Genomic DNA, 56,610 nt, shown 5'->3' with positions numbered 1-56,610 from the left:
CCTCTGGCAGGCCGGCTTCGACGCTTCGTGGGAGCTCGACCTGTTCGGCCGCGTGCGCCGCTCGGTCGAGGCCGCGAACGCCCAGACCCAGGCTGCCGTGGAATCGCAGCGCGACGCGCAGGTGTCGCTCGAGGCCGAAGTCGCCGAAACCTATTTGCAGTTGCGCGGCGCGCAGGTCTTGCGCGCCATCGCCGTTTCGCTCGTCGAGCAGCAGCAACAAACCGTCGAGCTGGCCCGCAACAGCGCGCAGCACGGACTCGAAAGCGAGCTGGACGTCGAGCGCGCGCAGGCGCAGCGCACCGGGACCGAGGCGCTCGTGCCGCAATACGACCAGCAGATCGCCGAGAGCCTGAACGGTCTCGCGGTGCTCACGGGCGAGGCGCCGGGCGCGCTCGACGCCTGGCTCGCCGCGCCCGGCGCCTTGCCGGCCACGCCGCCCGTGGTTCCCGTCGGACTGCCCGCCACGCTGGCCCGTCGCCGGCCCGACATCCGTCGCGCCGAGGCCTCGCTGCATGCCGCGACGGCGGACGTGGGCGTCGCCGTCGCGCAGTTCTACCCCGACATTTCGCTTTCCGCCCAGGTGGGCACGCGCGCGACGACGCCGCATGATCTTGCCCGCTGGTCGAGTCTCTTCTGGTCGTGGGGGCCGAGCGTTTCGCTGCCCGTGTTCCAGGGCGGCGCGCTCGTCGCGAACCTGAGGCTCTCGAAGCTGGAGCAGGCCCAGGCCGCGCTCGATTACCGCAGCACGGTGCTCGCCGCGCTGGGCGACGTGAACAACGCGCTTGCCGTCTACCGCACGGACCAGATGCGTTCCGCGTCGCTCGACGAAAGTGTCGTCGCCCAGCAGCGCGCGCTCGATCTCGCGCGCGACAGCTACCGCAAGGGCATCGTCTCGTTCATCGACGTGCTCGATGCGGCGCGCCAGGTCAGCGACGCGCAGCGCGATGCCGGGCAGGCGCGGCTGCAGGTCTGCACGGACCTCGTCTCGCTGTACAAATCCCTGGGGGGCGGCTGGGAGCCGGGCACCGACGAAATCGCCCCGCCATCCCGTTCCGTCGCCGCGCCGGGCGGAGTGAATAGCGGTTTGGCGGATCACCCGCCGGGACAATGAAACCGTTGCGCGCCGCGCTCATGGCCGGCATGCCCCGCACGACCGCGGGGGCGGCCGTGTGCCCTCATCCCCCATGCCGGCACTTGCGCACGCCCGTCATGGCCTCGAGCCGCGCGCAGATCGTCGTGAACTCGTTGCTCGTCGCGCGCGACAGCGCGATCTGCACGTCGTCGAGGTCGGGGTCGTCTTCCGACTGCTGGACCACGAACTGCTTGATGCGCACGCTGCCCGAGCCCAGCGCGTCGTGCACGCTGGCGAGCGAGACGCTGCCGCGTTCGGTGAGCAGTTGTATGCTGCGCTGCTGCTTGACGGAGATGAAGCGTCGCTCGATCGGTTTGATTCCGGCGAGGATGATGAGGATGATGACCGTCGCGCCGATGGCCGCGGTGTACATGCCCCCGCCGACGGCGAGTCCGATGCCGGCGACCGACCACAGGCTCGCGGCCGTCGTCAGGCCGCGCACGATCTCGCCCCGGAGCAGGATCGAGCCGGCGCCGAGGAAGCCGATGCCCGACACCACCTGGGCGGCGACCCGGGAGGGATCGAGCACGACGTTCTTCTGGTTCAGCACGTCGAAGAACCCGAAGGCCGAGACGAGCATGATCAGCGCCGAGCCGACGCACACCAACATGTGCGTGCGCAGGCCGGCCGCCCAGTTCAGCCGCTCGCGCTCGAAACCGATGACGCTGCCGAGCAGCGCGGCCAGCAGGAGGCGGGACAAGAGTTCGAAGTTACTGATCACGGGCTATCCTTCCTGACGTCGGGGGTTCGTCATCGGCCCATGCCGGGAGCATGGGCATTCGTCCAGTCTATGACTGCGCGCTCCGGAATTGTGACATTTATGTGTCATCGCGTGGAGCCGGCGATTTCCCCGATCGACCGGCCTGGGCGAAACCCTGGTCTCCAACCCTGGACCGGACGATTATCATCAGGGCTCTTTTTTAATAGAACAGAATTCTGTCTGACAGAATGATTGCGGAATTCCATCCGCTGGAGGAGCCCGAATGTCCAGTTTGCCGATTGGCGCCACCCCGGCCGCGCCCGGTACCCCGGCCGCCGCGGCCAGTACGCCCCAGGGCATCAACGCCCGCATCGACCGTCTGCCGGCGACGCGCGCGATCTGGGTGCTGGTGCTGCTGATCGGCGTCGGCGGCTGGTTCGAGTTCTACGACCTGTTCTTCACCGCCTACGTCGGGCCGGGTCTCGTCAAGAGCGGGCTGTATTCGACGACGACGGCCTCGTTCTTCGGCTTCTCGGGGCTCGGCGCGTTCGTCGCCGCGTCGTTCGCCGGGCTCTTCATCGGCACGTTCCTGCTGACCGGGCTGGCGGACCGCTACGGACGCCGCACGATGTTTACGGTCTCGCTGCTCTGGTACTCGGTCGCCACGCTCGTCATGGCGCTGCAGACGAGTTCGTCGGGCATCAATCTCTGGCGTTTCGTCGCCGGCATCGGCGTGGGCATCGAGCTCGTCAACATCGACACCTATGTGAGCGAGCTCGTGCCGAAGCATCTGCGCGGCCGCGCGTTCGCTTTCGTGCACCTCGTCCAGTACAGCGCGGTGCCGGCCGTCGCGCTGCTCGCCTGGTGGCTCGTGCCGCGCGCGCCCTGGGGCGTCGACGGCTGGCGCTGGGTCGTGATCGCGGGCGCGCTCGGCGCGCTCGTGGTGTGGGTCATCCGCCTGTGCGTGCCGGAGAGCCCGCGCTGGCTCGCGCAACGGGGCCGCACCGAGCAGGCCGAGGCCGTGTTGAGCGCGCTCGAGGCGAAGATCGAGGCGCAGTACGGCCGTCCCCTGCCCGCCGCGCAAGCCGGCGCGGAGCCCGTGATCGCGAAGGCGCGCTTCGCCGAGATCTGGCAGCCGCCGTATCGCAGCCGCGCCATCACGCTGCTGGTCTTCAACTTCTTCCAGTCGATCGGCTTCTACGGCTTCGCCTCGTGGGTGCCGACGCTGCTGCTGTCCAAGGGCGTGACGATCACGCACAGCCTGCTGTACTCGTTCGTGATCGCGATCTCGAATCCGTTCGGGCCGCTCCTCGGCATGGCGATCGCGGACCGCATCGAGCGCAAGACGCTGATCGTGCTTTCCGCGCTCGGCATCGCCGTTTTCGGCGGGCTGTTCGCCACGCAGACCTCGCCCGTCATGCTGATGATTCTCGGCGTGCTCATCACGCTGGGCGGCACGCTGCTCTCGGTCGGCTATCACGCCTACCAGACCGAGCTTTTCCCGACGCGCATCCGCGCGACGGCGGTCGGTTTCGTCTACTCAATCTCGCGCCTGTCCGCGATGTTTTCCGGGTTCATGATCGCGTTTTCGCTGCGCCATTTCGGCGTGGGTGGCGTGTTCGCGCTCATCAGCGGCGCGATGGTGGTGGTGATGGGCGCCATCGGCCTGTTCGGCCCGCGTACCAACAACCTCACGCTCGAGGAAATTTCGCGTTGATCCGGGTTGGCCCGGAAAGCGGCAACGGAAACGATGCCGCCGTCTTTCGTCCGTCGCACATGCGTTAGCGCGGCACGACGACGGGCCGGTCGCGGTCCCGGGCCGCCCGACTCTGCCGGCCGGCGCGCCGGGAGCCTGCCCGTGCCCGGAGCCGGCTTGTCCCCCGGCCTTACCTGTTTCCGCCGTCGGCGTCCTTCCCGGCCCGTTCTCCGGCGGCCGCCCGGCGGGCGGCGCGCAGCGGCCGGGAATCGCCGCCGAGCGCATCGGTGGCGCGCGCGGCGCAGTCGAACAGCACGTCGAGATTGCGCACGACGAATGCCCGATCGACGCGCGAGCTCGGGCCCGCCAGCGTGATGACGCCGCGCAGCGTGTCGCGTACGCCGAACACGGGCATCGAGAGTCCCGACGTTTCGCGTTCGCGCTCGCCCATCGACACGCAATAGCCATCCGTCCTGATCCGCTCGAACGCCGGGCCGGGTTCGCCGTCGAACGCGAGCAGCGCGAGCCCGCCGGAGCCGCTTTCGAGCGGCAGGACGTCGCCTTCGCGCACGTGATAGCGCACGGCATGTTTCGAATCGACGCGATGCAGGCAGACGCGCACCGCGTTGTCGCGCACGTAGAACGACACGCTTTCGCCGCTCGCGTCGGCGAGCTCGCGCATCAGCGGCAGCAGCACGTCGCCGAGATTCAGGCTGCGCTGGTACAGCGCGCCGAGCATGAACGTGGCCGGCCCTAACTGGTAGCGGCCGTCGTCGAGCCGCGCGAGCAGCCGGTGCTGGATCAGCGCGCCGGCGAGGCGCAGCAGCGTGCTCTTGTAGAGCCCCGTGCGCGCGGCCAGTTCGGCGAGCGTGAGCGCCGTGTCCTCGGGCTTGAAGGCGAACAGGATCGCGCATGCGCGGTCGATGACGGCCACGCCTTCTTCCTTCCGGATGGTTTTCTCCACGGGCATTTTCGATGAACCGGCGGTGCGTGTCGCGACAGGGAAAGCCCGGATTTTACGCGATGCCCGAGGACTGGCAACCCGCGCGAAATGCGCCGCTTCTCAGGCCTCGTAGGCCGCCATCACGAGCCACATGTCGCGCTCTCCGGTATGGACTTCGATCGCGAGGGCGTAGGGCGCGTTCGGATCGCACATCTCGCGCAGCATCGCCTGCGCGCGCTCGCTGTTGTCCGCCGGGTCCGCCGGCACGCGCCGCACTTCCTCCTTGTCCTCGAACATCCGGTGGCCCGCGCGAGAGACGAGCGGCTCGTGCTTCCAGCGCCTGAAGCACTGCTTCACGTGTTCGAAGTCGCCGCCGCAGATGTTGGCCTGGTAATGCGTTCGCGGCGTCGCGCCGCCTCTTGGCAGCGGCCCGGACGTGGTGTGCTCGATCATCTTCTCCTCTCCATGGCGCGGGGGCGGTGCGCCTCCCCTACGCGGTAAATCGTGCAACGGACCCGCGGCGCTTACCCGCCGGCCCGTCTTTACTGGTTCGCGTCCGTGCCGGGACGCGGCGCGGGCGCGGGGTTGATCGCGGGTCCGTTCAGCCCGCTTGCCGTGAGACCGCTGCCCGTGGCATCGGCCGCACTCGACGCGCCGCTCTCCCCGACGCCGTTGTCCGCACGCTTGCAGCCTCCGCACGCAGCCGCCGTGCCGAGCGCGACGGCGACGAGAACCGGCATCAGGACCGTTTTCATGGCGAAACCCCGGGGGTGGATAGTCGTGACTCTGCCCTCGCAACGCCTGTGCCCGTCGGCAATGCGCGGCAGCAGGCGACGCGCGGCGCGGGGGTGGGTATGGGCCTTGCTCGCTTTCCGCACGGGCCAGTACGTCCTTGCCGACGGGGATGAACGGCGGACAGTGTACGAACCCGGGCTTTCTTCGGGGAGACAGGCGTTTCGTTGACGACGCCGTCCCCGGTCCGCCGCCGGGCGGCGGCCTCGATGGCGCCAGGCGACGAGGCGATTCGAGGCTGGCACGGCCTTTAGGGAAAAACGGATGGCAACGGTACTGCTGGTCGACGACGATACGAATGCGTTGCGCGCCCTCGAGGCGCTGGTCGGGCTCGAGGGCTATCGCGTGAGGACGGCCGCCAACGGCAGGCTGGCGCTGCGGGCGGCGCTGGCGGAGCGGCCCGACGTCGTCGTGTCCGACTGCATGATGCCGGAGCTGGACGGCATGGGCCTGTCGCGCGCGATGCACGACGACGCGCGGCTGGCCGGCGTGCCGCTCGTGCTCGTGTCGGCCATGGTCACGCCGCCCGACGACATCCACGCGGCCGGCTTCCTGCGCAAGCCGTTCGCCGTGTCGCAACTGCTCGACCTGATCGACCGGCTCGTGGGCCCGTGATTCCCGGCTCGCCGTCGCGGGCGCGCCCGTCGCCTCAGGCTTCCGCGCCCACGCCGATGTCCGGATGCACGACCGCGAGCGCCTCGTGCAACGTCTCGAACACGTGTTCCGGGCCGATGGCGAGCGTGATGCCGTGCCGGTCCATGTCCGAGCGCAGGTAGCGGCTCACGCGCGCGAACACGATGCCGATGTCCTGCCGCGCCAGATCGCTGCAGAGCGCGCAGACCGAGCGGCCCGCCGAGTAGTCGATGTCGGTGATCGCGCCCGCGTCGACGACGAACCAGCGCACCGGCGCCGGCGCATGCTCGATCAGCAGCCGCACCTCGTCGTTGAAGCGATGCTCGTTCGCATAGAAGAGGTCCGCGCCGAAGCGGTAGACGATCAGCCCCGGCGCCGTTTCGAGGCCCGCCTGGGCCGGCACCGGCAGCCAGCGGCCCGAGGTGTTGGGCACGAGCATCATCGTGTGCGGCAGGTAGCTGTGGCGCACGTGGCGCAACAGCGAGAGCGCGATGGCGAGCAGGATGCCGTTCTCGACGCCGATGACGACGACCGCCGCGGCCGTCACGAGCGCGAGCGAGAATTCGCCGGGGCTTTCGGCGCGGATGTCGCGCAGGGCCGGCACGTGAATGAGCCCGAACGCGATCGTGAACACGATGGCGGCGAGAATGCAGCGCGGCAGATACTGGAGCCAGTGGCTCAGGAACAGCAGCACGACGAGCACGACGAGCGCGAACACCAGTTGCGCGAACTGGCTGCGGGCGCCGGCCTGGTCGGCCATCGCGGTCTGCGTGAGACTGCCGTTGACGACGAACGCCCCGCTCATGGCTGCCGCCGCGTTCGCGGCCGCGAGGCCGAGCAGGTTGGCGTCGTCGTCCACGCTTTCGCCGTAGCGGCCCGCGAACGCGCGGCTCGTCGCGGCGCTTTGCGCGACGATGATGGCGAAGCACGACGCCGCGACCTGCAGCATGTCGAGCATTTGCGGCCAGCTCACCCGGGGCAGGTGCAGCCGGGGCAGGCCGCCCTGTACCGGCCCGATGACGGCGATGCCGTGACCGGCGAAGTTCGCCGCCGCGCTCGCGACGATGCCCGCGACCACGGCCACGAGCGGCACCGGCACGCGCGGCGCGTAGCGGCGGAAAATCAGGATCGCGGCCACCACGAGCGCCGAGAGGCCGGGCGTCGGCCAATGCACGTCGTGCCATTGGCGCACCAGTTGCAGGATCTGTTCGGTCGTGCGCGACGAGTCATACGTGAGGCCGAGCATGTCGCCCATCATCGCGACGCCCACTTGCACGCCGACGCCGGCGAGAAAGCCCGTGAGGACGGTACGCGAGAGGAAGTCGGCGAGAAAGCCCAGCCGGAAGACGCGCGCGATCAGCAGCAGCAACGCCGTGAGCAGCGCGACGATGCCGGCCAGCGCCACGTACTCGGGGCTGGACGGCGCGGCGAGCGAAGCCACGCGGCTCGAAAAGATGGTGGCCGTCGCCGAGTCCGCCGCCACGACGAGGTGGCGCGACGCGCCGAAGATCGCGAATGCGATCATCGGCAGAAAGCCCGTGTAGAGCCCGGTGACGGCCGGCATGCCGGCGATGCGCGCATAGCCGAGCAGTTGCGGAATGTTCATCGACGCGAGCGTCACGCCGGCCAGCGCGTCGCGCAGCGCCGATGCCCGGGTGAGCGGCCGGATGCCCTTGAACAGTTCAATCGCCATTGGCGGGTCCTTGCGGTTTTCGCATGCGCTGAGTCTTCCGTGGGTAGGGGTGAACAGGCCGGTATGGTAGCGCGGGCGCCCATGGCGTGGACGCGTGGGGCATAGACGCCGGTTTGCCGGCCGCCAGCGTCTTGCGCGTGCCATGCGTTCCGGGGATGTCCGCAGGTTCCAGCGAAAAGGCCAGCCCGGAGGCTGGCCGCTGGCCGTCGAATGCCGCCTGTCCGCGAAGCCCGCGAGGGATGACGGTGCCGTCGTCGCGTGAGCGGCGCGGGTTGCCTCGCTATCCTGCGGGGCGACCGGAGCGCGCGCTCAGAGCTTTAGCGGAGGCGGCACGTAATGGCATTCGTAGCGTTTGCGGACCGTGCCGTTCTCGTCGACGCTTTCGAGGGAGACGTCGAACTGCCAGAGTCGCGCCATGTGGCGCAGCACCTCGTCGCTGTCGCCCGACAGATGCCGGTTGTCGCTCATGAAGTGCCGCAGCGTCAGGCTGCGGTCGCCGCGCGTGTTGACTGACCACACCTGGATGTTCGGCTCGCGGTGGTGCATGTCGTACTGGCGCGAGAGCGCCTGGCGCACGTACTGGTAGCCGCTGTCGTCGTGGATGGCCGAGACTTCGAGCGCGTCGCGCATGTCGTCGTCGAGCACGGAGAAGAGCCGCATCTCGCGGATCAGATGCGGCGAGAGATATTGCGCGATGAAGCTCTCGTCCTTGAAGTTGCGCATCGCGTAGTGCAGCGCCTTCAGCCACGGGCTGCCGGCCAGCTCCGGGAACCAGCGCCGGTCCTCGTCGGTCGGGGCCTCGCAGATGCGGCGGATGTCGCTCATCATCGAGAAGCCGAGCGCATAGGGGTTGATCCCGCTGTAATACGGCTTCGTCACGGGCGGCTGGTAGACGACGTTGCTGTGCGAGTGGAGGAACTCCATCATGAAGCCGTCTTCGAGCTTGCCGTCGTTGTAGAGCGTGTTGAGCAGCGTGTAATGCCAGAAGGTCGCCCAGCCCTCGTTCATCACCTGGGTCTGGCGCTGCGGGTAGTAGTACTGGCCGATCTTGCGCACGATGCGGATGACCTCGCGCTCCCACGGCTCGAGCAGCGGCGCGTTCTTTTCGGCGAAATAGAGCAGGTTTTCCTGCGGCTCGGGCGGAAAGCGCTCCTCGATTTCCTCGGCGAGCGGCAGGCTGCGCGCGGGCAGCGTGCGCCAGAGTTCGTTGACCTGGGACTGCAGGTACGTCTCGCGTTCGCGGCGGCGCGCGGCCTCGCGTTCGAGCGAAGGCTTCTGCGGGCGCTTGTAGCGGTCCACGCCGTAGTTCATCAGCGCGTGGCACGAGTCGAGCAGTTCCTCGACGCGGTCGAGCCCGTAGCGCTCCTCGCATTCCGCGATGTAGTTCTTCGCGTAGACGAGGTAGTCGATGATCGCGTGCGCGTCGGTCCAGAGCCGGAACAGGTAGTTGCCCTTGAAGAACGAGTTGTGCCCGTAGGCCGCGTGCGCGATGACGAGCGCCTGCATCGTCATCGTGTTCTCTTCCATCAGGTACGCGATGCACGGGTTCGAGTTGATGACGATCTCGTAGGCAAGGCCCATCTGCCCGCGCCGGTAGCTCTTCTCCGTCGAGAGAAAGTGCTTGCCGAACGACCAGTGACGATAGTTGACCGGCATCCCGACGGACGCGTAGGCGTCCATCATTTGCTCGGCGCTGATGAGTTCGAGCTGGATCGGGTAGACGTCGAGCTCGTACTGCTCGGCGACCTGCGCGATGTGCGTGTCGTATTCTTCGATGAGCTCGAAGGTCCAGTCGGACGGACACGGTAACGGCCGTCGGTCGGCTGCGTTCATACGGACTTCCCTTTGCGCCGCGTGAGGGGCGGGTTCTGCGTCGTGTCCCCGTCGAGCGGCGGCGGGTTCGCGGGGCTCGCCGTGCTCCCCGTCCTGCCCGTCGCCCCGTTTGCGCTCCGGCTCGTAGCCGCGCGCTTCGTTATGCAGATGGCGTGTCGTCATGAAGTGGCCACCTGCTTTTCGAATAACTCGCGGAACACCGGGTAGATGTCGGCCGCGGTATCGACCTTCTTCATCGCCAGTTGCGGCTGCGTGAGCGCGAGCTGCGCATATTCGAGCCAGAGGTTCTGCTCCTCGGGCGTCACCTGGATGTACGCGAAATAGCGCACCTGCGGCAGGATATCGTCCGCGAGGATCTTGCGGCACTTCGGCGAGTCGTCGGTCCAGTTGTCGCCGTCCGAGGCCTGGGCGCCGTAGATGTTCCAGTCGCTCGGCGAGTAGCGCTCCTCGATGACCTTCTTCATCAGTTCGAGCGCGCTCGACACCACCGTGCCGCCGCTCTCGGTCGAATGGAAGAACGTGTCCTCGTCCACCTCCTCGGCGCGCGTGTGGTGCCGGATGAACACGACCTCGATGCGTTCGTAGTTGCGCTTCAGGAACAGGTACAGCAGGATGAAGAAGCGCTTGGAGAGATCCTTGCGCTGCTCGTCCATCGAGCCGGACACGTCCATCACGCAGAACATCACGGCCTGGCTCGACGGCTGCGGCTGCTTCACGCGGTTCACGTAGCGCAGGTCGAACGGGTCGATGAACGGAATGCGCCAGATGCGCCCGCGCAGGTGATGAATGTCGTCTTCGAGCAGGCGGATCTCGTCGCGGCGATCGGCCGGATCGGACTTCATCTCCTCGAGCTGCCGTTCCAGTTCGCGCAGCTCGTTGACGAGCGGCGCGCCGAGCGCGATGCGCCGGCCGAGCGCGCTGCGCAGCGAGCGCACCACGTCGATGTTGTTCGGCGTGCCCTCCGCGGCCCAGCCGGCCCGAATGCTTTTCCAGGTCGGCACCGCGAGCAGATGGGTCTTGACGAGGCGCGGCAGTTCGAGATCGTCGAAGAAGTACTGCATGAACTCTTCGCGGGAGAGCTCGAACACGAAGTCGTCCTGGCCTTCGCCCTCGTTGCTCGCCTGGCTGCCTCCGCCGCCGGCGCCGCCCTGCGGCCGCGGAATGCGGTCGCCGCGCACGTAGTCCTCGTTGCCGGGGTGGACCATCTCGCGGCGCCCGCCCGGACCGTGGCGGAACGATGGTTCGGCGATGTCCTTGCGCGGAATCGTGATGCTCTGGTTGCTCTGTATGTCCTTGATGCTGCGGTCACGCACGGCTTCCGACACCGCGTGACGAATGTAGTTCTTCACGCGGCGCAGAAAACGCTCGCGATTGGCGATGCTCTTGTTCTTTCCAGCCAGCCTGCGGTCGATGATTTGATGAAGCACACCCAGTCTCCCGCTTCAGTTTCGAGTGGGCGGAACGCTGCGCGCGCGGGCCACCCGGTCCATGCGGCCCACGTTCCGCCGGATGCCCGCGCGGCGAACCGGTCCGGGTATCCCGGGACGGCCGGCCGCACGGGCGATAACGCTGCTGCGTCGTTCATGATGACTTGCGCACGCGCAGATACCAGTCGCAGAGCAGCCTGACCTGTTTCGGCGTGTATCCCTTCGCGACCATCCGGTTGACGAAGTCCTCATGCTTGCGCTGTTCTTCCGCCGATCCCTTGGCATTGAACGAAATGACCGGCAACAGTTCCTCCGTGTTCGAGAACATTTTCTTTTCGATCACGACGCGCAACTTCTCGTAGCTGATCCACGCCGGGTTCTTGCCGGCGTTCGAGGCGCGCGCGCGCAGCACGAAATTGACGATCTCGTTGCGGAAGTCCTTCGGGTTGCTGATGCCGGCCGGCTTCTCGATCTTTTCGAGTTCCGCGTTGAGCGCGGCGCGGTCGAAGCTCTCGCCCGTGTCGTGGTCGCGGAACTCCTGGTCCTGAATCCAGAAGTCGGCATACGTGACATACCGGTCGAAAATGTTCTGCCCGTACTCCGAATACGACTCGAGGTACGCCGTCTGGATTTCCTTGCCGATGAATTCCGCGTAGCGCGACGCGAGCACGTCCTTGATGAACGACAGGTACTTCTGCTCGGTTTCCGGCGGGAACTGCTCGCGTTCGATCTGCTGTTCGAGCACGTACATGAGGTGCACGGGGTTCGCGGCGACCTCGCTCGTGTCGAAGTTGAACACGCGCGAAAGAATCTTGAACGCGAAGCGCGTCGACACGCCCGTCATTCCCTCGTCGACGCCGGCGAAGTCGCGATACTCCTGGTAGGACTTCGCCTTTGGATCGGTATCCTTGAGATTCTCGCCGTCGTAGACCTGCATCTTCGAGAAGAGGCTCGAATTCTCGGGCTCCTGCAGACGCGTCAACACGGAGAACTGCGACATCATCTTGAGCGTGCCCGGCGCGCAGACGGCGTCCGAGAGCGACGAGTTGCGCAGCAGCTTCTCGTAGATCTTCGTCTCCTCCGAGTAGCGCAGGCAGTACGGCACCTTGACCACGAAGATCCGGTCGAGCAGCGCCTCGTTGTTGCGGTTGTTGCGGAACGCCTTCCACTCCGACTCGTTCGAGTGCGCGAGGATGATGCCCGAGAACGGAATCGCGCCGAATCCTTCGGTTCCCTTGAAATTGCCTTCCTGGGTCGCGGTGAGGAGCGGGTGCAGCACCTTGATCGGCGCCTTGAACATTTCGACGAATTCGAGCAGCCCCTGGTTGGCGAGGCACAGGCCGCCGGAGTAGCTGTACGCGTCGGCGTCGTCCTGGGCGTACTGCTCGAGCTTGCGGATGTCGACCTTGCCGACGAGTGAAGAGATGTCCTGATTGTTTTCGTCGCCGGGCTCGGTCTTGGCGATGGCGATCTGGCGCAGCACCGACGGATAGCGGCGCACCACGCGGAACTTGCGGATGTCGCCGTTGTATTCGTGCAGGCGCTTGACGGCCCACGGGCTCAGGATGCTCTTCAGGTAGCGGCGGGGGATGCCGTACTGCTCTTCGAGAATCGGGCCGTCCTCGTCGTAGTCGAACAGGCCGAGCGGCGACTCGTTCACGGGCGAGCCCTTGATGGAGTAGAACGGCACGCGCTCCATCAACTGCTTGAGACGCTCGGCGATCGACGACTTGCCGCCGCCCACGGGACCGAGCAGATAGAGAATCTGTTTCTTTTCTTCGAGGCCTTGCGCCGCATGCCGGAAGTACGAGACCACCTGCTCGATCACGTCTTCCATGCCGTAGAACTCGCGGAACGCGGGGTACACCTTGATCACCTTGTTCGCAAAGATGCGCGAGAGGCGCGGGTCGTTGCGGGTGTCGATCTGTTCCGGTTCTCCGATTGCCGCCAACATGCGTTCGCCAGCCGTGGCGTACGCGGAGGGATCTTCCTTGCAGAGCGCGAGATACTCCTCGAGCGAGAACTCCTCTTCTCGCGTCTTCTCGAAGCGCGTCGCGAAACTGCTGTAGATATCCATGCTACCTCCTCGCCGAAGTCTTCGAGCGACGCCGTGCGCGGCGCGCTAATCGGAAACGACATCGCTCGAATTCATCCTAAACCCTTTTAAATTTTTTTTCACGGCAAAAATCGGGCCGCGAAAGGCCCCGGAAAAGCGCTTGGAAGAAGCCCCAGGGTCACTTACAATCTTTTTCCCGGGTGCGCAAAATCCAGACTGCACAGATGCGAACGAAGCAGCGCGCATCGATGCTGCGACAGGCTATTCGCCTGCTATTGCCGCCCTCGTCCGGATGCCGGCGCCGCACAGAACAAAAAAGCCGCGGAGCATCGTGGAGCGCGCTTGCCGCCCGCCTGTTGTCTGTCTGCTACCCTGCCTGTTACCGTTTGTCGGCATTTGCCGCCGCTTGCCGTCGCTTGTTACCGCGTGTTGCCCACGCGCGTCATTGTCAATTTTTGTCCGGCGCGTCGTCCGGAATGCGGGTTCGCCTCTATGCCCCGGGGTTCGTCCCGAGTCCGCTCTTCACGTCGTTCTTGCGGCGGCTTTTTCCGGTTCTCCCGGGAAGGGGCCGCGTCCGGGCGGCCAGGGGCGTCGCAAGGGCGTCAATGTCCCTTTCGCGAGAGATGGCTTTGGATGGCCCGTCGGGGCGTTTCAGCGGTTCATAGCAGTTCGAATTCGACTTCGCCGAGCCCGTCGATACGGCCGTGCACGAGGCCGGGTTCCTCGATGCGGTGTGCGCCGACGTACGAGCCCGTCGTCACGGTCCAGTCCGGCTCGATCGTAATGCCCATGGCGGCGCAATGGTTGACGAACCAGACGAGCAGTTCGCGCGGATCGCCGGCCGGATTGCCTGGCGTCCTGGGCACGAGCGTGCGGCCGGCGTACGAAAATTCCAGCTCGGGCGCGACGAAATCGAGCGAGCGCGCCAGCGCGCCGTAGTGCTTCGGTCGGCCTGTCACGAGCGCGCCGTTGTTCTGGGCATCGGCGAGTTGCGCGAGCGGCGCGACGTCGGGCCATTGCGCAAAGCGGCTATCGACGATCTCGAGGGCCGGCAGGACCTCGCCGACCTGCGCGAGCACTTCGTCGCGCGCATAGGCGTCGGCGCGCGGCGCGATCGGTTCGGCGAAGCGAAACGCGATTTCGAGTTCGACGAGCACGTGGAAGAAGCGCCGCCGCTCCACGCGCGCCGGCGAGGCGAACACGAGCGAGGCCGGGATCGGCGCGCCGGAAGCGGCGCCGCCCGGCGTGCGCGCGCCGATCTTCCAGCCACCCGTGGTGGTGCCGAGACCGGCGATGACCGCCTGCTGGATCGTATAGGCGGTGGCCGCGTCCGGAGGCAGACTTTCCGGCGGCAGATTCTCGATCGGATGATGCCGGCGGCGCGCACTCACGAGGCGTTGCGCGAGGTCGTCATGCGTCATGTCTGTGTCCTTTTCGTCCTGTCCGCCGCGTTGCCGGCCGCGAGGCCCGTCCGCATCCGCCCGTACCGCAAGGAAAATCCCGTAAGTCCCGCGGGAGCATTCCTCCGTTGCGCCGGGTTGCTCATGGCGCATGGCACGGCAGGCCTGCCGCCCGCGGGAGCATAGCCGGAGCAGTGTACCGCGCGCCGCGCCCGTCACTGTACCGGAACCGGGCACGGCCACGCAGGTTTCGGCACGGACACAAAAAAGCCGCTGTTGCGTCGCAACAGCGGCCTTCTTCGGTATGGGCGGGAGGAAGGACGATGGCCGGCGAGTCCGCCCCGCGCCGGCTGTCTCGCCGGGCCGGGTGCGCGTACGAACCGGTCCTTGCGTCGACCTTATTCGTCGGCGTTCTGGTCGGCGAGCACGGCGGCGTTCGCGGCGCCGGTCCACTGCGCGGTCGATTCGCGCACGATCAGCTTCGGCGCGGCAACGCGCCGGCGCATCGGCGTCTTGAGCGCGCGCTTCGCGCCCGAGATGCGTTCGATCAGCGTCTGCGCCGCCAGTTCGCCGAGCGCGCGCGCCGGCTGGCCGACCGTCGACAGCGCCGGATACGTGAAGCGGCCCAGCTCGATGTCGTCGAAGCCGATGATCGAGCAGTCGCGCGGCACGTTCAGGCCACGCTCGGCCGCCGCGCGCAGCGCACCGATGCCCATCATGTCGTCGCTGGCGAAGATGGCGCTCGGGCGCATGGTGTCGAATAGCTGCGCCGCCGCATAGTAGCCGCCCTGGGCCGAGAAATCGCTTTCGACGATCGCGCCCGGTTCGATCTCGATGCCGCGTCCGGCCATCGCGCGCAGGAAGCCGTGCACGCGCATCGCGCTCACCGCCTTCGTGACGGGCCCGGTGATGCAGCCGATCCTCACGTGCCCCAGGTCGAGCAGATGGCGCGTCGCGAGCCAGGCGCCGCGCTCGTGGTCGATCTGCACGAGGTCCGCGGCGAGCCCTTCGATGTTGCGATCGACGACGACGAGCGGTTCCTGCGCGCCGGCGAGCGTCTGCGCGAGCACCTCGTCGTCGCCGGCCGACGCCACGATCAGTCCGTCGATGCGCTTTTCCTGCAGCACCCGCAGATAGTTGCGCTGCTTGGCCGGGTCGTCGTCCGAGTTGCAGAAGAAAACGCAGTAGCCCTTGCGCGCGCAGCCGTCCTCGACGCCGCGCGCCAGTTCCGCGAAGTACGGATTCGTGCCGTTGGGCACGACGAGGCCGACCGTGGCCGTCGAGCGCGCCTTGAGCGAGCGCGCGACCGCCGAGGGCACGTACTTGAGTTCACGGATGGCCTGCTCGACCTTCGCCCGCGCGACCGCCGAAACGGGCCGCGAGTTGTTCACCACGTGTGATACGGTCGTGAACGAGACGCCTGCCGCGGCAGCCACATCCTTGATCGTCGCCATATGCTGTTGTTCCCCCGCCTTGTTTCACCGTCATGTGCATTGCCGGTTACTGCTGCGCGGCCGGTGGTGCCGGCCGTCGTCCGTCGCTTTCGCGCGGCCCCGTTTTCCGCGCCGGGCATGTTGAGCGCCGGCCGGACCGGGCAAATCGGACGGTCGCCTGCGCCTCACGCACGGAACGCGCCGGTATGGTACTGGCTCATTCTGTGTTGCGCCTGCCGCCGCCAAATCGCCCTCTCATCTGTTTCGATAACGGCGGCAACGTTTTTTTCTTGAACGCCGGATCGGAGCGGAAACGTTTCTATTTCGTTCCGGCGAGATCTACAGCCAGCCCGCGCGGCGAAACATCAGGAACAGGAGGGTGTCGATGCCGGCCATCACCGCGAGGCAGATCGGGTAGCCGTAACGGTAGTGAAGCTCGGGAATTTCCTGGAAGTTCATGCCGTAAATGCCGGCGATCATCGTCGGCACCGCGAACAGGGCTGCGAACGCGCCGAGCCGCCGCGTCACCTCGCCTTCCGCGAGCGAGATCATGCCCAGATTGACCTGGACGGCCGTCACGACCATGTCGCGGCGCGCGTCGATGGTATTGACGACGCGCTGCAGATGATCGTAGACGTCGCGGAAGTAGGCCTGCACGCCCGCACACACCGGTGGAACGCGTCCGCCGGTGAGCCGGCTCACCGAGTCGAGCAGCGGCTCGACGTGGTGCTGCAGGATGACGAGGCGGCGCTTGAGAGAGTACAGATCCTTGATGATCGCGCGCAATTCCGAGAGGCTGTGCTTCTCGAAGATGCGGTCCTCGAGCGCGTCGATCTCGCTGCTGAGCGCTTCCACCACGGGCATGTAGCGGTCCACGATGCCGTCCATGAGCGCGTACAGCACGAACCCCGAGCCGAGTTTCAGCAGCTCCGGCTCGCGCTCGCAGCGCAGGCGCACGTCCTGGAAACCTTGCTGGGCGCGGTGCCGGACCGTCAGCACGTAGTTCGGCCCGACGAAGACGTCGACCTGGCCCGTAATCAGCTCGCCGTCGTCGTCCATCTCGATGGTGTGGATGACGGCGAACAGCGTGTCGCCGTATTCGTCGATCTTCGGCCGCTGGTTGCCGAGCAGCACGTCCTCGATGGCCAACTCGTGCAGGCCGAATTCGCTCCGCATCGCGGCCAGTTCAAGCTCGTCCGGATCCTTCAGGGCGACCCAGACGAAACATTCCGGTTTTTCCACGTAATCGCTGATGTCGTCGATCGCAACATCAGTCAGCTTTTTGCCGTCCTCGTAGGCGGCGCAGTTGATCAGCATGCGTTTTCCCGGCAGTGGGCCGGGCTGCGGACGGACAGCGTGGATGGCCCGGCGTCATGAGGTGGCGCGACGAACGTCCGGGCGCGCACGTCGGGTTTCCCCGCGAGCCGGCCGTCCCCTGCCCGGCTCGCGGCTCCTTCGAGTCGGCCACGGCGTCGCGCCGCAGTTCGCCGCTCATGATACCCGGGCATCGCGAAGCGATATCGCGGGGCGGACGCGTCGCGCGCGAATGCGGGCAGAAGGACGGCCGCAGGCGGGGCGAACGGTGGCCGGGCATTATGCCGTCGCCACCGGCACTGCCAGCGGTGCGCCGTCGTAGGCCCGGCCGAAGCGGTTCGCGAGGAACGACCGCGGGGCACCTGCTCCTGACGCACGAAACCCGCCCGCGGCAGCCGCTTTTCCCGGAACAGATCGGGCACGGCGCAGAGCGCGCCGGTCGTGGTGATCTGGATGGCGCTTATCGGCAGGCCGAAGGCCGTTCCCGCGAACATCCTGCGCGTGAAGACTTGCTGCACGAACTGGCCGTTGCGCAGGCCCGTCACCGTGACGAAGACGAGCACGATGTCCTGCTCCGTGGACGGCACCGCCCGGCGCAGCATCGACTTGAGGGCGTCGCGTTCCGCGGCGAGGCGCGGGTCTTCGGGCAGGAAGCGCATCAGGTCGCGGTGGCCCGGATAACGTACCGACTTGTCGTCGAGCGATTCGACCTGCCCGGCCAGCGTTTCGCACAGCGTGCCGAGTCCGCCCGAGGGGTTGAACGCTTCGTTTCGGTTCGACGATGAGGCCGACCCTGGCCTGGAGGCTCGCGTCGGGCACGTCCTGCCCGAACCGCACGCCGTAACCGGCGCTCACCTGCGAGCGTTCGAGTCGCGCGATGCGCGCGATTACCGTGGTGCGCGCCACGCCGGGCCGGCGCGCGAGATTCGCGACGTTCTCCCTGGCGTTTTTCTGCAGCAGCGCCACGAGGCTGCGGTCGAATTCGTCCAGTTGATCGAGACGCGGAGGTCGCATTGCAGGAGGCTTGCGAAGGGGGCAGGCCGTCATTATCGCCCGCGAAGTTCGATGGTCGGGACCACCCGGTTGCCATGCGTTTCGTTTGTAAGCAGTTGTCGCATCGCGGGCGTATTACGCCCGTAACGTGGTACTAATAGCGCCTACGGTAGAATCCGGCGCTGTGCCGTATTGCACCGCATCGGCCCGTATTGCTACCAAACGGAACCCATCAAGGAGTAACAATGAAAAAAGCTTTCGTCATCCTTGCCACGACGCTGTCGATGAGCGGCGCGTTCGCCCAGACGGCGGCTTCCGCTGCCGCGCCGGCTTCGTCGGCGGCCGTGCATCGCGAAGCGCGCGTCGAGGAGCGCATCGCTTATCTGCATTCGGCGCTGAAGATCACGCCGCAGCAGGACACGCAGTGGAACGCGTTTGCCGACGTGATGCGCAGCAATGGAGAGACGCTGGCGCAACTGTATCAACAGCGCGCGGCCGACGAGAGCACCCTGTCGGCGCTCGACGACATGAAGCAGTACGCGCAGATCACCCAGGCACACGCGGACGGCATGCAAAAGCTCGTCGCCGCGTTCGAGCCGCTTTACGACAGCTTCTCGCCGGAGCAGAAGAAACTGGCCGACACGACGTTCCACCGGGGTGCCGAGCATGCCGCCGAACGTCGCCGCGGCCGTGGCCACGCGAAGGCCGAAGCGGCCAGCGAGTCGACCGCGCAATGACCTGCAATCACCCTGCGTAGTCGCGAGTCGGTATCGGCGCAACGCCTCCGGGAACACGTGTCCCGGAGGCGTTGCGCATTTTCGCGGTATGCTTGCGGCCGCCAGGGAGACCTGAACAGCCGCAACGGCTTCTCCTCCCCTGCTTTCTCACGACCGTTTTTCGCTTCCCGCTTCCATGATTGAACTGACCGATCTCGATCTGCGTACCGATCCCGCCGCGCACGCCGTCGTCAAGGACGAAACGGTCGAGGTGGCGTTTGCCCGCGAGGCCGGCGAGCTCATGAGCCTCGAAGGCGCGAATCGTTACGCGCGCGGCGACGCGCTGATCACGGGGTCGACGGGAGATCGCTGGGTCGTTTCGCGCGAGCGCTTCGACGCGAAGTACGTGCCGGCCGAGGCGACGCTCGTGCCTGGAGAGTCGGGCCGCTACCGCAACCGTCCCGCCGTCGTGCTGGCGAGACGCATGGACCGGCCTTTCTCGATCAGGCGCTCGGCCGCCGGCGATCGCCTGCGGGGCGCGGCTGGGGATTGGGTCATGCAGTACGCGCCCGGCGACTACGGCGTGGTCCAGGCCGCCCGCTTCGCCAAAGTCTATCGTCTGGCCGATTGATTGACTGATTGATCGGCCGATCGTCCGGCGGGTTGTCTTGCCGATTGATTCGGCCAGAGTCCGGCCGGACCCGCGATGTCCCGCGGCCGGGATCGACCGGCCCGCTTCTCAGGCGAAGTCGTCGCCCAACTCGACGACGATCTCGCGCTCGATCGCATCCCCTTTCGCGTATTGTTCCTCGAGCGAGCCGAGCGTCGCCTCGACGTAGGCGCGAAGCACGGCGAAGCTGCGGCCGCGCAACCGCTCGGGCAGGGCCCGGTAGCGCGCCAACGCGGCCGGCGCGATGGCGACGATCATCCTCATCCGTCGCGCCGTCGCGCCGAAGCGCATGGCGACCCAGTGCGCGACCAGTTGCGGCGCGCCGTTCTCCGCGGCTTGTTCGGCGAAACGGGTCTGCTCCGGAAAAAGGTCGGCGACGACGCGCGCGAGCGCCTCGATGTCCGGGCTCGCGCATTCGTACTGATAGTCTTCCATGGGCGTCATACGATCATCGAAAATGAGCGCGGCATGAGGCGCCCTACGCCACGGCCGGCGCGTGCGGGCCCGTCCGGTACACCCTGAAAAGCGCGGCCGCCACGACGCAGGCGCCCACGGCGTAAAGACCGTCGACGACGGTCAGCGGCAGGCGATGCGCCTGATACAGCGCCGCCGGCAGATCGACGAGCGCATGCACGATCACGACGAACGGCAGGGCGCCCTTCCAGCCGGCGCGTATGCCGCGCCACATTAGCACCGAGAACCCGAGCTGGAACACCAGCGCCGAAACCCGTTCGACGACGAACACACCCGCGAAAAGCGGCGAAAGGTTCGCGAGGATCAGATGAACGCGCACGATGCTCTCGGCCGGCAGATTGGTCAGGTGCGCGTCGAGTTCGCCGCGATTGTCGAGCACGGCGAACAGCAGCCATTGCAACTGCACCACGACGCCGACGAGCCAGGCCTCGGCGCCGCCGTGGCCGATCCCGTAGCCGAAGCCCGTGCTGTCCGCGGGGGCATGGTCGGCATGCCGCGCGCGGGCGCGCAGCATCTGCATTCCGATGAACCGGCCGACCTCTTCGCAGACGCCCGCCGACAGCGCGCCGTAGACGATGAACGCGAGCGGATGCGACAGCCAGGCGACGGTCGTGGCGTTGCCGCGCAGCACGTAGTCGTTCAGGGCCCGCTCGATCACGGTCGCGAACAGCGCGAATACGGCGATGCCGGTGACGACCTCGCGCCAGTCGAGGGCAAGCGGCTTGAGCAGGCGACGGTAGAGTACGACGGGCAAAGCGGCGACGAACAGCGTCGCGAGGGACAGGCAGACTAGCGTGAGGGGGGCAACCGGCATGACGTTCCTTGCATGAATCGGCGCTGTCGCGCGCCGCAGCCCGAATGATCGCAGATATTCGCGAGCCCGGCGCCGGGCCGCCGGGCTCGCTACGAAACGCCGGCCTCCACGGCGTCGTCGTCGCGGGCGGCGGTCGTCGAGGCGCGGACGATCAGTTCGCCCGGGAACAGGGCCTCGCGCGGGCTTGCCGCCGTGTTCTCGATGCGTTCGTGCAGGAACTCGATCGCGCGGTAGCCGATGTCGCGCGTCGGCTGCCGGATGGTCGTGATGCCGGCCAGCGCGGCCCATTCGGGATCGTCGAACGAAAGCAGCGCCACGCGCTGCTGCCAGCGCTCGCCGAAGCGCGCCTTCAGATGAAGCGCGACGCGCAGCGCCACCGGCGTGTTCGCCGCGACGAGCGCGCTGCGCTTTGCGCGGCGCACCGCGCCGGCGAGGCGCTGGTCGAGCGCGGCCAGCGCGCGGGCCACGGCCGTCTCGTCGTGCAGGTCGAGCACGAGCGTCGAGCCGCCGGCATGCGGTGCGCCGTGAATCGCGGCGCGAAACGCCGCCTCGCGCTGGCGGCGCGAGCTGACGTACTCGAAGGGCTGGACGACGAAATGAATGTCGTCGTAGCCGCGCGACAGCAGGTGTTCGGTGCCGAGCCGCATCGCGCCGACGTTGTCGAGCCCGACCACGTCGGCATCGAATCCTTCCAGCCTGCGGTCCACGAGCACGGCCGGTATGCCGCCCTGCCCGAGCGGACGCAGGATCGACTCGCGCACGCCCAGCGCATTGACGACGATGCCTTCCACGCGATAGGCGCTCAGCAGTTGCAGGTAGCGCCGCTCCATCTGCGCCTCGTTGGCGGCGTGGCAGATGATCGGCATGTAGCCGAGCGCCTGGCAGGCCGCTTCCATGCCCTGCAGCACCTCGACCGAATAGGGGTTCGTCAGGTCCGCGATCAGCAGGCCGACCAGCCGGTTGCGACCGCGCTTCAGCCCGCGGGCCATCTGGTTGGGGCGGTAGTCGAGCTTCTCGATCGCCGCCTCGATGCGCGCGCGCAACCCAGCCGAGAGCACGGTCAGTTCGCCGTTCAGGTAGCGCGAGATGCTCGTCTTGCCGGAGCCCGCCTCGCGCGCCACGTCGCTGATCGTGGCGCGGCGCGGGGCCGGCTTGCCGGATTCGCCGTCGGGGCGGTCGTCGGGTTGGTCGGGACTCATCGGATGTGTTCGGTACAACGGACGGCGCGCCGCCGAAGTCGGGCAGCACGGTTTTTCAGGCGTCGAAACGGAGGCGGCGTCACGGCCGGTCTGGCGCGGGCGTCGGGCCGAGGCTCCCGGGTCGGGGCGTCAGTCGTTCAGTACAGCCAAATCGTGGGGCGATGCCGCGCCTGCGTCGGGCAATGGTACACGGGATACCGAAGGATTCGGACCCGTCGGGTCATCGGAGCAGCATCGTGCCGTCTCACAATCGACGGCGCAATCGTGGGAATCCCTCGCATGAGTCCGGCCCGGCCGCCGCTTTTCAGCCGGCGCTGGCGAGGCAGAGTTCGAGAAACCGCTGCGCGACGCGCGCCGACGCGCCCGCGTGCGGCACCAGAATCGAAAAGCGCCGCAGGAGCGGTTCCGGCCCCGGGCGTAGCTGGCGGAGCGCGGCATCCTCGTGACGCATCGACATGGCCGACACGAAGCCGATCCCCATGCCCGCGCGCACGGCTTCCTTGACGCCCTCGACGCCGGCAATTTCGAGCGCGACGCGCATGGGCGCCGCGGCGCGCGCGAAGGCCCGCTCGACCACCTGCCGCACGCCCGAGCCCGCCTCGCGCAGCACGAGCGGCCAGGCGCCCAGCTCGGCGAAGCCGACCGCCGTTCCCTGCCCTGCCTCGCCGTCTTCGGGGGCGAGCGGATGGTCGCGCGGCACGATGGCGACGATTTCGTCCTCGCGCCAGGCGTGCACGGCGGTGTCCGGCGGCAACTGCGCGCCCGGCGGACCCTCGATCACCGCGATGTCGAGCGCGCCGAGCATGCCGACGATGTCGGCGGTATTGCCGCTGGCGGTCTGGAGCGTGACGTCGGGATAGCGCCGCTGGAAGTCGGCGATCAGGTAGGGCAGCACGTAGCTGGCCGGCGTCGTGCTCGCGCCGATCCGCAACGTACCGCGTTCGAGCCCGCGCAGCGCGTCGCGAAAGGCGTGCGCGTCGCGCCAGGTGTCGCGCAGCCGGGTGGCATGGACGGCAAGCTGTTCGCCCGTCGGCGTAAGCCGGATGCCGCGGCCGTCGCGCTGATAGAGCGCCTCGCCGAACTCGTCCTGCAGCAGCCTCAGTTGGCCGGAGACGGCCGGCTGCGACAGATGCAGCGCCTCGGCCGCATGGCTGATGTTGCGGTGCTCGGCGACGGCCGCGAACGTTATCAGTTGATCCGGGGTCATGACTTCCATCCATCTGATTGGCCGATATTTTATCTCATAAATGACGATTTTTCATATCGATATATCCAAATTAGGATTACGGGCATCGACAGACTCCTCGTTGCGAGACCGACATGTCTACCCCCTCGACTACTCCCTCAGCCCGCGCCGTCGCCCGTCATGAGCCCGCTTCCGCCCGGGGCCAGCTCAACGGCGTCCTGTTCGTCGCGTTGTTCGCGGCGGCCGTCACGCGCCTCGCCGCGCTGCCGGCCATCGAAGGGCTCGGCCTGAGCCCGCTGATCGTCGGCATCGTGGCCGGCGCGATCTACGGCAACGCGCTGCGCGACGGCATGCCCGAAAGCTGGAGCGCCGGCGTCAATTTCTCCGCGCGCAGGCTGCTGCGCATCGCGGTGGCGTTCTTCGGGCTGCGCGTCAGCCTGCAGGAAATCGTCCAGGTCGGCCTGCCGGGCCTCGTCGAGTCCGTCGTCATCGTGGTCAGCACGCTGGCGCTCGGCACCTGGGCCGGCATGAAGCTCATGAAGCTCGACCGCGACACGGCCATTCTCACCGCGGCCGGCAGCGCGATCTGCGGCGCGGCGGCGGTGCTCGCCTTCGAATCCACGCTGCGCTCGAAGCCGCACAAGAGCACGGTAGCCGTGGGCAGCGTCATGCTGTTCGGCACGCTGTCGATGTTCCTCTACCCGGTGCTGTACCGGGCCGGCTGGCTCCATCTCGATACGCTGGGCGCGGGCCTCTTCTTCGGCGGCACGATCCACGAGGTGGCCCAGGTGGTCGGCGCGGCCAGCAACGTGAGCCCCGAGGCGACCCACATCGCCACCATCGTCAAGATGACCCGCGTGATGCTGCTCGTGCCCGTGCTGTTCGTGCTCGGCCTGTGGCTGAACCGCGCGGCGCGCGGCGAGACCTCGCAGACGCACGGCCGCGGCGCGGCGAACCGGCTGGCGGTGCCCTGGTTCGCGCTCGGCTTCCTCGCGCTCGTGATCGTCAATTCGATGCACGTGCTCCCGGCCCCCGCGACCCGCACGCTCGACGCGCTCGACACCTTCGCACTGACCATGGCGATGACGGCCCTCGGGATCGAGACGCGCCTGTCGCAGATCCGCGAGGCGGGGCCGCGCGCGCTGACGACCGGCCTGATCCTTTATGCCTGGCTGGTCGGCGGCGGTCTGGCGGTGACGTGGGCGGTCGAACGGCTGTTCGGATGACCGTGACCGTTCCGCCTCGCTCCCCGGTACGCCCTGCCTTGCGCGGGGCGTTTTGCATGGCGCCGACGCTGCGCACGTTACGCACGTTACGCTCGCGGCGGGCGGGGCGAACGAGGCAGACGCCGCCGGGCCGCCGCGGCGATCGCGCACGGCCGATGATGCAGCGCGAGCGGCGCTCCCGTCCGCCGTGTCGACGGCGCCGCTCGCCGGCCTGCGTGATACTGTCCGTTCGTGCCGCCTGGCGGCGCACCGGCAGGGAGACGAACGATGGCCTACGAGCTCTACTATTGGGACGGCCTGCAGGGCCGCGGCGAATTCGTGCGGCTGGCGCTGGAGGAAGCGCAAGCCCCCTACGTGGACGTGGCGCGCGGTTCGCCCGGGGACGGGCTCGGCACCGGCGCGATGATCGCGATGCTCGAAAGCCGCAGCGATCCGTGGCCCCCGTTCGCGCCGCCGTTCCTGAAGGACGGCGACCTCGTCGTCGCGCAGACCGCGAACATCCTGTTCTATCTGGGCCCCAGGCTCGGGCTCGCGCCGCGCGACGAGGTGCTGCGCTTCGTCGCCAACGGCGTGCAGTTGACGATCGCCGACCTGGTGACGGAAGCGCACGACACGCATCACCCGATCGCGGGCAGCCTCTACTACGAGGACCAGAAGGACGCCGCGAAGGCGCGGGCGGCCGACTTCACCGCGCATCGCATCCCGAAGTTCATGGCCTGGTTCGAGCGGCTGCTCGAGCAGAACCCGGCCGGCGACGCCCACATGGTCGGCGACGCGCTGACCTACGTCGACCTGTCGATGTTCCAGGTCGTCGAGGGGCTGCGCTACGCGTTTCCCAGGGCGACGCGGCCTTTCGCGAAACGCTATCCGCGCGTCGTCGCGCTGCACGACGCCGTCGCGGCCCGCCCGAACGTCGCCGCCTATCTGGCTTCCGCGCGGCGGCTGCCGTTCAACGAGAGCGGCATCTTCCGGCACTACCCGGAACTCGATCACGCGACGCGTTGAAGAAAGCGCGGGCACTCGCGTTCCCGGACGTCCGCCGTCGCCGGCGCGGCGCACGTGGGCCTGCTCGTCCCGCTGACTTGCGCAGGCCGTATCATCGCGGCTGGCGCGCGCCGCGACGCGCGCGATTTCCGCTGCCCTTTCCCTCTTTCGACGCCTGCCTGCCGTGCTGTCCTTCCTGCTGAAACTGCGTACCCGCGCCCGGGACCTGCTGCGCCTCTCCGATGCGCACGTCATGCTGATCTGGTCGGTGGTCGTCGGCATCGCCGGTGCAGGCGCGACCGTGCTGTTTCGCGGCGGCATCGTGCTGCTGGAGCACGTCTTCTCCGGCATGTGGAATGGCGCGGCCGGAGACGGCATGAGCGGCAGTCTCGTCGAAATGGCGCGGCGCCTGCCCTGGACCGTACGGATCTGGCTGCCGGCCGCGGGCGGCCTCGCCGCCGGCCTGCTGCTGCTCGTCGCGCGGCGCGGGGGCAGCGGGGGCGCCCCGACCGACTACGTCGAAGCGGTCGCGATCGGCGACGGCGCGATGCCGGTCGGCAAGAGCCTCTGGCGCAGCGTGTCGTCGCTGTTCACGATCGCGAGCGGCGGCTCGATCGGCCGCGAGGGCCCGATGGTCCAGCTCGCGGCGCTGGCCGCCTCGCTGCTCGGCCGCTGGCTGCATCTCGATCCGCCGCGCCTGCGCCTGCTCGTCGCCTGCGGCGCGGCGGCCGGCATCACCTCGGCCTACAACGCGCCGATCGCCGGCGCGTTCTTCGTCACCGAGATCGTGCTCGGCTCGCTCGCGATGGAGAGCTTCGGGCCGATCGTCGTCGCCTCGGTCGTCGCCAACATCACGATGCGCGAATTCTCGGGCTACCGGCCGCCGTACGAGATGCCGCAGTTTCCGGCCGTCGCCGGCATCGAGGTGCTGCCGTTCGTCGTACTCGGGCTCGTCTGCGGCCTGCTGGCGCCGCAGTTCCTGCGGATGCTCGACGCCTCGAAGGCCGCGTTCGCGCGCACGAAACTGCCGCTGCCGGCGCGCTTCGCGGCGGGCGGTCTCGTGGTCGGCGTGCTGTCGGTCTGGGCGCCCGAGGTCTGGGGCAACGGCTACAGCGTCGTCAACGCGATCCTGCATTCGCCGTGGACCTGGCGCGCGCTGGCCGCCGTGCTCGCGTTCAAGCTCGTCGCGACGGCCGCGACGGTCGGCTCGGGCGCCGTGGGCGGCGTGTTCACGCCGACCCTTTTCGTCGGCGCGGTACTCGGCTCGCTGTTCGGCGCGGCGATGCACGCGCTCTGGCCGCACGGTGGCACCCCGGCGCCGTTCGCCTACGCGATGGTCGGCATGGGCGCGTTCCTCGCCGGCGCGACCCAGGCGCCGCTGATGGCCATTCTGATGATCTTCGAGATGACGCTCAGCTACGAGGTCGTGCTGCCGCTGATGCTCTCCTGCGTCGTGGCCTATTCCGTCGCGCGCGCGACGGGCACGGCGTCGATGTACGAGATCACGCTGCAGCGCAACCGCGACGAGCAGGAGCGCATGCGGCTGCGCGCGGTCCTGGTGCGCGAGCTGATCCGGCCCGCGCAGACCGTCGTGCCCGCAGGCGCGAGCGTGGCGGAGATGACGCGCGTGTTTCTCGAATATCCGGTCAAGTATCTCTACGTCACCGACGAGGCCGGCCGTTTCGCGGGCGCCGTCGCGCTCAAGGACATCACCTCGGACCTGCTCGACCGGCGCGACACCTCGAACCGGACCGCGGCCGACTACCTGCAGCCCCACTTCGACGTGCTCACGCCCGACATGCCGCTCGCCGTCGCGCTGCAGCACTTCATGGCGTTCGCCGGCGAGCGGCTGCCCGTCGTCGAGTGCGCGGATCGTCCGACGCTCGCCGGCGTCGTCTACAAGACCTCGCTGCTCGACGCCTATCAGCGGATGAATCCGGCGCGCTGAGCCCGCCGAATCCGCCGCCCCGTTCCGACCGACTTCGGCCTGCCAAAGCGCAACGGATTTTCTACAATGGAAGGCAGCGACAAACTGCTTTCCGGTCCGCCGGGCAGGTGCCGGAAGCTGCACCGGAACGCGCCGGCATCGGGGCCGCATCGACGCCGAAACGGGACGGTGGCGGCCGGCAGGAAAACCGGAGCAAAGATGAGCGATCCGTCCATCGATGCCGTGCGCCGCGATCACGCTGGCTGGGTCTTCGTTCACCTCGAGGGCGAGCCCTACGACCGTGGCGAGCAGCACGGCCAGTTGCTGGCCGCCGAAATCCGCAGCGCGATCCGCACCGCGCGCCATCTGGCCAAATGGGACACGGGCGAGGATTTCGACACCTTCGTGAGCGCCGCGGTCTCGCAGTTCGCCCCTCGCCTCGACACCGAATTCGCCGACGAAATCCAGGGCATCGCCGACGGCGCGAAGCTGCCGTTCGCCGAGGTGCTGGCCTGGAACGGCTACATGGATCTGCTGCAGGGCTGGTGGCCGGTCCATGCCGCCGAAGCCGGGCCGCCGGGCGCACAGCCGTGGCGGGGCCGGCGCGGCCATCACTGCAGCGCGTTCATCGCGACGGGCAGCGCGACGCGCGACGGTCGCATCGTGATGGCGCACAACTCGTGGGACCGCTACGCGGCCGGCGACGCGTTCAACGTCGTGTTCGACATCGTGCCCGACGCCGGCCACCGGATCCTGATGCAGGGCCTGCCCGGCTGCATCTCCAGCCTCACCGACTTCTGGATCACCTCGGCCGGCCTGATGGTGACCGAGACGACCATTTCGAACTTCGTCGGCTATCGTCCGGGCGGCGCGCCGGAGTTCTATCGTTCGCGCCGCGCGACCCAGTACGCGCGCAGCATCGGCGAATGGTGCGAGATGTTCGCCGTCGCGAACAACGCGGGCTACGTGAACAGTTGGCTGCTCGGCGACGTCAAGACGGGCGAGATCGCGCGCTACGAACTGGGCCTGCGGCACGCGGGCTTCGAGAGCACGAAGGACGGGTTCTACAGCGGCTTCAACGCGGCCACGGACCTGAAGATCCGCAACCAGGAGTGCGTCGGAGAGGACGACGACTACACGGACGTGCGCCGCAACGGCGCGCGCCGCCTGCGCTTCATGCAACTCGCCGAACGGCACCACGGCAAGCTCGACGTCGAACTCGCGAAACAGATGATCGCCGACCATTACGACGTCTATCTCGAACAGGACGACAACCCGTGCTCGCGCACGATCTGCGGCCATCTCGAACTGGACGACGCCCGCTTCGGCCGTGCCGATCACGGGCCCTTCAACCCCTGGGGCGCGAACGACGGCAAGGTCGTCGACAGCGAGATGGCGCGCGATCTCGCGTTCTGGGCGCGCTGGGGGCATCCGTGCGGACGCGCCTTCGACGCCCAGGCGTTCATGCAGCGCCATCCGCAGTGGAACTGGCTGAACGGCTACATGCGCGACCGCCCCTCCTGGCCCTGGACGCGCTTCGACGCGCTGCGCTGAGCGCGCATGCACCCGGGTATTTCCGCGCCGCAATAAAAAGAACGATCGTTCGCGACTTAATCCGGGCCCGGCGTCATGATGAAGCGTCCGCAGGGTTCGCCGGCGGGCCGCGCGAGCGGCCGCTTCGCTTTCTCCGACTCCCGGCGGCGCGCCGGCCTGCAAGGGCCGGCGCGGTTGTCGTGCGGCGATTCCGGTCGCGGCACGGCATTTGCTGCGACCCGCGGGCCGCATGAGAAAGGAGGTCGAGCATGAAAACCTCGACGCTGATGTTCACCGTGCTGCTGTCGGCTTCGTGCTTTGCCGCGCCGGTCCGCACGGCACGGGAGTATTCCGGCGGCCACGCCGTGGCCGTGCCGCAATCGCAACCCGACGTCGACGGCGCGCCCGTCGCGCCGCCCGCTCCTGACGTACCCGCCGGCATCGGCCCGGGGCCGCAGCACTGGCAGCACATGTCGCTGCCCAGGTCCCGCGGCTCGGACTTGCTCTCGATGCCCGTTCCCGACGCGCACCTCCAGACCTGACGTCCGGCACGCCTGCGCTTCGCATTCCGCATTTCACGTTTCACGCGCCGGCGAGCCCGGCAAGGACGACCGTCATGCCGGCTTCCAGCACTCCCGACGAGCCGATCGATCTGCAACTGGCCGACCTGTTCGGCGCCGTGACGTGGCCCGCCAACCGGGACGCGCTGATCGACGCGGCCCGCGCCGTCGGCGCCAGCAACGAAATTCTGACGATGCTAGATGGTCTGCCGGAGCAGGACTACGCGGACGTCCGTGCCGTCACGCATTGGATCGGCAGCGGCTACGGGCCGGGCCTCGGCGTCTGAGTTTCCCGCTGCTGCGGCGCGCCAGGCGAGGCCGCACGCATCGCGCCGGGCCCTACCCGATGTTCCGCCCGAGCACGACGCGCGAGAAGAACGCGGCAAGCACCTGCTCGACGACGGCCGGCGTGGCCGTCTGCGGATCGGAGCTGGCGATGAACTGCAGGCCGTCGCATAGACCGACGAGACCCAGCACCAGCAGGTGCGAGGGCATCGGCATCGGCGTGCCGACGCGTGCCGAGAACTCCTCGATGTAGGCGCCGATCTTCTCGCGCTTTTCCTTCTCGAACGCGACGAACCCGGCCCGAAAGCGCGCGTCGCGCACCGCGAGCAGCTTCGCCTCGACCCAGAGCAGAAACGCCTTGTTGTCCTGCGGCAGCCGGCTGTAATAAGTCAGCGCGCGCGCTTCCATCTCCTCGCGCGTCGCGTCGCCGTCGAAAATCGCGCGCAGCTCCGCCAGCACTGCCTCGTGGTCGCGCCGCAACAGCTCGAAGAACAATTCCGACTTGCCGCTGAAGTTCGAATAGAACGCGCCTCGCGTATATCCGGCCGCCAGCGCGATGTCCTCGACGCTGGCGCCGACGAAGCCCTTCTTCATGAAAATGGTTTGCGCGGCATCGAGCAGGCGCCCGCGCGTCTGGTCCCGGCTCTGCTCTCGGGTGAGTCGTTGGCGTTTCATGCCACGAAGTCTAGCATCGAACCCGTCCCCAATCTGATTTTGCATTCAAATACATTAGTGTATTAGAATCCAGTCCATCATTCGAATCTGGGGCTGCTGCACGACTGTGTACGCCTGCAGCGGCGCGGTCCGCCTGGGACCGTAACCGCTTTGCTCCGGCTTCGTCCCTGTTTCGTCCCCGTTTCGCCCTTCGGGCATCGAGGTCCACGTGAATCGTTCCGGCCACCCGGCGCTGCGCCCGCTTCGGGCCTTGATGCGCCGCCTGCCGTCCGCCCGGCGCTCCGGCAGCGTTGCCTTTCTGCTTGCCGCGTGCTGCTGTGCCGTCCTGCTGCCCGCCTGCAGCAAAAAAGCGCCGACGGCGCCCGAGCCGCGTCCGGTCGTGGCGCTGCCCGTCCATGCCGGCACACAGACGGCGCTCGCCTCGTTTCCGGGCGATATCGAGGCGCGCTACACGACGCCGCTGTCGTTTCGCGTCGCCGGCAAGATCGTCGAGCGGCGCGTGCGGCTCGGCGATGCCGTGACGCCCGGCGAAACGCTCGCCCAGCTCGATCCGTCCGATTTCGACAAGAACGCCGCCAGCGCGGGCGCGCAACTGGACGCCGCGCAACATCGCTACGCCTGGACGAAGCAGCAGCTCGCCCGCGATACGGCGCAGGCGAAGGCCAACCTGATCGCGCAGGCGCAGCTCGAGCAGACCCAGGACGACTACGCGTCGGCCGACGCGCAGCTCAGGCAGGCGCAGCAGCAATTGGCGCTCGCGCGCGACCAGCAGCGCTACACCGTGCTGACGGCCGACCATGCCGGCGTCGTCACCGCCGAAGAGGCCGATACCGGGCAGAACGTGCAGGCGGGCCAGGCGGTCTACGCGCTGGCCTGGCGCGGCGACGTCGACGCGATCTGCGACGTGCCCGAAAGCGCGCTCGCGACACTCCACGCGGGCGAGCCCGCGCAGGTCACGCTGCCCGCGCTGCCGGGCCGCGTGCTCAACGCCCGGGTACGCGAAATCGCGGCGGCGGCCGACCCGCAAAGCCGCACCTGGCGCGTGAGGCTCACGCTGTCCGATCCGCAGGACGCCGGCGTGAAACTCGGCATGACCGCCAACGTGGCGCTGATGGCCGATCCGGCGTCGCGCGCGCCGACGTTCACGTTGCCCGCCACCGCCCTCTTCCACGACGGCGCGGCGCCCGCGGTCTGGGTCGTGCATCGGCCCGACGACGTGCTGCAACTGCGCCCCGTCGGCATCGCCCGCTACGACGCGAACACCGTCACCGTGTCGTCGGGTCTCGCCGACGGCGACGAGGTCGTCCTGCAGGGCGTGCATACCGTCTCGGCCGGCGAGAAGGTGCGGCCCGTGCCGCCGCTGCATCCCGAGGACCTCGCGTCATGAGCGCGCCTCGCGACGAGGGGCGCTTCAACCTGTCGGCATGGGCGCTGCGCCACCAGGCGCTGGTCGTGTTCGTCATCGTGCTCGCCACGCTGTTCGGCGCGATCTCGTACACGCATCTGTCGCAGTCCGAGGATCCGCCGTTCACGTTCCGCGTCATGGTGATCCAGACTTTCTGGCCCGGCGCGACCGCGCGCCAGGTGCAGGACGAGGTGACCGACCGGATCAGCCGCAAGCTCGAGGAGACGCCCTACATCGACTTCCTGCGCAGCTACTCGCGCCCCGGCCAGTCGCTCGTGTTCTTCACGATGAAGGATTCGGCGCCCGTCAGCGAGGTGCAGCCCACGTGGTACCAGGTGCGCAAGAAGGTCGGCGACATCGCGTCGACGCTGCCGCCCGGCGTGCAGGGCCCGTTCTTCAACGACGAGTTCGGCGACGTCTACACCAACATCTACGCGCTCGAAGGCGACGGCTTCTCGCCCGCGCAGCTACACGACTACGCGGACCGCCTGCGCGAGGAGCTGCTGCGCGTGCCCGGCGTCGGCAAGGTCGATTACTTCGGCGATCCGAACCAGCACATCTACGTCGAGATTCCGAATGCGCGCCTCGCGCAGCTCGGCATTTCGCCCCAGCAGATCGGCGCGGCCATCAGCGCGCAGAACAGCGTCTCGCCGGCCGGCACGCTGACGACGGACGACGACCGCGTCTACGTGCGCCCGAGCGGGCAGTACGACGACGCGGGCGCGCTCGCCGATACGCTCATCGGCATCAACGGCCGCTCCGTGCGGCTCGGCGACATCGCCACGATCACGTCCGGCTACGACGACCCGCCTTCCACGCAGATGCGCTTCGAGGGGCATGCCGCGCTCGGCATCGGCGTCACGATGCAGCCCGGCGGCGACGTGATCCGGCTCGGCAAGGCGCTCGACGCCCGCGTCGCGCAGTTGCGCCCGCAATTGCCGGCGGGACTCAGGCTCGTCGAGGTGTCGAGCATGCCGCACGCGGTCTCGAGGTCGGTCGACGACTTCGTCGAGGCGGTCGCCGAGGCCCTGGTCATCGTGCTCATCGTGAGCCTCGTATCGCTCGGCGTGCGCACGGGCCTTGTCGTCGCCATCGCGATTCCGGTCGTGCTCGCCGTCACCGCGCTTTTCATGGACCTGTTCGGCATCGGCCTGCACAAGGTCTCGCTCGGCACGCTCGTGCTCGCGCTCGGCCTGCTCGTGGACGACGCCATCATCTCGGTCGAGATGATGGCCGTGAAGCTCGAACAGGGCTGGGACCGTTTGCGCGCCGCCGCGTTCGCCTACACGAGCACGGCATTTCCGATGCTGACCGGCACGCTCGTCACCGTCTCGGGCTTCCTGCCGATCGTGCTCGCGAAGTCGAGCACGGGCGAGTACACGCGTTCGATCTTCCAGGTGTCGGCCATCGCGCTGATCGCGTCGTGGTTCGCCGCCGTCGTGCTGATCCCGCTGCTCGGCTATCACATGCTGCCCGAGCGGCACGGCGGGCAGCCGGCAGCCGGGGGACTGGAACACGACATCTACGACACGCGCTTCTATCGGCGGCTGCGCGGCTGGATCGGCGGGTGCATCGAACGGCGCTGGATCGTGCTCGCGCTGACGATAGGCCTCTTCGCGCTCGCGCTGGCCGGCTTCACGCTCGTGCCGCAGCAGTTCTTCCCGAGCTCGGACCGGCCCGAGCTGCTCGTCGACGTGCGGTTGCCCGAAGGCGCGTCGTTCGACGCGACGCTGCGCCAGGTCCTGCGCATCGAGCAGGTGCTAACCGGCCGCCCGGAAATCGACCACCTGATCGACTTCGTCGGCACGGGCGCGCCGCGCTTTTACCTGCCGCTCGACCAGCAGCTCGAACAGCCGAACTTCGCGCAGTTCGTCATCACGGCGAAGTCGGTCGCAGACCGCGAGAAGCTCGCGAGCTGGCTCGAACCCGAGCTGCGCGATCATTTCCCCGCGGTGCGCACGCGCTTGTCGCGGCTCGAAAACGGGCCGCCGGTCGGCTATCCCGTGCAGTTTCGCGTGAGCGGCGACGACATCGCGACGGTGCGCGCGATCGCCACGCGCGTCGCCGCCGTGCTGCGCGCCGATCCGGGCACGGACAACGTGAATTTCGACTGGGACGAGCCGGCCGAACGTTCGCTGCACTTCGAGATCGACCAGCAGAAGGCGCGCGAACTCGGCGTCACGTCGGGCGACGTCGCGAGCTTCCTGCAGATGTCGCTGTCGGGCTACACCGTCACGCAACTACGCGATCGCGACAAGCTCATCAGCGTGGATCTGCGCGCGCCGAAGAGCGAGCGCGTCGATCCCGACGGCATTCTCTCGCTGGCGATGCCGACGCCGAACGGCCCGGTGCCGCTCGGCTCGCTCGGGCATCTCGGGCACGACCTCGAATACGGCGTGATCTGGGAGCGGGACCGCCAGCCGACGCTCACCGTGGAGTCCGACGTGAAGGGCGGCGCGCAAGGCATCGACGTCACACACCGCGTCGACCGCGAACTGGGCGCGATACGCGACTCGCTGCCGACGGGCTACCGGATCGAGGTGGGCGGCGCCGTCGAGCAGAGCGAGAAGGGCCAGGACTCGATCAACGCGCAAATGCCGGTGCTCGTCGTCGTCGTGCTGACGCTGCTGATGATCCAGCTACAGAGCTTCGCGCGCGTGATGATGGTGGTGTTGACCGCCCCGCTCGGGCTGATCGGCGTGGTGCTGGCGCTGCTCGTGTTCGACAAGCCGTTCGGTTTCGTCGCGATGCTCGGCGTGATCGCGATGTTCGGCATCATCATGCGCAACTCGGTGATTCTCGTGGACCAGATCGAGCAGGACATTCGCGCGGGGCACCGGCGTTTCGACGCGATCGTGGGCGCAACCGTGCGGCGTTTTCGTCCCATCACGCTGACGGCGGCGGCGGCCGTGCTGGCGCTGATCCCGCTGTTGCGCTCGAACTTCTTCGGGCCGATGGCGACGGCGCTGATGGGCGGCATCACGAGCGCGACGGTGCTGACGCTGTTCTATTTGCCGGCGCTCTATGCGACGGCGTTCCGCGTGCGCACCGACGAGCGCGGCGAAGCGGTGCCGCCGGCCGCCGACGGGGGATCGTCATGACGAAAAAATTGACATGGCGTTCCGGAGCCATCCGCAAATTGGGTGCTCATCTTTGCGTGACGAAACCGGATTCCGGCGGGCGTTGCCCTGCCCGGTCTGTGTTTTCGGGAGCGAACGCACTGGCTGCCGCGCTGCTGCTGGCCTCATGCGCCTACGGGCCGGGCGGCGTGCCGCCCGCGATGCCGCAACCCGCGCATTACGGCGCGGCGCCGCAGCCGGCGAAAACCGTCGCGGCGCAGGGCGTCGCCCAGCAGTTCGTCGTCGGCGCGAAGCCCGTGCCGCACTGGTGGACGCTTTACCAGTCCGATGCGCTCGACGCGCTTGTCGACGAGGGACTGCGCGACAGCCCCAACCTCGCCGCCGCCGACCACAGCCTTGTCGCCGCGCGCGAGCAGTTGCGCGGCCAGATCGGCAGCTCGCAATGGCCTGTCATCGACGCGAACGGCTTCGCGATGCGCCAGAGCGCCCCGCAGATTCCGGGCACGTCGTTCGGTTCCGCCGATTACGACCTCTTCGCGGGGCTCGTCCAGGTTCGCTATACGTTCGACCTGTTCGGCGCGACGCGGCTGAACAACGCCGAGCTGGCGGCACGCTACGACATGCAGTCGTTCCAGTTCGACGCTGCCCGCCGCGCGCTGGCGGCCAACATCGTGACGGCGGCCATCGGCGCGGCGACGCTGCATGCGCAGATCGACACGACCGAACGACTCGTCGAGCTCGCCGACGAGCAGGCCGCCGACGAAGCGCAGCGCTACGCGCTCGGCGCGGTCTCGCATGCCGACGTGCTGTCCGCCCGGCAAAACGCGGCGACGCTGGCCGCCGGCCTGCCGGCGTTGCAACAGCAATGGTTTTCGACCCGCCACGCGCTCGCCGTGCTGCTCGGCCGCACGCCCGATTCCGCACCGCCCGACCTCGATCTGGACCGGCTCGTCCTGCCGGCCCAGGTGCCCGTGGTCGTGCCTTCGGCGTTGCTGAAAACGCGTCCCGACATCGAGGCCGCGGCGGCCACGCTCACGGCCGCCGCTGCGGCGGTCGGCGCCGCGACGGCGCAGATGTTCCCGAGCCTGACGCTGTCGGCAGCGCTCGGCCAGGGCGGGCTTGCATGGCCGATGGCGACCTCGGGCGCGGGCGCGCTCTGGACCATTGGTGCATCGCTGACGCAGCCGATTTTTCACGGCGGCGCGCTCGTGGCGCAGCGTCGTGCGGCGCTGGCCGCCTACGATGCGGCCAACGCGCAATATCGGCAGACGGTGCTCGCGGCGTTCCAGAACGTGGCCGATCAACTGGCGGCACTCGAACACGACGCCCAGGCGCTCGATTCGGCAGGTCTTTCTGCACGCTCGGCGGAGGGCGTCTTCGACGAAACGTCGGCGCGCTACCGGCTTGGCGCCGTGCCGCTGTCGTCGGTGCGCCAGAGCGAGCAGCAATGGCGCAACGCGCGGCTCGACGAGATTCGCGACCGCGGCACGCGGCTCTCGGATACGGCGGCCCTGTTTCAGGCGATGGGGACGCCGCCGGAGAAGGGGTAATCGTTCTTTTGGCGTTCGGTGTATCCCGGGCGACCAGATGGAAGACGACGATACGCCGGAAGCCTGACGTTTTCGCTTCGGGTGAAGCCGGGGTTATCCCCAGTTTTTGTTGAGAGCCCTGTGTACAAGGTCGGGATAGCGGAGCTAACCCCCTGACGCGAATGGAAGTACGACAGGCTGCGCGGCAAGCGGCAAGGGCCTGGCCCGCAACCGGCGCGAACGCGTTGTTCACGGATTGTGGGGGTAGCCCTGTTGAACGCGCACAAGGTCCTGATCGGCAACGGCGGCCGCGTGCCGGATCAGGGTTTGGCCGGTTCCTCGAACATGTTCATGATCTGCTGCCGTTCGTCCGTCGTGACTTCCGGCGGCGGCGTCATGCCGCCCGGGCCGACGTTGCCGACCGCATCGCTCGCGCCGCCGGCCGGATTCGCCGAGTCGAGTCCGATGCTGGCGACGAAGCCGTTGCCCGGAGTCATGTCGGCGTAGAAGAGCTCGCCGTCGATGGTCGTCAGCCCTTCCGGCATCGGCGGCTCTTCCTGCGGCACGCCGCTCAGCGCGTGACCCATGTACGAAATCCAGATCGGCAGCGCGAGCTGCGCGCCGAACTCGCGGCTGCCGAGGCTTCTCGGCTGGTCGTAGCCCATCCACGCCACGGCCACGAGCGAACGCTGATAGCCGGCGAACCAGCCGTCCTTCGCGTCGTTGGTCGTGCCGGTCTTGCCCTGCAGGTCCGACCGGCGCAGCACGTTCGTGCCCGCGCCGGTTCCGGCGGTCGCCACGGAATGCAGCAGGCTGTTGATGACGTAGGCGTTGCGTGGCGAGATGGCCTGCGGCGCGTTCTTTCCGGCCACGAGCGGCTGCGCCTTCAGGATCGGCTGGCCGCGCGCGTCGTCGACCTCGCTGATGAGGTAGGGGTTGACGCGGTAGCCGCCGTTCGCGAACACCGAGTAGGCCGCCGCCGACTGCAGCGGCGTGACGAGACCCGCGCCGAGCGCCATCGGCAGATAAGGCGGCGTCTTGTCCGGATCGAAGCCGAAGCGTTGCGTCACGTAGTCCTGCGCGTACTTGGTGCCGATGTACGAGAGGATGCGGATCGACACGAGGTTCTTCGACTTCTCCAGCGCGGCGCGCATCGTCATCGGGCCTTCGGGCTGGTCGTCGTCCTTCGGCTCCCAGGCCTGGCCGCCCGGCGTGCTGGGCGGGAAGTACAGCGGCGCGTCGTTGATGATGGTCGCCGGGCTGAGACCCTTTTCGAGCGAGGCCGAGTAGATGAACGGCTTGAAGCTCGAGCCGGGCTGGCGCCACGCCTGCGTCACGTGGTTGAACTTGTTCTTGTTGAAGTCGAAGCCGCCGACCAGCGCGCGGATCGCGCCGTCCTGCGGCGCAATCGACACGAGGGCGCCCTCGACCTGGGGCAGTTGCGTGATCTGCCAGTTGCCCTTGTCGTCGGCGACGAGCCGCACGACGGAGCCCGGCCGGATGCGCAGCGTCTGCGAGGCGCGCGAGGACAGCGCGGCCGCCGCGAACTTGAGCCCGCCGCCCGTCACCTTCACCGTCGTGCCGTCGAGCAGTTGCGCCTCGACCTCGGTCGGACTCGCCTCGGTCACGACGGCCGCGACGATGTTGCCCTCGTCGGGGTGGTCGGTCAGCGCGTCCTCGATGGCTTCGTCGCGGTCGTCGTCGCTCGCCGGCAGCGAGATGAAGCTCTCGGGGCCGCGATAGCCGTGACGCCGGTCGTAATCGAGCACGCCCTGGCGCACCGCGTTGTAGGCCGCCGCCTGATCCGCCGAATCGATGGTGGTCGTCACCGTGAGACCGCGCGTGTAGGTCTCGTCGTGGTACTGCGCGTACATCATCTGCCGGACCATTTCGGCCACGTATTCGGCATGGACGCTGTACTCGTTGCCGGCGGCCCGCGTGTGGATCGGCTCGTTGACGGCTTCTTCGTACTGGGCCTGGGTGATGTAATGCAGCTCGAACATCCGCTTGAGGATGTACTCCTGGCGGATCTTCGCGCGATGCGGATTGACGACCGGGTTATAGGCCGACGGCGCCTTGGGCAGCCCCGCGAGCATCGCGGCCTCGGCGAGCGTGATGTCCTTGAGATCCTTGCCGAAGTACACGCGCGCGGCCGCCGAGAAACCGTAGGCCCGCTCGCCCAGATAGATCTGGTTCATGTACAGCTCGAGAATCTGGTCCTTGGTCAGGGCCCGCTCGATCTTGTACGCGAGCAGCATTTCATAGACCTTGCGCGTATAGGTCTTCTCGCTCGAGAGGAAGAAGTTGCGCGCCACCTGCATCGTGATCGTGCTCGCGCCCTGCGCCGCGCCGCCGTGCGCGATGTCCGTGAAACCCGCGCGCAGGATGCCGATGAAATCGACGCCGCCGTGCTCGTAGAAGCGATAGTCCTCGATGGCGAGCACCGCGTTCTTCATCACGTCCGGAATGTCCTGGAAGCGCACGAGGTTGCGCCGCTCCTCGCCAAACTCGCCGATTAGCACGTGGTCGGCCGTGTAGACGCGCAGCGGCACCTTCGGCTGGTAGTCGGTGAGCGCGCCGAGCGACGGAAGCTGGGGCTCCATGACGATGAACGCGTAGCCGGCGACGAGCGCGCCGACCACCATCAGCGACACGACGAGCCCGGCGAACCAGAGCAGGATCGTCAGGCCGAGCGGACGACGTCGTGCGACGCCGTCCCGCGACGTCGTGTGGCGTTCCGACATGCCGTCGTTGCGAAACTTGGGTTCCCGGTCGTCGTCTGGCGGAGGGGGAGAGGAAGGCGGTCGTTTGATGGTAGGCATGACTTGGAATAAGAGGCGCGAATCGATTGCGCCCCGGCCGCGCCTGCGCGCGAAAAAATCGTGGTCATGGCGTCATGACGCCAATACGGCTCGCGGCGGCGCCGGCCCCCGAGGCCCTGCACCGCCGTGCGGCAGGCAACGCCCCCGGCCGGCCGCGTCGCACGAGGACGGCGTGCCGCCATCGCGCAATGTAACAGCGCATTCTAAATAAATCACGCGGCCAGGACGGCCTTTTTTTGTAAGAATTTCCTGGGCTGCGCGACCGGGCGGACCGCAGACCCGCTTGCCGGCTGGGCAGACAGCCGGTTGCGCGATCGGCCGGGTTATTCACAGAAAGTGTTGAAAGACTTGGGGACAAGCCCCCGGAAAACCGTCCAACCCGTTGAGCGGACGACACATTCTTGCGTTGACGCGAAACGCGTGAAAGGGCGAACGGCCGTGCAAAGTTTGCCGGAGGCCGGCGAGGCCGTATGATGAAGTTCTGCTGCATGCCCTGCGCGGCGCTGTCATGGCGTCGCGCCCTCGCCCCGATGTCACACGAGGCCGAACGTCCGGCAAGCCGACCATGAACAAGCCCAGTGAACGCATCGTCGTCTTCGTCACGCCCGCGCAGAAACGCGCGATTGCAGCGACCGCCGACGAGCTCGGCATCAGCGTCAGCGAGCTGATGCGCCGGGCCGTCCTCGCGTTCAGCGCGACCGGCGACCAGGTGAAGGCGGCCAGCATCGTCGACCGGCTCAACGCGCCGCGCGAACCCGATACGCTGAGCCAGGTGCTGCGCAAGGCAGCGAGGCCGCTGCGCCAGGGCCGGCGGGCAGGCGCGGGACGGCCGGGCGCGGCCGGCGGCGCTCAGGAAACGACGGCGACCGGCTCGGCGCCGGAGGTCGATGCGGGCGAAACGACGCCAGACGTTTCGGAAACCGGGCCGGCTCGCTTCGACGCCCCCAACCTTGCACCGACGAATGCAGACGCTCCGGCGTCGCTTGCCGCTTCCGCGCAGGAGGATTCGGCCGGCGATGGCGGCCTTGAGAACGGTACGCCGGCAGACGGCACCGCCGCGACTCAACCGACTCGACCTTTTCCTGCCCCGCTCGCGCCGATTCTGCACACGGAACAGGGCAATTCGCAGGCGGACCGTGCCACCGTCAGACGGGTTGCCCAGGCCGTGGCGCGCCTTGGCAACGAGGCGGCCGGCCATGCGTCTTCCGGCGAGGCCGGCGCGCCGCCGACGATTCGGCCGTTCGCCCCCGAACCCTGGCCCGGCCCGACCCATCCGCCGAAACCGCGTCCCCGGTTGCGCGACGAAGAAGACGATGCCGGCGCCGGCCCTGCTCCCGAGGGCGGTTTCGCCTGAATGGCGGCGTGCGCTTTTCATCCCCGGCTTTAAGCCCGTTTTAAGGTACCCCGTGGTGTAATATCCGCGAGCAAGAAGGCGCGCCGGACCGGAATTTCCCGCCCGGCGTTATGCGGCACGGCACGATTGCCGGGCCGTCGCCTATTGCAATCGGGCCGTGCGCCCCGATATCCGCACCGCCTGTGCGACTTTTCGCGAAGCGGCGTAAGCTGACCGCAGTGAATTCGCGCGGCGACCGGGCGGATGGGCAACGGGCCCATCGGTGCCGCTCTCATTCTCGGAGGAATTCATGGCGCTTTTTGACACCATCTCGCGCACGCTCAAGGGGCTGCTCAACGACGCGGCCGAATCTGTGCAGGACCCGTCCCGCGACTCCCGTCAGATCGTGCGCGAACTCGACGACAGCCTTGCGAAGGCGGAAAACTCGCTCGTCGAAATCCAGGCGCAGGTCGCCATGCAGCAAAGCAAGCGCGACGCCGCCGCCGAAAAGGCGCGCAAGTACGAAGACGGCGCGAAGCGCGCGCTGCAGTCGGGTGACGAGGCGCTTGCGCGCGAGGCGCTCGGCGCGCAGGCGACGGCCGAGGCGGAACGCGACGCGCTCGCCGGGGAACTGGCGAAACTCGAGCCGTCCGTCGATCATCTGAAGCAGCAGATCGACGAGATGCGCCAGCGCCGCAACGACCTGAACGCGCGCTCGAACATCCTGCAGGCGAAGCAGCAGATCGCCCAGGCGAAGGACGTCGCGGCATCGGCGCTCGGGGGCATCGGCGGCAAGAATCTCTCGGGCGACTTCCAGAAGCTCGAGGACAAGGTCGACCTGCAGAACGCGCGTTCCGACGCGCGGCTCAATTCGGCCGACACGGTGAGCGGCAAGGCGCTCGACGACAAGCTCTCGGCCCTCAACAAGGGGCCGTCCGTCGACGACCGCCTCGAAGCGCTGAAAAAGCAGTTGAGCACGCCGACGCAGTAGTCGCGCGCGGCGCGGCCGAACGACGGGTGCGGCGCCTGGCTGCGCCCGTTTGCCGCACACCTCCTATCGTACCGACACGGAGACGGGCGCCCGGCGCCCGACCTGCATCATGAAAAAGTTTCTAGTCGCAGCGCTGGCGTCGCTTGCCGTCGTGTGTGGCACGGCTTTCGCGGCGCCGAGCGTGCAGCAGATCGAATCGGCCATGTCGCAGGGCGACTGGTCACGTGCGGACAGCGGCCTGCGCGAGGTGCTCGAGGCGCATCCGAACAGCGCCCACGCCCACTATCTGTATGCCCAGGTGCTCGATCGCGAGGGCCGTTATTCGGCCGCGCTCGACCAGGTCCAGCAGGCCCGCACGCTCGATCCGCAACTGCACTTCACGTCGCCGTCGCGCTTCGCCGAAGTCGAGTCGCACATCCGTGCCGACGCCGCGCGCGCAGGCGGCGGCAACCACGGCACGTCGTTCGCGCAGCCGCAAACGGCCCAGACGGCTACCGTCCTGCCGACCGCCGCATTCGGCGCCGCGCCGCAACGACACGGTCCGTCCGCGGGCGCGTGGATCGGCATCGCCATCGTGCTGGTTCTGATCGCGGCGGTGCTGCGCTGGACGCTGCGCCGCGCGCGGTCGAACGACGACGCGCGCGCGACCGAAGATCGTCACGAGCAGCTCAGGCGCGTCACCGAACTGCTCAACGCCGTGCGTTCGCTGAAGCTCGACGTGCGCCTCTCGACCGAGGCCGGACACGACGTGCTGGCGCGCGAGGCCGAAGCGCTGGAGGCACAGTTGCGGCAGGTGGCCGAGGCGCTCTCGAACAGCCCGAACCCGGTGGCGCCGTATCAGATCGAGGACCTCGAGCGCCAGGTGGACAGCCTCAAGGCCCGCGCCGAAGGCCGGCCCGACCCGAACGCGCCGCCGCACGGCGCGATCGGCAGCGATTCGGCCTATGCGCGAGAAGCCGACGCGAGCTTCGGGCGTCAGCCGCCCTACCCGCCCTATTACCCGCCGCAGGCGCCCCAGCAGGTGATCGTGCAGCAGGGCGGCGGTTTCGGTAGCGGCGTGGGCGGATTGCTGACCGGCGTGATGCTCGGCGAGGCGCTCGGCGGAGAACGCGATCGCGTGGTCGAGCGCGACGTGATCGTCGACGACAACGGCAATAACAACGTCAACGACGGCGGCCTCGACTTCGGCCAGGGCTCGAACGACTGGGACGACGGCGGCGGCGTCGACTACGGCAGCAACGACGACTCGGGCGGCGGCTGGGACAATTCCTGACCGCCCGGCGCAGCGCGGCATTCACCGTCACGGCGAGTGCCGCGCTCCGGAAATGAAGACGGGCTCGCGTGCTTCCCGGCACGTGAGCCCGCAGTTTTTTGGGCCGGCGTTCGCGCGCCGGGACCGCCCGGCTTCCCGCTCAACCGCCTCCGCCGGCGAGGCGCAGCAGGTCCCAGAGGAAACGGCAGACCATCACGATCAGCTCCCACAACTGGAGCAATTGCTGCCAGCCGAAGACGCTCAAACCACCCGATACGTGAAGCACGAGCATGACTCCGTTCCGGCCGCCGGCCGCGGTCGTCGCGCCGCGTCTATCTAGACGGCCATCGCAAGACGCCGGCGTTCGGCGCGCTGCATGAAGTGGTTGCCGACGATCACGCCGATCGTCACCACGCTGATGAAGAGCGTCGCCAGCGCGTTCATCTCCGGATTCAGGCCGAGGTGGACGCGCGAGAAGATCACGAGCGGCAGCGTCGTCGAGCCGGGCCCGGACAGGAAGGCCGACAGTACCACGTCGTCGATCGACAGCGTGAACGACAGCAGCCAGCCGGCCGCCAGCGCCTGCGAGATGAGCGGCAGCGTGATCGCGAAGAAGACCTTGAGCGGCGTCGCGCCGAGGTCGAGCGCGGCCTCCTCGATCGACGGATTCAGCTCGCGCACGCGCGACTGCACGATGATCGCCACGTACGAGATGCAGAGCATGACGTGGCCGATCCAGATCGTGACGATGCCGCGCCCGGCGGGCCAGCCGATCAGCTTGCCGAGCTCGACGAACAGCAGCAGCAGCGAAATGCCCTGGATCACCTCGGGAATCACGAGCGGCGCGTTGATCATCCCGGTGTAGAGCGTGAAGCCGCGGAACCGGCCCATGCGCGCGAGCACGAAGCCGGCCCAAGTCCCGATGACCACCGACGCGAACGCGGTCATCACGGCGATGCGCAGCGACAGCCACGCCGCGGAGATGAGTTCGTCGTCGCCGAGCAGGGCGACGTACCAGCGCGTCGAGAAACGCGTCCAGATGGTCACGAGCTCGGACTCGTTGAACGAGTACACGACGAGGCTCACGATCGGGATGTAGAGAAACGCGAACCCGAGCGTCAGCACGAGGATTTGCAGCAGACGGTTCGGCTTCATCGTCCCCGCTCCCCCAGCTCCTTCGCCTGGTAGTGCTGGAACAGCGCCATCGGCACGAGCAGCAGGAGCACCATTGCGCAGGTGACGGCCGACGCCATCGGCCAGTCGGCGTTGTCGAAGAACTCGTTCCACATGACCTGACCGATCATCAGCGTGTTCGCGCCGCCGAGCAGCTCCGGAATCACGTATTCGCCGACGGCCGGAATGAAGACGAGCAGACAGCCGGCGATGATGCCGTTCTTCGAGAGCGGCAGCGTGATCGCGAAGAACGCGCGCCACGGCTTCGCGCCGAGGTCGTAGGCGGCTTCGAGCAGCGTCAGGTCCATCTTCACGAGATGGGCGTAGAGCGGCATGACGAGAAATGGCAGATACGAGTACACCATGCCGATGTAGACGGCCGTGTTGGTGTGATAGAGCTCGATCGGCGTATGGATCAAGCCGATCGACATCAGGAAGTTGTTGAGCAGACCGTTGTTCTTGAGAATGCCGATCCAGGCGTAGACGCGAATCAGGAACGACGTCCAGAACGGCAGCATCACGCCCATCATCAGCAGGTTGCGCGTGGCCGGATTCGAGCGCGCGATGTAGTACGCCATCGGATAGCCGATCACGAGGCACAGCAGCGTCGAAATGCCGGCCACCACGATCGAGTTCAGGTAAGCCGCGAAATAGAGGCTGTCCTGGAACAGGAACGCATAGTGCGCGAGGTCGAGCGCAATGTGTAGCACGCCGTCCGCATACGACGTCAGTTCCGTGTACGGCGGGATGCCGAGTTGCTGGTCCGCGAAGCTGATCTTTACGACGAGCAGGAACGGCACGAGGAAGAACAGCACGAGCCAGAGGAACGGCCCGGCGACGACGGCCGTGCGTCCGCTCAACCCCAGCCGCCGCAGCGGCCACTGCGCGAACCGCGCGAACCGCGCGAATCTGCCCTGCGCGCTGCTCATGACGTCAGCACCACGCCGGCCGCCGCGCTCCAGCGCACGTACACTTCGTCGTTCCAGGTCGGCGTGTCGATTTCGGAGAGCGCGATGCTCGATACGCTCGCGATCACGACCTTGCCCGATTCGAGCTGGACGTGATAGAGCGAGTAGCCGCCCAGGTAGGCGATGTTTTTAACGACGCCGCGCCCCCAGTTGAACGCACCCTCGGGCGGCTTGCGCGTGAGCGCGACGCGCTCGGGCCGCACCGAGATCGTCACGGGCATGCCGAGCGGTCCCGTGATGCCGTGGTTGACGTAAAGCTGCGCGGTAAGCTCGGGCGACTCGACGAAGACGTGGTCGGGCTCGTCCTCGACCACGCGGCCTTCGAACAGATTCGTGGAGCCGATGAATTCCGCCGAGAAGCGGCTGTTCGGGTATTCGTAGACCTCGCTGGGCGTGCCGAGCTGCACGATTTCGCCTTCGCTCATGACGGCGAGCCGGCTCGCCATCGTCATCGCCTCTTCCTGGTCGTGCGTGACCATGATGCAGGTGACGCCGACCTGCTCGAGGATGTTGACGAGCTCGATCTGCGTGCGCTGGCGGATCTGCTTGTCGAGCGCGGACATCGGCTCGTCGAGCAGCAGCAGCTTCGGCCGCTTGACGAGCGAACGCGCGAGCGCGACGCGCTGCTGCTGGCCGCCCGAAAGCTGGTGCGGCTTGCGCTTCGCGAAACGCGCCATCTGCACGAGTTCGAGCGCGTCCTGTACGCGCGCCGTCAGCTCGGCCTTTTTCACGCCTTCTTGGCGCAGGCCGAAGGCGACGTTCGCCTCGACCGTCATGTGCGGGAACAGCGCGTAGGACTGGAACATCATGTTGACGGGCCGCCGGTACGGCGGCATCGTCGCAAGGTCCGTGCCGTCGATCAGGATCTTGCCCGCGGTGACGGTTTCGAGTCCCGCCAGCATGCGCAGCAGCGTGGACTTGCCGCAACCCGAGCTGCCGAGCAGCGCGAACAGTTCGCCCTTGCCGACCGACAGGTTGACGTTCTTCACGGCGGTCGTCTCGCCGAACCGCTTGACGACGTCGACGACCTGCACGAAATGGCCGTTTCCGCTGCCCGCGGCGGGGGCGCTACTCAGGGGCTGCGCGCCGGCTGCGGCCGCCGCGCTCGACTGATCACTCATGATTCTTTCGGTCCTGCCTCGCCACTGAACGGATTCTGGCGTGTTGACGAACAAAGCCCCCAGCTTGCGCCGGGGGCCCGGGAATTTCCATGGCTGGCCTTGGCCCAGCGCCCGTCAGTGCCCCGACTTGAATTCGGTCCACAGGCGCGTCTGCAGCCGCTGGATCGCGGGCGGCAGAGGCTTGAGCAGGAACAGCGTCTTGACGACGTCGGGCGGCGGGTAGACGGCCGGATCGTTGGCGATGTCCTTGTCGACGTACTGGCGGGCGGCGGCGTTCGCGCTCGGATAGTACACGGCGTTCGTGATCGCCGCGTGGACCTGCGGCGTCTCGATGTAGTTGATCCACGCCTCGGCGGCGTCCTTGTGCTGGGCGTCCTTCGGAATCACCATCACGTCGAACCAGATCGGCGCGCCGCCCTTCGGGATGTAGTAATCGATGCGGTAGGGCTTCTTCGCCTCCATCGCGCGGTGCTTCGCGATCACGACGTCGCCCGACCAGCCGTAGGCGAAGCAGATGTCGCCGCCGGCGAGATCGTTGATATAGCCCGACGAGTTGAATTCCGTGATGTACGGCCGGATTTTCTCGAGCATCGCGAGCGCGGCGCGATAGTCGGCCGGGTTCGTGCTCATCGGGTCCTTGCCCATGTAGTGCAGGGCCGCGGCGAACATCTGGTCCGGTGCGTCGAGCACCGACACGCCGCAGGTCTTGAGCTTCGAGAGGTACTCAGGCTTGAAGAGGATGTCCCAATTGTCGAGCGGGACGTTCTTGCCGAGAATCTGCTGGACCTTCGTGACGTTGTAGCCGAGCCCCGTCGTGCCGTAGGCCCAGGGCACCGCGTAGCGGTTGCCCGGATCGGCGCCGGCGACGAGCGCCATCAGTTGGGGATCGAGGTACTTGAGGTTCGGGATCTTCGACTTGTCGAGCGGCGCGAAGATGTTCGCAGCGATCTGCTTGCCCGCGTAGTTGCTCGTCGGCACGACGACGTCGTAGCCCGAGTTGCCGGCGAGCAGCTTGGCCTGGAGCGTGTCGTCGCTGTCGTAGTTGTCGTAGCGGACCTTGATGCCGGTCTGCTTCGTGAAGTTCGGGATCGTGTCCGGGGCAATGTAATCGGACCAGTTGTAGACGTTGAGCTGCGTGTCCTGCGCCATCGACGTCATCCAGGGCGCCGCGCACAGCACCAGTGCCGCTAGCCGGCCCACTACCTGTCTTTTCATCCCGTTCTCCGCTCCCGACCGGACGGCCCCGGCCGCCCCCGCCTTTTCGTCATGCCGCGTCCCGCGCGGCGCCCCCGAAAACCCGAAACCTACCATTAATCATCGCACGCGCCAAAAAAAACGCCGGACTGTCGCACAAACGGAACAGTCGTTCGCAGCGGGCGGTAAATCGCGCGCAATTCTATCGGGTTATTGGGGCATGTCCACCAAAAAAAGCTTTCGTAAAGCTTTTGCCTCCTCGCGGATCGTGGGTACGCCTGTTCCGGCGCGGCGGGACTACCGGCGGGGGCCGCCGGCGGCCGGGCGGGATCGGCTAACATTGAGGGCCCTGATCAACGCTCTTGCCCTGCGCGGCCGCACTCGATGGCATCCAATCTTCATGACCTTCCCGACAGCCCCTGCATCGGCGTCTGCTCGACGCTGTTCGACGACATCTGCAAGGGCTGCGGCCGCACGGCGCTCGAGGTGGCCAACTGGGTGTTCATGAGCGAGGACGAGAAGCGTATCGTCTGGACCCGCATCGAGCGCGACGGCACGGCCATGCGGTTCCAGCAGAATCGGGGTTGAGCCGGGACCCGCTTCGGTCGGTGAGGCCCACTTGCCGGTCCATAAAAATGGCAGGCCTCAAGCCTTTGGCGAAAATCGATTGAGAATCGAAACCTTATACGGCACCTGGGGACGGCTCTACTTTGCAGGTCGCGCTCACCTCCTCACCACGGCCACTGCCGATCCTCGTCGTCCACGTACAGGTGATCGCCGCAGCGGCGATGGCGCTCCACCACATCGGCCACGCCACGCACGCTGGTATCCACGTCGATCCCGGCCTCAACCGTGCCATTGAGCGTGCCCATGGACGTGGCGGCCCAGCCGGGATGGATGGTCAACACGGTGTGTCCCTGCTCGCGGATGTCAGCGTAAATGCCCCGCGCGAGGATGTTCAGGGCCGCCTTGCTCGCCCGATACAGCTCCTCCAGTCCGCCCTCGGCGTTGGCGGCAACACTGCCGCGATGGGGCGACATGAAGGCCAGCGTACCGGGAGTCTTCAACTGGCCGGGCAGGTTCCGGGCCAGTCGGATCGAGCCGAAAGCAACCTGGAAAGACCGGCTTTCCAAGAGCCTCATAGGGGTCACTAGCAGGGAAGTAGGGTCAAGCTTCGGAAGCGCCAGCCTATATTGAACGCACCTAAGCCATTGATAGACCTGCAGTATCGGGCTGTGGAGCAATACGGCGAAGTTCGGTGCCGGAGTCAGCCTGGAATAAAAAACGCCGGTCGCCCGGCGTTTTTGCTGTATCGCGGTTAGGCCCTTGCGACTAGAACTTCATACCCACGCCGACGCCGAAGATCCACGGATCGATGTTCAGCCGGCCGATCGGCTGTCCGTCCAGCGTGGCATCCGTGTGCATCCAGATCTTCTTGAGGTCGACGTTGACGAACAGGTTCCTCGCGACCTGGACGTCGAAACCGGCCTGCAGCGCCGGCCCGAAGCTGTGGTTGTTGATCGACACGCCCTGACCTTCGGCTTCGAGACCGTTGTTGTAGAACAGCGTGTAGTTGACGCCCGCGCCGATATAGGGGCGCACCCTGCCGGCATGGTTGAAGTGATACTGGAGCAGCAGCGTGGGCGGCAGCACGCCGACGCCGCCGAGGTGGCCGAGACTCGACGTGACCTGCTGGCGCGAGGTGCCGAGAATCAGCTCGACGCCGATGTTGTCGAGCACCATGTAGGTGAAGTCGAGTTCGGGCACGATCGCGTTGTTGACGCTCGTGTTGAGCGCGGCCAGCGTGCCGGTGCTGTCGACGTCGGGCATGATGCTGATGGCGCGCAACCGTACCAGCCAGTCGCCCTTATAAATGCCGCCGTTCGGCACGCCCGGCGAGGCGCTCGTGCCGCTGGCCGCGGTGGGGGGCGCGGCGGCTGGAGCGGCAGTATCCGTAATTGCTTGCGCCGAGGCCTGCATCGGAACCAGGGCGGAGCCCAAGGCCAGCGCCGCCGCCGTGGCGGCGGCGAACCGTAACCGTACTCTCTGCGACATGGTATTCCCCTTCTTTTTTTAACTGCGGTTGGCGAAGCCCGCGAACCCGGCCGCGGGCTGTTGTATAGCCATGACGCCGGCCGTCACTTCAGCGAGAAGGCGGCCCGATGCGGCACTGCCGGCCGGGCGACGCCCGTCAGCAGCAATTCGAGCAGGTCGCGCACGCTGCGGATCGCGTTGCCGAACGGCAGCGCCTCACGGCCCCGGAAGAACAGACCGTTGGCCACGTCGCCGCGCAGCGCAGCCGAGAGTCGCGTGTCGATGCAGAAGTGGCCGAACTTTTCGATGCCGTCGCGAAGGCCGCACAGCGACAGGCATTCGAGCGCCGTCGGGCAGGCCATCCTGATCGAACCGATCTTGGCCCGGATGCGCGATTCGTTACGCAGATAGCGGACGAGCCACGGCGTCTTGACGGCGCGCGCGGGCAACCCCGTCACGCTGACGAATTCGACGATGTCCTCGGGCTGCGCATTGGCGAGCACGCGCTTGAAGTTCGGATGCGCGTCACCCTCTTCCGTGACGGCGAAAGGCGTGCCGACCTGGACGCCGTTCGCGCCGGCGTTCAGCCAGTGGCCGACCGCCTCATGGCTGTTGATGCCGCCCGCGACGATGAGCGGCACGTCGTGGCGCGACAGCCCGAGCGAGGAATAGACGGGGTCGAGGTCGGCGAAGATCCGGTCGAAGGCAAAGCGCCCGTCGCCCATTTCGTCGAGGCTCGTCACGCCGAGGTGGCCGCCCGCGTGGGCCGGGTGCTCGAGCACGAGCGCGTCGGGCAGGCGCCCCTTCTTCATCCATTTTCTGAGCACGAGCGACACGCCGCGCGCGTCGGACAGAATCGGGATCAGGGCGATGTCGCAGCCGGCCGTCAGGTCGGGCAGATCGAGCGGCAGGCCGGCGCCCATCACGATCGCGTCGGCACCCTGCTCGCAGGCAACGCGTACGTAGTCCGCATGGGCGCTGACCGCTTTCATCACGTTGACGGCAATCATGCCGTTGCCGCGGCTCAAATTCCGCGCCGCGGCAATTTCCCGTTCGAGCGCGATCAGGTTGGCCTGTTCGAGCGTGGTGCGACAGGGATCGGCCCGGCAGCGCTCGACGAGATCCGCATGATGATGGCGCAGGTCGATGCTTGCGATCGTCCCGAGCGCCCCTTCCCGCGCGACGCTACCGGCCAGCCGGTGGGCCGATATGCCGACACCCATGCCCCCCTGAACGACAGGCAATAGTGAGCGGCCGCGAATTCGCAGGGGCGTAAACGAATGAGACGGAAACATCATGAGCCGCATCCTCGGTGATAAAACCTCGATGGTCTCGCGCCCCTGGCAATCTATATTGATAAATATCAGTAAATATCGTCGTGTTCAGTCAAGAGAAACCCTGAATCGCAATGCCCTCCCCCGGATATGGGCCTACCCGCCTGGCCGGCAGTGCCCTGCGTGATTTTCTGGTGATGTCCCCGTTCCACCCTGCTCGCCAGGGATAACGGAGATTAATCGAGGTCGATTCGTCGGGCGATTGCCCCGATCCAGGATGCATTGCAATCGAAGCGCGGCTCATGCGGCGGCGCAGCAGCCCGGTAGCCCGGCCGGAGAACCTATGCTGACATTAGGTGACGCGAAGACATTATGCAAATAGCTACAACGTGCGGCGGCGCATTGGCCGGCCGTATTCGGAGCGACCGATATCGTGCCGGGCAATAAAAAAGCCGATCGTTAAAAGATCGGCTATGGGTTTAAACGGCCGGTTTATCGGGATGTCGGTGAGCTGTCAATGCCTCGCGCATGCCTCCATTATCGTGCTGCCCGAATTTGAGAAAGGACAGAACGGAATAGCGGTCGCGTCGTGGGCCGGCCCAGCCACAAGAACCACCTCAAGCATCTCCGGTGACACATGCATCTGCGCGCCGAAGACCTGGTTTATTACCGGTATTCGTCTATTTCGATTGCTCCGCCCATCGACTCCATCATGGCCTTGATGTCGTTGGGTATGTCCGGTACGCGGTCTCCTTTTTCGTTGTCCCAATAGCAGAAGAAGCGCATTCGTGCGCCTGTGCACTCGATGAGCCCCCGCAGATCTGACCGGGGAAGTGCCAGGCGCCCGATCAGATAGCGAAGGTGAGGCTCCAGGCTATCGCTTCGAATGCTGCCCTTACTTTTAATACCCCACACCCCGGTACGGCCTGGACTACGGCTCAGACGTCCCGAGGGGGTCATAAACGGTTGCCCCTTGACGATCGAAGTGTCCGGCGTAACGCTGAAATACGAGGTCCAGAATTCGGCGTCCAGCCGGTCCCCATAGATCGAAAATGACGCGTGCGCCAGTGGGTGTGCATTCATCGATTGCGGGTCAATTTGCATAGTCGTGCATGTTACCGATGATGTTGCTTTTGAATTCCACGTCTCCGTTGTCGTGCCAGATAACATTGTCGTTGCCATGCAGATTCATGGTCGTACTTCATGGCGTGAACCATGTCTCCGAACGCATCACGGTCATAGCCCAGCATTTTGGCTGCGTAGTTCGGGTTGCGCGTGCTGGCGGCAAGTTCTTCGGAAACGTTGTTGAGTTCGTTGCTGGGCTGATACTCGAACGGCTGTGTCCCGCCAGGCCGCATTGAGCCGTCGCTGGAGAATCCCTCGTCTGCGGCATGGTTGCCACTGGCGTTGTTATCTGAACCGATGCCGGACACGGCACCAGTAGCGGCCTCTGCTACACCGAGCCAACTAAACTTGCCGTCGTCGTTTCCGGCACTTTCGATCGCAGACAGTAGCCCGGCGTAAGGCACGACCTGTACTGCCGAAGTACCACCACCGTTTGATGATGGCCAACAGAGCGGCGCGGGCGTCGGGCGGAACGTGCGGGTGCAATCGACCCAACCGTGACGGGTAACGATCGGCACAAGCTGGCCATCGTCCATCGCCCGCAGAAAGATGCGCTTGATCCCATCGTTATCGGTCGGCATGTCCTATTGCGACAGGCGCATTTCTTCGCGCATGAAGGACAGGACATCGCTCAGTTCCGAATGGATCAGTGAGCCGAAGTCAAAACGAGGCTCGTAATACACGGCGAAATCTTGCCGGTCCTTACCGCGCTGCCGCTCCTCTTCCTTCTCGACGGCGCGGCGTTTCTCCCAAGGTACGTCCCTGATTTTCTCCCGGGCGTCATTACGGTACCGGTGGGTCGTCATCAACATGCATTGCCAGCCGAAGAACTTGAGCGGGACATAAAGCGTGTTGTACATCGGCTTCGTTCCGCGACTGTCGGAACGGGCATCGTAATAGGGAGGATTGGGCCACGCAGGCTGTATCTGCCCGTAATTTGATCTTTCATAACGAGTTCTCCTGCGATGCCGTAGCGGGTCAACAGCACGCCGCCCACGCAGAAAGTAGACCGGAGGAGCGCTACACCGATACTGCCCATTGCAGCAGCGACAGAAAATCAGGGGTCCTGTTCGCGAGCCTATGCGGCAGCCGGGAATCGGCCTTGCCCAGGTCAGGGCAATTGAACGCGAGCGTCTGCGGCGATGAGCCGAAAGGGCGACGGCGCGCTACCGGCTGACTGGCGGGCGATCATCGCTTCACCAGCGGGGATAGCGGATACGAAAGCCCGCCGGATCTGCCCGCCACGTCGTCTGTTACGTGGCCGATCATGGCGTTATAACCGTCTGCCGGAAATACCCGCGAACCGTGCAAGGCGATTGACGAAGTTGCGGGAATCCCGCCATTGTTCCAGCGGGACACCTCTGCGGTGGAACAATGGGACCACTTGAATGGGTGTCCGGGAACCAGTCGAGGCGCTTACTGCACGCCCTGGCTCGCGAGAAAATCCTCGTAGCTGCCGCCGAAATCGTTCAGCGTGCCGTCGGTGCGCACCTCGATGATCCGGTTCGCGAGACCGTTCACGAACTCGCGGTCGTGGGACACGAAGATCAGCGTGCCGTCGTATTTCTCCAGCGCGATCTGCAGCGACTCGATCGACTCCATGTCCATGTGGTTGGTCGGTTCGTCCATGAGCAGCACGTTGTGGCGGCCGAGCATCAGCTTGCCCCAGATCATGCGGCCCTTTTCGCCGCCGGAGAGCACCTTCACCGACTTGCGGATGTCGTCGGCGTTAAAGAGGAGCCGGCCGAGCGTGCCGCGCACGGACTGCTCGTCGTCGCCCTCCTTGCGGTACTGGTCGATCCACTCCATCAGCGTGACGTTGCCGGGAAACTCCTCGTAGGTGTCCTGCGGCATGTAGCCAATGTTCGCGTTCTCGGCCCACTTGATCGAGCCGCCGTCGAGCGTCAGGTTGCCGTGGAGCGCGCGCAGCAGCGTGGTCTTGCCCGCGCCGTTCTCGCCGATGATGGCGATGCGCTCGCCCGGCTGCACGCTGATGCTGAATTTGTCGAAGATCGCGCGGTCGTAGCGCTTCGTGATCTCCTCGGCGACGACGACGATGTTGTGCAGCTTCTTCTCGTACTCGAAGCGAATGAACGGGTTTTGCCGCGACGACGGCTTGAATTCCTCGATCTTGATCTTGTCGATCATCTTCAGGCGGCTCGTGGCCTGGCGCGCCTTCGACTTGTTCGCCGAGAAGCGGCGCACGAAGTCCTGCAAGTCGGCCACGCGCTCTTTCGCCTTCGCGTTCGCGGCCTGCTGGCGCTCGCGGGCCTGGGTGCTCGCCAGCATGTAGTCGTCGTAGTTGCCCGGCCAGATTTTCAGCGTGCCGTAGTCCATGTCCGCCATGTGCGTGCAGACCTGGTTCAGGAAGTGCCGGTCGTGGGAGATGATGATCATCGTCGAGTTGTACTCGTTGAGGACGTCTTCCAGCCAGCGGATCGAGTTGATGTCGAGGTTGTTGGTCGGCTCGTCGAGCAGCAGCACGTCCGGCTTCGAGAAGAGCGCCTGCGCAAGCAGCACGCGCAGCTTCCAGCCCGGCGCGACGTTGCTCATCGGCCCGTTGTGCAGATCGCCCGCGATGCCGATGCCGAGCAGCAGCTCGCCCGCGCGCGCCTCGGCCGTGTAGCCGTCGTACTCGGCGAACTTCGCCTCGAGCTCGGCCGCCTGCATGTAGTCGTCGTCGGTGGCCTCGGGGTTGGCGTAGATCGCGTCGCGCTCGGTCATCGCCGCCCACATCTCGGTGTGGCCCATCATCACGACGTCGAGCACGCGCACATCTTCGTACGCGAACTGGTCCTGGCGCAGCTTGCCGAGCCGGACGTTCGGCTCGAGCATCACGGTGCCCGCGGTCGACTCCAGGTCGCCGCCGAGAATCTTCATGAAGGTCGACTTGCCGCAGCCGTTCGCGCCGATCAGGCCGTAACGGTTGCCCTCGCCGAATTTGACCGAGATGTTCTCGAAGAGGGGCTTCGGCCCGAATTGCATGGTGATGTTGGCGGTAGACAGCACGGCGCGTCCCTGGAAACGTAGATCGATGAAAAACTTGCAATTTTAGCAGGTCGAGGCGGCTGACGCCCCGGCTTGCCGCGCGGGCGGCTTTGCCCCGGGGCGGTCAGCAAACGGGATGCCCCGCCCCTACTTTGCCCGCGGCAGGTTAAACCCGCGAGACACGCGAAGCGGCGTTTCCGCCCGGCGGCGGACGGCATTGGGCGGGTTGCGCATAGCCCGGAGCGTCAGCGCAACGCCGCGCGCAGGGCCGCTTCGGTCAGCCACAGAGATTCGGGCAGATTCTGCTCGTTCAGGTTCTGCCCCGCGCCGCCGCGATCGACCACCAGGAAATCGCTGACGTCCTCGAGCGCAATCAGCGGATGGTGCCAGACCCCCTTCGCATAGTTCACGCCCTGCCAGCCCCGCGTGACGAACGCGCGGATCGCCGCCGGGTCGAGCGCGCCGGCCGGCGCGACCACGACGAGATACGGGCGCGTGCCCAGCGGCACGAAGGCTTGACTGCCGAGCGGGTGGCGCTCGAGCATTTTCACCTCGAACGGCAGCGCGCGCGGCTGGCCGCGGAACACGTTGACGAGCGCGCGCCCGTCCTCGTCCGCGACGTCGATCCGCGCCAGATCGTGATAGCGGATCGTCGTGCCCTCGTTGATGGCCATGTGCGCCGCGCCGTCGAGTTCGATCACGTCGCCGAACGGCGCGAACGCGGCGCGGGTCAGCGGTTCGATCGCGAGTCTGTTCATGGTGCCCGTCGTCATCGGTCAGGCCGGCATGCCCCACAGACGGACGCGCGACACGCCCCCGTCCGGGAAGATGTTGAAGCGCACGTGCGTCACGGGCCCCAGCGCCGCCAGCTCGCGCTCGAAGTAGTGCTGACAGTTCATCTGCAGTTTCTGCTCGTCGAGCAGCGTCGGCCAGAACATCGCCTGCGTGACGATCGAGCTCTCGGTGCCGCCCGTCACGTGCGCGGCCTGGAACGAGCAGCGGTCCGGGTAGTTGCCCTTGAAATGCGCCGTGTCCACTTCGATCCGGCGAACGACGCCGGGACGGGCCAGCGCGATGATCGCCCAGTCGTTGCCCGGCTCGCGGCGGCGGCGCGTCTCCCAGCCGTCGCCCATGTTCACGCCGCGCCCGGGCGCGAGGAGCGCCGAAGCCTGGCCGAAATGCTGATTGTTCGCCGCGACGATCCAGGCGCCGTTCTCCATCGCCGCGAGATCGACCAGCACGTCGGGCCCGGCATCCTGCCAGTCGACGCGCGGCTGACCGTACACGCGCAGCCGCGCCACGCCGCCGTCCGGGTAGAGGTTCAGGCGCAGGTGCGTGAACGCGGCGTCGGCCGTCACCTCGACGTAGTGATGGCGGTTGCCCTGCAGGGTCGTGGACGGCACGATTTCGGTCCATTCCGTCGAAGCGCCGGGGGCCTCTCCGTCGGCGACCGAAGCTGCCTCGACGGACGCGGCCGGCGGAAAGTTGCCCGTGAAGTGGCTCGTGTCGATGTCGAGCCCCTTGACGACGCCGGCGCGTCCCAGCTTGACGATGCACCAGTCGTAGCCGGCCGTGCGCTTGCGGCGCGTTTCCCAGCCGTCCATCCACTTGCCGTGGTCGTCGTACTTGCCCGGGATGAACACGGCTGGCTCCGGGTTCAGCATCCGCTCGGCGGGCGCGAAGAACGCGTCGCTGGCCTCGAGCGCGCGCGCGCCGAGACGCGGGTCCGCGAGATTCGCGTAGCGGCGCGTGAATGCCGGCGCGTCGGGGTCGAGTGTCGGAAGTGCCATCGTGGTGTCCTTCGTATCGGTTTTTCCGGCAAGGCCGGTGGTCATGCGGGAAATGACGTGCCGCCGACTCCGGCGGCACGGTTCGTATCGGGTACCGGGCCGGCGAACAGGCCGCGCGGCCCGGCGGGGCGAAAATCGTGGGGCGCAAACCCTACCGCAAAAAGAACGAGCGCCCGGCGGGCGCCCGTCTCTCGTCCGGCCGCGCAACGGGTCCGGCCGGTCAGCTCAGATGCGGAT

At 67.2% G+C, this 56,610-nt stretch carries 50 protein-coding genes and 2 pseudogenes (2 of these 52 cut by a window edge); 18 read left to right on the top strand and 34 right to left on the bottom strand.

The window, feature by feature from the left end; translation table 11 throughout:
- Nucleotides 1-1,111, top strand: the 3' portion of a protein-coding gene (locus CY652_RS03225; protein WP_102129240.1) for an efflux transporter outer membrane subunit. The gene continues 557 nt to the left of window position 1, outside the view; 1,111 of the gene's 1,668 nt are visible here — the last part of the coding sequence; its start codon lies off the left edge, out of view; the stop codon is at nt 1,109-1,111.
- Nucleotides 1,112-1,175: 64 nt separating this feature from the next.
- On the opposite strand, the gene CY652_RS03220 is transcribed toward CY652_RS03225, so the two are convergent.
- Nucleotides 1,176-1,853 (bottom strand): MgtC/SapB family protein, encoded by a 678-nt coding sequence (locus tag CY652_RS03220; RefSeq protein ID WP_102129239.1) that lies wholly within the window; start codon nt 1,851-1,853, stop codon nt 1,176-1,178.
- Nucleotides 1,854-2,115: 262 nt separating this feature from the next.
- Here CY652_RS03220 and CY652_RS03215 point away from each other — a divergent pair, with 262 nt between their 5' ends.
- Entirely contained in the window at nt 2,116-3,549 is a 1,434-nt protein-coding gene (locus CY652_RS03215; protein ID WP_102129238.1) for an MFS transporter, read from the top strand.
- 169 nt (nt 3,550-3,718) lie between these two features.
- Here the strand turns inward: CY652_RS03215 and CY652_RS03210 are convergent, their stop codons facing one another.
- The 3 genes from CY652_RS03210 to CY652_RS03200 form a co-directional block, all read right to left on the bottom strand.
- Nucleotides 3,719-4,492: an IclR family transcriptional regulator gene (locus tag CY652_RS03210; RefSeq protein ID WP_258002171.1), complete on the bottom strand. Its 774-nt coding sequence runs from the start codon at nt 4,490-4,492 to the stop codon at nt 3,719-3,721.
- 99 nt (nt 4,493-4,591) lie between these two features.
- Entirely contained in the window at nt 4,592-4,924 is a 333-nt protein-coding gene (locus tag CY652_RS03205; RefSeq protein WP_102129236.1) for a hypothetical protein, read from the bottom strand.
- An 89-nt stretch (nt 4,925-5,013) separates the two neighbouring features.
- Nucleotides 5,014-5,226 (bottom strand): hypothetical protein, encoded by a 213-nt coding sequence (locus tag CY652_RS03200; RefSeq protein WP_102129235.1) that lies wholly within the window; start codon nt 5,224-5,226, stop codon nt 5,014-5,016.
- Between the two features lie 301 nt (nt 5,227-5,527).
- On the opposite strand from CY652_RS03200, the gene CY652_RS03195 reads away from it, so the two are divergent.
- Nucleotides 5,528-5,878, top strand: coding sequence for a response regulator (locus tag CY652_RS03195; RefSeq protein ID WP_102129234.1), 351 nt, complete (start codon nt 5,528-5,530; stop codon nt 5,876-5,878).
- A 34-nt stretch (nt 5,879-5,912) separates the two neighbouring features.
- Here CY652_RS03195 and CY652_RS03190 read toward each other — a convergent pair whose 3' ends face one another.
- The 9 genes and pseudogenes from CY652_RS03190 to CY652_RS03150 all read right to left on the bottom strand — a co-directional run.
- Nucleotides 5,913-7,589, bottom strand: coding sequence for a SulP family inorganic anion transporter (locus CY652_RS03190; RefSeq protein ID WP_258002170.1), 1,677 nt, complete (start codon nt 7,587-7,589; stop codon nt 5,913-5,915).
- A gap of 309 nt (nt 7,590-7,898) precedes the next feature.
- Nucleotides 7,899-9,584: a SpoVR family protein gene (locus CY652_RS03185; protein ID WP_102129232.1), complete on the bottom strand. Its 1,686-nt coding sequence runs from the start codon at nt 9,582-9,584 to the stop codon at nt 7,899-7,901.
- On the bottom strand, nt 9,581-10,849 hold the full coding sequence (locus CY652_RS03180) for a YeaH/YhbH family protein (protein WP_102129231.1): 1,269 nt from the start codon (nt 10,847-10,849) through the stop codon (nt 9,581-9,583). Before CY652_RS03180 ends, CY652_RS03185 begins: the two co-directional genes overlap by 4 nt.
- Nucleotides 10,850-11,003: 154 nt before the next feature.
- Nucleotides 11,004-12,926 (bottom strand): PrkA family serine protein kinase, encoded by a 1,923-nt coding sequence (locus CY652_RS03175; RefSeq protein WP_102129230.1) that lies wholly within the window; start codon nt 12,924-12,926, stop codon nt 11,004-11,006.
- A gap of 638 nt (nt 12,927-13,564) precedes the next feature.
- Entirely contained in the window at nt 13,565-14,326 is a 762-nt protein-coding gene (locus tag CY652_RS03170) for a 2-keto-4-pentenoate hydratase (RefSeq protein ID WP_102129229.1), read from the bottom strand.
- Between the two features lie 377 nt (nt 14,327-14,703).
- On the bottom strand, nt 14,704-15,759 hold the full coding sequence (locus CY652_RS03165; RefSeq protein ID WP_102129228.1) for a LacI family DNA-binding transcriptional regulator: 1,056 nt from the start codon (nt 15,757-15,759) through the stop codon (nt 14,704-14,706).
- Between the two features lie 318 nt (nt 15,760-16,077).
- Nucleotides 16,078-17,055: a magnesium/cobalt transporter CorA gene (gene corA, locus CY652_RS03160; protein ID WP_102129227.1), complete on the bottom strand. Its 978-nt coding sequence runs from the start codon at nt 17,053-17,055 to the stop codon at nt 16,078-16,080.
- Between the two features lie 276 nt (nt 17,056-17,331).
- Nucleotides 17,332-17,819, bottom strand: a pseudogene (locus CY652_RS03155) (saccharopine dehydrogenase family protein); the annotation flags it as partial.
- A 1-nt stretch (nt 17,820) separates the two neighbouring features.
- A pseudogene (locus tag CY652_RS03150) lies at nt 17,821-18,066 on the bottom strand (Lrp/AsnC family transcriptional regulator); the annotation flags it as partial.
- A 224-nt stretch (nt 18,067-18,290) separates the two neighbouring features.
- On the opposite strand from CY652_RS03150, the gene CY652_RS03145 reads away from it, so the two are divergent.
- Nucleotides 18,291-18,782 (top strand): Spy/CpxP family protein refolding chaperone, encoded by a 492-nt coding sequence (locus tag CY652_RS03145; protein WP_102129226.1) that lies wholly within the window; start codon nt 18,291-18,293, stop codon nt 18,780-18,782.
- 175 nt (nt 18,783-18,957) lie between these two features.
- Entirely contained in the window at nt 18,958-19,392 is a 435-nt protein-coding gene (locus tag CY652_RS03140) for a PGDYG domain-containing protein (RefSeq protein WP_102129225.1), read from the top strand.
- A gap of 108 nt (nt 19,393-19,500) precedes the next feature.
- Here the strand turns inward: CY652_RS03140 and CY652_RS03135 are convergent, their stop codons facing one another.
- From CY652_RS03135 to CY652_RS03120, 4 genes are all read right to left on the bottom strand, one after another.
- A complete protein-coding gene (locus CY652_RS03135; protein WP_102129224.1) occupies nt 19,501-19,866 on the bottom strand; it encodes a DUF3022 domain-containing protein in 366 nt (121 codons plus the stop codon).
- 43 nt (nt 19,867-19,909) lie between these two features.
- Nucleotides 19,910-20,719 carry a YhfC family intramembrane metalloprotease gene (locus CY652_RS03130; RefSeq protein WP_102129223.1) on the bottom strand — a complete coding sequence of 270 codons (810 nt, stop codon included), beginning with the start codon at nt 20,717-20,719 and terminating at the stop codon, nt 19,910-19,912.
- 89 nt (nt 20,720-20,808) lie between these two features.
- On the bottom strand, nt 20,809-21,918 hold the full coding sequence (locus tag CY652_RS03125; protein WP_102129222.1) for a LacI family DNA-binding transcriptional regulator: 1,110 nt from the start codon (nt 21,916-21,918) through the stop codon (nt 20,809-20,811).
- Between the two features lie 304 nt (nt 21,919-22,222).
- Nucleotides 22,223-23,125 (bottom strand): LysR family transcriptional regulator, encoded by a 903-nt coding sequence (locus CY652_RS03120; RefSeq protein ID WP_102129349.1) that lies wholly within the window; start codon nt 23,123-23,125, stop codon nt 22,223-22,225.
- Nucleotides 23,126-23,238: 113 nt separating this feature from the next.
- Here CY652_RS03120 and CY652_RS03115 point away from each other — a divergent pair, with 113 nt between their 5' ends.
- From CY652_RS03115 to CY652_RS03090, 6 genes are all read left to right on the top strand, one after another.
- A complete protein-coding gene (locus CY652_RS03115) occupies nt 23,239-24,330 on the top strand; it encodes a YeiH family protein (RefSeq protein WP_102129221.1) in 1,092 nt (363 codons plus the stop codon).
- A gap of 267 nt (nt 24,331-24,597) precedes the next feature.
- Nucleotides 24,598-25,335 carry a glutathione S-transferase gene (locus CY652_RS03110; protein ID WP_102129220.1) on the top strand — a complete coding sequence of 246 codons (738 nt, stop codon included), beginning with the start codon at nt 24,598-24,600 and terminating at the stop codon, nt 25,333-25,335.
- A gap of 163 nt (nt 25,336-25,498) precedes the next feature.
- A complete protein-coding gene (locus CY652_RS03105) occupies nt 25,499-27,262 on the top strand; it encodes a ClcB-like voltage-gated chloride channel protein (RefSeq protein ID WP_102129219.1) in 1,764 nt (587 codons plus the stop codon).
- A gap of 198 nt (nt 27,263-27,460) precedes the next feature.
- Nucleotides 27,461-28,795, top strand: coding sequence for a C45 family autoproteolytic acyltransferase/hydolase (locus CY652_RS03100; protein WP_102129218.1), 1,335 nt, complete (start codon nt 27,461-27,463; stop codon nt 28,793-28,795).
- Between the two features lie 248 nt (nt 28,796-29,043).
- Entirely contained in the window at nt 29,044-29,316 is a 273-nt protein-coding gene (locus CY652_RS03095) for a hypothetical protein (RefSeq protein WP_102129217.1), read from the top strand.
- Between the two features lie 74 nt (nt 29,317-29,390).
- Complete coding sequence (locus tag CY652_RS03090; protein WP_102129216.1) at nt 29,391-29,621, top strand: DUF2795 domain-containing protein; 231 nt, start codon at nt 29,391-29,393, stop codon at nt 29,619-29,621.
- A 52-nt stretch (nt 29,622-29,673) separates the two neighbouring features.
- Here the strand turns inward: CY652_RS03090 and CY652_RS03085 are convergent, their stop codons facing one another.
- Complete coding sequence (locus CY652_RS03085; protein ID WP_102129215.1) at nt 29,674-30,294, bottom strand: TetR/AcrR family transcriptional regulator; 621 nt, start codon at nt 30,292-30,294, stop codon at nt 29,674-29,676.
- A 253-nt stretch (nt 30,295-30,547) separates the two neighbouring features.
- On the opposite strand from CY652_RS03085, the gene CY652_RS03080 reads away from it, so the two are divergent.
- From CY652_RS03080 to CY652_RS03070, 3 genes are read left to right on the top strand one after another with little or no spacing between them, the layout of a single operon-like run.
- Nucleotides 30,548-31,681, top strand: coding sequence for an efflux RND transporter periplasmic adaptor subunit (locus CY652_RS03080; protein WP_102129214.1), 1,134 nt, complete (start codon nt 30,548-30,550; stop codon nt 31,679-31,681).
- Nucleotides 31,678-34,800 (top strand): efflux RND transporter permease subunit, encoded by a 3,123-nt coding sequence (locus CY652_RS03075; RefSeq protein WP_102129213.1) that lies wholly within the window; start codon nt 31,678-31,680, stop codon nt 34,798-34,800. Before CY652_RS03080 ends, CY652_RS03075 begins: the two co-directional genes overlap by 4 nt.
- Entirely contained in the window at nt 34,797-36,329 is a 1,533-nt protein-coding gene (locus CY652_RS03070) for an efflux transporter outer membrane subunit (RefSeq protein ID WP_102129212.1), read from the top strand. Before CY652_RS03075 ends, CY652_RS03070 begins: the two co-directional genes overlap by 4 nt.
- Before the next feature lie 299 nt (nt 36,330-36,628).
- On the opposite strand, the gene CY652_RS03065 is transcribed toward CY652_RS03070, so the two are convergent.
- On the bottom strand, nt 36,629-39,130 hold the full coding sequence (locus CY652_RS03065; protein ID WP_102129211.1) for a penicillin-binding protein 1A: 2,502 nt from the start codon (nt 39,128-39,130) through the stop codon (nt 36,629-36,631).
- A 565-nt stretch (nt 39,131-39,695) separates the two neighbouring features.
- On the opposite strand from CY652_RS03065, the gene CY652_RS24735 reads away from it, so the two are divergent.
- From CY652_RS24735 to CY652_RS03050, 3 genes are all read left to right on the top strand, one after another.
- A complete protein-coding gene (locus CY652_RS24735; protein WP_258002168.1) occupies nt 39,696-40,484 on the top strand; it encodes a plasmid mobilization protein in 789 nt (262 codons plus the stop codon).
- 289 nt (nt 40,485-40,773) lie between these two features.
- Nucleotides 40,774-41,454, top strand: a complete 681-nt coding sequence (locus CY652_RS03055) for a PspA/IM30 family protein (protein ID WP_102129210.1) — start codon at nt 40,774-40,776, stop codon at nt 41,452-41,454.
- A gap of 109 nt (nt 41,455-41,563) precedes the next feature.
- Nucleotides 41,564-42,727 (top strand): tetratricopeptide repeat protein, encoded by a 1,164-nt coding sequence (locus CY652_RS03050; protein ID WP_102129209.1) that lies wholly within the window; start codon nt 41,564-41,566, stop codon nt 42,725-42,727.
- A gap of 139 nt (nt 42,728-42,866) precedes the next feature.
- Here CY652_RS03050 and CY652_RS24730 read toward each other — a convergent pair whose 3' ends face one another.
- The 5 genes from CY652_RS24730 to CY652_RS03030 all read right to left on the bottom strand — a co-directional run bounded on the left by CY652_RS24730 (nt 42,867) and on the right by CY652_RS03030 (nt 47,183).
- Nucleotides 42,867-42,998, bottom strand: coding sequence for a hypothetical protein (locus CY652_RS24730; RefSeq protein ID WP_258002167.1), 132 nt, complete (start codon nt 42,996-42,998; stop codon nt 42,867-42,869).
- A 44-nt stretch (nt 42,999-43,042) separates the two neighbouring features.
- The gene (locus tag CY652_RS03045) at nt 43,043-43,861 is read right to left on the bottom strand and encodes an ABC transporter permease subunit (RefSeq protein WP_102129208.1); all 819 of its coding nucleotides are present in this window, start codon (nt 43,859-43,861) and stop codon (nt 43,043-43,045) included.
- Complete coding sequence (locus CY652_RS03040; RefSeq protein WP_102129207.1) at nt 43,858-44,808, bottom strand: ABC transporter permease subunit; 951 nt, start codon at nt 44,806-44,808, stop codon at nt 43,858-43,860. The genes CY652_RS03045 and CY652_RS03040 overlap by 4 nt, the downstream gene beginning before the upstream one ends.
- Nucleotides 44,805-45,968 carry an ABC transporter ATP-binding protein gene (locus tag CY652_RS03035; protein ID WP_102129206.1) on the bottom strand — a complete coding sequence of 388 codons (1,164 nt, stop codon included), beginning with the start codon at nt 45,966-45,968 and terminating at the stop codon, nt 44,805-44,807. Before CY652_RS03035 ends, CY652_RS03040 begins: the two co-directional genes overlap by 4 nt.
- 114 nt (nt 45,969-46,082) lie before the next feature.
- Nucleotides 46,083-47,183, bottom strand: a complete 1,101-nt coding sequence (locus CY652_RS03030; RefSeq protein WP_102129348.1) for a polyamine ABC transporter substrate-binding protein — start codon at nt 47,181-47,183, stop codon at nt 46,083-46,085.
- Nucleotides 47,184-47,546: 363 nt separating this feature from the next.
- On the opposite strand from CY652_RS03030, the gene CY652_RS03025 reads away from it, so the two are divergent.
- A complete protein-coding gene (locus CY652_RS03025) occupies nt 47,547-47,750 on the top strand; it encodes a DUF1289 domain-containing protein (protein WP_102129205.1) in 204 nt (67 codons plus the stop codon).
- Between the two features lie 143 nt (nt 47,751-47,893).
- Here the strand turns inward: CY652_RS03025 and CY652_RS03020 are convergent, their stop codons facing one another.
- The 10 genes from CY652_RS03020 to ldcA form a co-directional block, all read right to left on the bottom strand.
- Nucleotides 47,894-48,304 carry a hypothetical protein gene (locus CY652_RS03020; protein WP_146010013.1) on the bottom strand — a complete coding sequence of 137 codons (411 nt, stop codon included), beginning with the start codon at nt 48,302-48,304 and terminating at the stop codon, nt 47,894-47,896.
- Nucleotides 48,305-48,494: 190 nt separating this feature from the next.
- Entirely contained in the window at nt 48,495-49,142 is a 648-nt protein-coding gene (locus tag CY652_RS03015; protein WP_102129203.1) for an OmpW/AlkL family protein, read from the bottom strand.
- A 158-nt stretch (nt 49,143-49,300) separates the two neighbouring features.
- Complete coding sequence (locus CY652_RS03010) at nt 49,301-50,491, bottom strand: NAD(P)H-dependent flavin oxidoreductase (protein WP_102129347.1); 1,191 nt, start codon at nt 50,489-50,491, stop codon at nt 49,301-49,303.
- 645 nt (nt 50,492-51,136) lie between these two features.
- On the bottom strand, nt 51,137-51,574 hold the full coding sequence (locus tag CY652_RS03005) for a DUF4279 domain-containing protein (RefSeq protein ID WP_258002165.1): 438 nt from the start codon (nt 51,572-51,574) through the stop codon (nt 51,137-51,139).
- A gap of 11 nt (nt 51,575-51,585) precedes the next feature.
- A complete protein-coding gene (locus CY652_RS24345) occupies nt 51,586-52,176 on the bottom strand; it encodes a hypothetical protein (protein WP_180970396.1) in 591 nt (196 codons plus the stop codon).
- Nucleotides 52,177-52,179: 3 nt separating this feature from the next.
- On the bottom strand, nt 52,180-52,455 hold the full coding sequence (locus CY652_RS03000; protein ID WP_102129202.1) for a hypothetical protein: 276 nt from the start codon (nt 52,453-52,455) through the stop codon (nt 52,180-52,182).
- 556 nt (nt 52,456-53,011) lie between these two features.
- Nucleotides 53,012-54,604, bottom strand: coding sequence for an ABC-F family ATPase (locus CY652_RS02995; protein ID WP_102129201.1), 1,593 nt, complete (start codon nt 54,602-54,604; stop codon nt 53,012-53,014).
- A gap of 224 nt (nt 54,605-54,828) precedes the next feature.
- Nucleotides 54,829-55,341, bottom strand: a complete 513-nt coding sequence (locus CY652_RS02990) for an ureidoglycolate lyase (RefSeq protein ID WP_102129345.1) — start codon at nt 55,339-55,341, stop codon at nt 54,829-54,831.
- A gap of 18 nt (nt 55,342-55,359) precedes the next feature.
- Nucleotides 55,360-56,373 carry an allantoicase gene (gene alc, locus CY652_RS02985; protein ID WP_102129344.1) on the bottom strand — a complete coding sequence of 338 codons (1,014 nt, stop codon included), beginning with the start codon at nt 56,371-56,373 and terminating at the stop codon, nt 55,360-55,362.
- Nucleotides 56,374-56,593: 220 nt separating this feature from the next.
- Nucleotides 56,594-56,610 carry the 3' end of a muramoyltetrapeptide carboxypeptidase gene (gene ldcA, locus CY652_RS02980; RefSeq protein WP_102129200.1) on the bottom strand. 910 nt of this gene lie beyond the right edge of the window, so 17 of the gene's 927 nt are visible here — the last part of the coding sequence; the start codon falls outside the window, past its right edge — the gene reads right to left on this strand; it ends in the stop codon at nt 56,594-56,596.

The organism is Burkholderia sp. WAC0059, assembly GCF_002870125.1.
GTDB lineage: Bacteria > Pseudomonadota > Gammaproteobacteria > Burkholderiales > Burkholderiaceae > Paraburkholderia.
This window is presented reverse-complemented; position numbering and strand designations above follow the sequence as displayed.

Excerpts from the sequence above, each read along its gene's own strand:
- CY652_RS03070 (WP_102129212.1), top strand. The coding sequence starts at position 34,797 with ATGACGAAAAAATTGACATGGCGTTCCGGAGCCATCCGCAAATTGGGT.
- CY652_RS03000 (WP_102129202.1), bottom strand. The coding sequence starts at position 52,455 with ATGTACAACACGCTTTATGTCCCGCTCAAGTTCTTCGGCTGGCAATGC.
- CY652_RS03005 (WP_258002165.1), bottom strand. The coding sequence starts at position 51,574 with ATGCAAATTGACCCGCAATCGATGAATGCACACCCACTGGCGCACGCG.
- CY652_RS03020 (WP_146010013.1), bottom strand. The coding sequence starts at position 48,304 with ATGAGGCTCTTGGAAAGCCGGTCTTTCCAGGTTGCTTTCGGCTCGATC.
- CY652_RS03125 (WP_102129222.1), bottom strand. The coding sequence starts at position 21,918 with ATGAGTCCCGACCAACCCGACGACCGCCCCGACGGCGAATCCGGCAAG.
- CY652_RS03100 (WP_102129218.1), top strand. The coding sequence starts at position 27,461 with ATGAGCGATCCGTCCATCGATGCCGTGCGCCGCGATCACGCTGGCTGG.
- CY652_RS03115 (WP_102129221.1), top strand. The coding sequence starts at position 23,239 with ATGTCTACCCCCTCGACTACTCCCTCAGCCCGCGCCGTCGCCCGTCAT.
- CY652_RS03145 (WP_102129226.1), top strand. The coding sequence starts at position 18,291 with ATGAAAAAAGCTTTCGTCATCCTTGCCACGACGCTGTCGATGAGCGGC.
- CY652_RS03015 (WP_102129203.1), bottom strand. The coding sequence starts at position 49,142 with ATGCAGGCCTCGGCGCAAGCAATTACGGATACTGCCGCTCCAGCCGCC.
- CY652_RS03030 (WP_102129348.1), bottom strand. The coding sequence starts at position 47,183 with ATGAAAAGACAGGTAGTGGGCCGGCTAGCGGCACTGGTGCTGTGCGCG.
- CY652_RS03170 (WP_102129229.1), bottom strand. The coding sequence starts at position 14,326 with ATGACGCATGACGACCTCGCGCAACGCCTCGTGAGTGCGCGCCGCCGG.
- CY652_RS03095 (WP_102129217.1), top strand. The coding sequence starts at position 29,044 with ATGAAAACCTCGACGCTGATGTTCACCGTGCTGCTGTCGGCTTCGTGC.
- CY652_RS24730 (WP_258002167.1), bottom strand. The coding sequence starts at position 42,998 with ATGCTCGTGCTTCACGTATCGGGTGGTTTGAGCGTCTTCGGCTGGCAG.
- CY652_RS03050 (WP_102129209.1), top strand. The coding sequence starts at position 41,564 with ATGAAAAAGTTTCTAGTCGCAGCGCTGGCGTCGCTTGCCGTCGTGTGT.
- CY652_RS03075 (WP_102129213.1), top strand. The coding sequence starts at position 31,678 with ATGAGCGCGCCTCGCGACGAGGGGCGCTTCAACCTGTCGGCATGGGCG.
- alc (WP_102129344.1), bottom strand. The coding sequence starts at position 56,373 with ATGGCACTTCCGACACTCGACCCCGACGCGCCGGCATTCACGCGCCGC.
- CY652_RS03185 (WP_102129232.1), bottom strand. The coding sequence starts at position 9,584 with ATGACGACACGCCATCTGCATAACGAAGCGCGCGGCTACGAGCCGGAG.
- CY652_RS03110 (WP_102129220.1), top strand. The coding sequence starts at position 24,598 with ATGGCCTACGAGCTCTACTATTGGGACGGCCTGCAGGGCCGCGGCGAA.
- CY652_RS03010 (WP_102129347.1), bottom strand. The coding sequence starts at position 50,491 with ATGTTTCCGTCTCATTCGTTTACGCCCCTGCGAATTCGCGGCCGCTCA.
- CY652_RS03055 (WP_102129210.1), top strand. The coding sequence starts at position 40,774 with ATGGCGCTTTTTGACACCATCTCGCGCACGCTCAAGGGGCTGCTCAAC.
- CY652_RS03205 (WP_102129236.1), bottom strand. The coding sequence starts at position 4,924 with ATGATCGAGCACACCACGTCCGGGCCGCTGCCAAGAGGCGGCGCGACG.
- corA (WP_102129227.1), bottom strand. The coding sequence starts at position 17,055 with ATGCTGATCAACTGCGCCGCCTACGAGGACGGCAAAAAGCTGACTGAT.
- CY652_RS03135 (WP_102129224.1), bottom strand. The coding sequence starts at position 19,866 with ATGGAAGACTATCAGTACGAATGCGCGAGCCCGGACATCGAGGCGCTC.
- CY652_RS03215 (WP_102129238.1), top strand. The coding sequence starts at position 2,116 with ATGTCCAGTTTGCCGATTGGCGCCACCCCGGCCGCGCCCGGTACCCCG.
- CY652_RS02990 (WP_102129345.1), bottom strand. The coding sequence starts at position 55,341 with ATGAACAGACTCGCGATCGAACCGCTGACCCGCGCCGCGTTCGCGCCG.
- CY652_RS03130 (WP_102129223.1), bottom strand. The coding sequence starts at position 20,719 with ATGCCGGTTGCCCCCCTCACGCTAGTCTGCCTGTCCCTCGCGACGCTG.
- CY652_RS03045 (WP_102129208.1), bottom strand. The coding sequence starts at position 43,861 with ATGAAGCCGAACCGTCTGCTGCAAATCCTCGTGCTGACGCTCGGGTTC.
- CY652_RS03140 (WP_102129225.1), top strand. The coding sequence starts at position 18,958 with ATGATTGAACTGACCGATCTCGATCTGCGTACCGATCCCGCCGCGCAC.
- CY652_RS03200 (WP_102129235.1), bottom strand. The coding sequence starts at position 5,226 with ATGAAAACGGTCCTGATGCCGGTTCTCGTCGCCGTCGCGCTCGGCACG.
- CY652_RS03165 (WP_102129228.1), bottom strand. The coding sequence starts at position 15,759 with ATGGCGACGATCAAGGATGTGGCTGCCGCGGCAGGCGTCTCGTTCACG.
- CY652_RS24345 (WP_180970396.1), bottom strand. The coding sequence starts at position 52,176 with ATGCCGACCGATAACGATGGGATCAAGCGCATCTTTCTGCGGGCGATG.
- CY652_RS03175 (WP_102129230.1), bottom strand. The coding sequence starts at position 12,926 with ATGGATATCTACAGCAGTTTCGCGACGCGCTTCGAGAAGACGCGAGAA.
- CY652_RS03195 (WP_102129234.1), top strand. The coding sequence starts at position 5,528 with ATGGCAACGGTACTGCTGGTCGACGACGATACGAATGCGTTGCGCGCC.
- CY652_RS03035 (WP_102129206.1), bottom strand. The coding sequence starts at position 45,968 with ATGAGTGATCAGTCGAGCGCGGCGGCCGCAGCCGGCGCGCAGCCCCTG.
- CY652_RS03120 (WP_102129349.1), bottom strand. The coding sequence starts at position 23,125 with ATGACCCCGGATCAACTGATAACGTTCGCGGCCGTCGCCGAGCACCGC.
- CY652_RS24735 (WP_258002168.1), top strand. The coding sequence starts at position 39,696 with ATGAACAAGCCCAGTGAACGCATCGTCGTCTTCGTCACGCCCGCGCAG.
- CY652_RS03190 (WP_258002170.1), bottom strand. The coding sequence starts at position 7,589 with ATGGCGATTGAACTGTTCAAGGGCATCCGGCCGCTCACCCGGGCATCG.
- CY652_RS03080 (WP_102129214.1), top strand. The coding sequence starts at position 30,548 with ATGCGCCGCCTGCCGTCCGCCCGGCGCTCCGGCAGCGTTGCCTTTCTG.
- CY652_RS03040 (WP_102129207.1), bottom strand. The coding sequence starts at position 44,808 with ATGAGCAGCGCGCAGGGCAGATTCGCGCGGTTCGCGCGGTTCGCGCAG.
- CY652_RS03085 (WP_102129215.1), bottom strand. The coding sequence starts at position 30,294 with ATGAAACGCCAACGACTCACCCGAGAGCAGAGCCGGGACCAGACGCGC.
- CY652_RS03025 (WP_102129205.1), top strand. The coding sequence starts at position 47,547 with ATGGCATCCAATCTTCATGACCTTCCCGACAGCCCCTGCATCGGCGTC.
- CY652_RS03065 (WP_102129211.1), bottom strand. The coding sequence starts at position 39,130 with ATGCCTACCATCAAACGACCGCCTTCCTCTCCCCCTCCGCCAGACGAC.
- CY652_RS03090 (WP_102129216.1), top strand. The coding sequence starts at position 29,391 with ATGCCGGCTTCCAGCACTCCCGACGAGCCGATCGATCTGCAACTGGCC.